The following is a 54,684-nucleotide window of genomic DNA, read 5'->3' on the forward strand; positions in this document are numbered from 1 at the left end:
CGTGGACATGTCCGCCGTCGACGTCGACCCGGCGTTCACCCCGGACGGGCGCCCGCACCGCACCTGCACCGCCGCGATCGGCGTCTCGATGCTCGCCGGCAGCACCGAGGACGGCCCCGGCCTGCCGCTGCCCGAAGGCGTCAAGAACCCCTTCATCGACTGGCTCGGCGGCATCGACGCGCCGATCCCGCAGGCGCTGGCCGACGCGCAGGCGCCGAAGGTCGTCGCGGTGCCGTTCGGGGCGATGAAGCCCTACCCGTGGGCGCCGGAGGTGCTGCCGCTGCAGATCGTCCGGATCGGGCAGCTGCACCTGGTCGCCGGGCCCGCCGAGTACACGATCGTCGCCGGGCTGCGGATCCGGAAGACCGTCGCCGCCGCGCTCGGCGTGCCGCTGGAGAACGTCCTGATGCAGGGTTACGCCAACGCCTACAGCCAGTACGTCACCACGCCGGAGGAGTACGACTCGCAGCAGTACGAAGGCGCGTCGACGCTCTTCGGCCGCTACACGCTCCCGGCGTACCAGCAGGAGTTCGGCAAGCTCGCCGCCGCGATGAAGGCGGGCACGGCCGTGCCGCACGGGCCGGTCCCGCGCGACCTGCGCGGCAAGCTCGTCACCTTCCAGCCCGGCGTCGTCTTCGACAGCGCGCCGCCGCTGAAGAGCTTCGGCGACGTCGTCACCGAGGCGAACAGCAGCTATCGGCGTGGTGACCGGGTATCGGTCGCGTTCGTGACCGGCCACCCGAAGAACGACCTCCGCCGCGACGGCACGTTCCTCGAGATCCAGCGCCTGGTCGACGGCCGCTGGAGGCGGTACGCCGACGACGGCGACTGGGCCACGAAGTTCCACTGGACGCGCACGTTCGGCGCCGAGTCCCGCGCGGAAGTCACCTGGGACATCCCCGCGAACACGCCGATCGGCCAGTACCGCGTCGTGCACTCCGGGGCGTGGAAGCACGGCCTCACCGGCGCCATCGCCCAGCTGAGCGGGACTTCCCGCGCCTTCGTCGTCTCGTGAAAGGACCCCGCGTGCGCAGGACCGCCCTTCTCGCCGCCGTCGTCATCGCCGTGCTGACCGCCGCGCCGGCGCAGGCCTCGGCCGCTTCGCTGAGCGTGCTGAGCTTCAACCTCTGGCAGCTGCCGTGGATCGCCAACCCGGACACGTCGGACAAGGAGGCCCGGGCCCAGGCGGCCGAACGCGTCATCCGGGCGCAGGACACCGACGTCGTCGTGCTCGAAGAGGCGTTCAGCGCCCAGGCCGAGAGCCTCCGGGAGCGGCTCGCCGACGCCTACCCGTTCCGGACGCCGCTCGTCGGGCAGTACTGCTCGACCTCGCCCGGCTGGACGTCGGTCAGCGGCAACTGCTCGAACTCGCCGGTCGTCGTCAACGGCGGCGTCACCGTGCTCAGCAAGTACCCGATCACCGAGCAGCACCAGCTCGTCTACCGCAACTCCTACTCCGGGACCGCCGACTACCTGGCGAACAAGGGTGCCGCCCTCGTCCGGATCTTCGCCCACGGCAAGGCGCTCTGGCTCACCGGCACGCACCTGCAGGCCGACGAAGCACCCGACACGCTGCCGAAGGCGCACCAGGTCCGGATGGCCCAGCTGGGCGAACTGCGCGACCTCGCCGCCGCGCGCGTCCCGGCCGGCGACGCGGTGGCCGTCGCGGGCGACCTCAACATCGAGTACCGGGCCGGGCAGGACCGCCGCGACGCCGCCGGGCGCACCCAGGCGGAGCAGGGCGCGGCGGCGCTCAGCGGAACGCTGCGCACGACGCCGGCGGGGGAGTACACCTTCGACGCCGTCACGAACCCGGACGCGGCGAAGTCCGTCCCGGCGACCTACCGCGACTCGCTGGACTACGTCGGCTCGCTGCGACGCGCCGAGGTCGGCCCGGTACGGCTGGTGCATTACGACGGTGGCACGATTCCTTCCGACCACTACCCGGTGCGGGCCGAGATCGAATACTGAGTCCTCATCGGAATCGCCTTCTCGAGGAGGACCATGGCGACGCTGTCCGGCCGGACGAGGTTTCGCTATTCGCTCGGCTCGTTCGTCACCGGGTCCTTCGGGACGGTCCCCGGCCTCGTCCTGGTCAAGTACCTGACCGACACGATGGCCGTGCCCGCCGGCTGGGCGGCCGCGATCGTGTTCGTGCCCAAGGCCTGGGACTTCTTCTTCAACCCGATCGCGGGCCGGCTGTCCGACGCGAACCTGCTCAAGACCGGCAGCCGGCGGCGGTTCCTGCTGATCGGCGGCGTCGGCGTCGCGATCCTGTTCGCCGCGATGTTCGCCCACCCCGGGCTGGGCGGGCCGCTGCCGGACGCGCTGTACGTGGCCGTCATGTTCGCCGCCTGCGCCACGGCGTACGCGTTGTTCCAGGTGCCGTTCAACGCGCTGCCCGCCGAGCTGACCGAAGACGCGACCGAGCGCACGAAGCTCACCAGCGTCCGCATCGGCGTGCTGGCCGTGACGATCCTGATCTGCGGCGGCGGCGCCCCGGCGATCACCGCCGCGATCGAGGGGGTCGCCGGCTACCGGATCATGGCCGTGGTGATCGGGCTGATCGTGCTGGCCGCGACGCTGCTGGTGTACTTCGGGCTCAAGGACGCGCCGGTCGGCTCGCTGCGGCCGAACACCGTGAACCTCAAGGAGCTCGTCCGCACACTCGCCGGCTGGCGGCCGTTCCGCTGGCTGCTGGGCACCTACTTCATCCAGGCGCTGGGCATCGGCACCGTGCTCGCCGCGATCCCGTTCTTCGCGCAGCGCATCCTCGGCAGCGACAAGTACGGCACGATCCTGTTCGTCATCTTCGTCGGCCCGGCGCTGGTCACCATGCCGCTGTGGCCGCGGCTGGGCGACCGGGTCGGCAAGCTCAACGGCTTCCGCCTGGCGACCGCGGCGTTCGCGATCGGCCTGCTCGGCCTGGTGTTCGCCCAGGAGATCCCGCTCGTGGTGTCGTTCGTGTTCGTCGCGCTCTGCGGCGTCGGGTACGCCGGGATCTCGGTGTTCCCGCTGGCCATCCTGCCGGACCTGATCACGGCCGAGGAGGAGCGCACCGGCGAGACCCGCGCCGGGATCGCGGCCGGCGTGTGGACCGCGGGTGAGACGCTCGGCCTGGCCTTCGGCGGCGGGCTGTGGGCGCTGATCCTCGCGTTCGGCGGGTACGTGTCGAGCACCGACGCCACGGCGTTCCAGCCGGACAGCGCGATCCTGGCGATCCTGATCGGGTCGTCGATCGTCCCGGGCGTGCTCATCGCGCTGGCCCTGCCGATGCTGCGGCGCTCGGTGCTGGAGCCGCGCCATGAACCCGCCTGAGGACGTCCTCGCGGAGCTGCGTGAGCTGCGCGAGGGCGACCTGCCGACGCACGGCGGCCGCACGCTGGCCTACGTCTACGACAGCGGTCTGTCCGAAGTGGACACCCTCGGCGCGGCGGCGCACGCGCTGGCGTCGTCGGCGAACGGCCTCGACCCGACGGCGTTCCCGAGCCTGCTGCGCATGGAGAACGACCTCGTCGCCGAGGCTTCGGCGTTGCTCGGGGACGTTCCGGGCGTGGTCGGTTCGGTGACGTCGGGTGGGACGGAGTCGTGCCTGCTGGCGGTGCTGGCCGCCCGGGACTCGCACCCTTCGCCGTCGATCGTGCTGCCGACGACCGCGCACGCCGCGTTCCACAAGGCGGCGCACCTGTTCGGGCTGCGCCGGATCGACGTCCCGGTCGACCCGGTGACGTTCCGCGCGGACCCGGCCGCGATGGCCGCCGCGATCGACGACTCGACGGTCCTGGTCGTGGCGAGCGCGCCCTCGTACGCGCACGGCGTCATGGACCCGATCGCTCCGATCGCGGCCGCCGCGGCTGCCCGGGGCGTCCGGATGCACGTCGACGCGTGCATCGGCGGCTGGGTGCTGCCGTACTTCGCCCGGCTCGGCGCGGACGTGCCGCCGTTCGACTTCCGCGTCCCGGGGGTCACGAGCATTTCGGTGGACCTGCACAAGTACGCGTACTGCCCGAAGGGTACCTCGGTGCTGCTGCACGCTTCGGCGGAATTACGGCGGTCGCACTACTTCGCGAGCGCGGCGTGGCCGGGCTACACGATGCTGAACACGACCATCCAGAGCACCCGCTCGGGCGGCCCCCTCGCCGCGGCGTGGGCCGTGGTCCGCCACCTCGGCCAAGACGGCTACCTGTCGCTGGCTGCTTCGGCGCGTACGGCGGTGTCGCGTATCCGGGCGGGCATCGCCGACATCGACGGCCTGCGGATCCTCGGCGACCCGAGTTCGACGCTCATCGCGTTCACCGGCGACGACGGCTTCGACCTCTTCACGGTGGCGGACGAGATGAAGGTGCGCGGCTGGTACGTCCAGCCGCAGTTCGCCCACCTGTCGTCGCCGACGAACCTGCACCTCACGGTCACGGCGGCCAACCACGGCAGCGAGAAGGAGTTCCTCACGGACCTCGCGGCTTCGGTGGACGCGGCCCGCGCTGCCGGGCCGGTGGAGATCGACCCGGCGGTGGCGGAGTTCGTCGCGGCCCTGGACCCGGCGACCCTGACGTCGGAACAGTTCGCCGGGCTCCTCGCGGCCGCGGGCCTGGGCGGCGCGTCGGGACTTCCGGACCGCATGGCCCCGATCAACGCGCTCCTCGCGACGGCTCCGGCGCCGCTGCGCGAACGCCTCCTGCTGGAGTTCCTCGGCGCCCTCTACACCCCGTGAAAAGCCGTGAATGGCACATTCACGGACTCTAAGTCCCTCAATGTGCCATTCACGGCTTTGGGCTACTGGTTGCGCGAAGCCAGACCTTCGGGTGCGGACTTCACCGCCGCGTGGATGGCGTCGGCGAGCGCCAGGGCGTCCTCTTCCGTGAGTTCCAAAGCCACGCGGGCCGAAGCGCCCAAGCCCGGGTTGCGGAAGTCGATGTTCACCGTGTGGGCGTACGGCGCGTGGACCGGGTGGTCCACGTACACGGTCCCCTCGTTGAGGCGGAACCAGCCGCGGGCGCCCTTGCCGCTGCCTTCGAGGGCGAACTTCTCCGTGAGGTAGGTGCACATGAGCGGGTCCTCTCAGGCCGTGAGGGTGCGGGCGTAGAAGTCGAGGATGCGTTCCCAGCCGTCCTTGGCGGCCTCCGGGCGGTAGCTCGGGCGGTCGACGGCGAAGAACGCGTGGCCCGCGCCCGCGTACGTGTGGAACTCGTGCTCCTTGCCGTGTTTCTCCAGCTCGGCCGCCAGCACGGCGACCTCGTCGGGGCCGGGGAACTGGTCGTCCGCGCCGAAGATGCCCAGCAGCGGGCACGACAGCTGCGGCGTGAGACCGAGCAGCGGCTTCATCGTCATGCCCATGCCCTCCGGCGGGTCGTTGACCACGAACGCGCCGTAGCAGTCGACCGCCGCGTCGATGTCCAGCGAACAGCCCGACAGGAACGCCTGACGGCCGCCCGAGCAGTGCCCGATGACACCGATCCGGCCGTTCGCGTTCTCCAGGGCACGCAAGTAGTCCGCCGCGCCGGAGACGTCGCCGACCAGGCGGTCGTCCGGGACGCCGCCGGCCGCGCGGACCGTGGCGGCCGCGTCGTCCGGGTCCGCGCCCGGGGCTTCGCGCGTGTAGAGGTTGGGGCAGAGCGCGTTGTAGCCCTCGACGGCGAAGCGGCGGACCATCTCCTTCGTCGCCGCGTCGTAGCCGGGCATGTGGTGGATCACCACGACGCCGCCGCGCGGGGTCGGGTCGGTCGGCTTGGCCAGGTAGGCCTCGAGCTCGTCACCGCCGTGGCCGGTGATGGTGACGGTCCCGGCGACGATCTCGTCGGTCATCGGTTCTCCTTTTCTTCCTCTGGGGTGTGGAAGTACCGGGCGCCGCGCGACACCGAAGCGAGCGCGGCGACCAGGGCCATCACCGCGGCCGCGGTGAACACGACCACGAGGCCGTGGTGGAACGGGCCGGACACCAGCTGCGGGAAGAACTCCCCGCCGGTGAGCGCCGACCGGTCGGCCGGCGAGAGCCCGTCGAGGACATCCGGGCCCAGCAGGTGCCCGACCGGGTTGCTGCCGAGGAACGCGGCGAACAGCGTGCTCACCGGCGGCAGCCGCGCGACGCCGTCCGCGACCGACGCCGGGACGCCGTGGGTCTGCAACCCGCTCGTCAGCGTCTGCGGCAGCGACGACGCCAGCCCGGCGATCATCAGCGAGAAGAACACGCCGATCGACAGCGACGTCCCCGAGTTCTGGAACGTCGCCCGCATGCCGGACGCGACCCCGCGTTGCCCGGTCGGCACGCTGCTCATGATCGCCGAGGTGTTCGGCGCGGAGAACATGCCCTGCCCGACTCCGCTGACGACGAGCAGCGCGGCGAACGCGGGATAAGGGAAGTCCACCGGCAGCGCCAGCAGACCCAGGAACGCGGCCGCGACCAGCAGCAGCCCGCCGGTGGAGAACAGTCGCGCGCCGAACCGGTCGGAGAGGTAGCCCGAGACCGGGCCGGCGATGAGGAACCCGACGGTCAACGGCAGCATGAAGATGCCCGCCCACAACGGCGTGCGCTCGTAGTCGAAGCCGTGCAGGGGCAGCCAGATCCCCTGCAGCCAGATGATGAGCATGAACTGCATGCCACCACGGGCGACCGACGTCAGCAACGCGGCGACGTTGCCCGCGGCGAACGCGCGGATCCTGAACAGGGACAGCTGGAACATCGGCGCGGCGACGCGCGTCTCGATGACGCCGAACAACAGGAGCAGCAGCACGCCCGCGCCGATCCCGCCGAGCACCCAGGGGCTGCCCCAGCCGGTCGCCGCGCCGCCGTAGGGCTGGATGCCGTAGGTGATCGCCGCCAGCAGCAACGCCGTCCCGGCCGCGAAGGTGATGTTGCCGCCCCAGTCGACCTTCGCGCGCTTCGGCGTGCCGACCTCGCGGAGGCTGCGGATCGACCAGATCGTGCCCAGCAACCCGAACGGGACGCTCACCCAGAACACCGCGCGCCAGTCGATCTCGGCGAGCAGCCCGCCGACGACCAGGCCCAGGAACTGCCCGGCCAGCGCGGTGATCTGGTTGACGCCCAAGGCCATCCCGCGTTGCTCGGCCGGGAAGGCGTCGGTGAGGATCGCCGCGGAGTTCGCCGTCAGCATCGACCCGCCGACCGCTTGGACGATCCGCCAGCCGATCAGCCACAACGCGCCGCTTCCGGCGTGGAACGGGTCGAACGACAGCGCCACCGAGGCGACGCTGAAGACGACGAAGCCGAGGTTGTACATCTTGACCCGGCCGAACATGTCGCCGAGCCGCCCGAGCGTCACCACCAGCACGGCCTGCACGAGCAGGTAGCCGAGGATCATCCAGAGCAGGTAACCGATGTTGCCCGGCGCGAGGGGGTCGAGGCCGATGCCGCGGAAGATCGCCGGCAGCGAGATGATGACGATCGAGCCGTCGAGCGCGGACATCAGCACGCCGAGCGTCGTGTTCGACAGCGCGACCCACTTGTAGCGGCTCGGAGCTTCGGTGACGGTCACAGCTCGTCCGCCAGGCGCTCGATCAGCGGGATCGCCGCGACGAGCTTGCGCTGCTCGGCCGGGGTGAACTTCTCGCCGAGGGCGGTGGCCATCTTCTCGGTGGTGCGCGACCGCCGGTCGGTGAGCAGTTGCACGCCCGCGGCGGTCACCGACATCAGCACCTTGCGCCCGTCGGAATCGTCCTTGCGCCGCTCGACGAGCCCGCGGTCGACCAGCCCGGCCAGCGTCACGCCCATGGCCTGCGGCTTCACGCGTTCGAGGTCGGCGAGACACCCCGGGGTGGCCGGGCCTTCGCGGTCGAGCCGGGAGAGCACCGAGCGTTCGGGCAGCGTCAGCTCGCCGACGACGTAGCCCTGCCGCAACCGCCGGATCAGCCGGCCGAGCGCGACGCGGAGGTCGGCGCTGGCCTGGAGCAGCTCCTCGTCCGTCACGTTCGTCAACCTAGACTGATAAACCTGGGTTGATCAACTCGGACGGAACGGCCGCTATCGGGTGAGGCAGGAGGTTTCGCCCGGCTGGTGCCGGTGACCCGGTGTTAGCGTCCGAAGTGGACACATTCCGGGAGGCGAACACATGACCATGCCGCACGCCGTGCACGCCGGCCACGACCACGTCCACCGCGAGGGCTGCGGCCACGCCGCCGTCCCCCACGGCGACCACGTGGACTACGCGCACGAAGGGCACCTGCACCGGGCGCACGACGACCACTTCGACGAGTGCGAAATGTCCGGGCACGTACCGCACACCGGGCACGACCACAGCCACGGCGACGGCTGCGGCCACGTGGCGGTGCCCCACGGCGAGCACGTCGACTACCTGCACGATGGCCACCGCCACGCGGCCCACGACGACCACTACGACGACCACTAGTGGACGTGGACCGAGCCCCACTCCGGGAACGGGTCCGGCCCGGTCGCCGCACCCAGGCATTCCCGTAGTGCGGCCAACAGCGTCTCTCCGGCCAGCTCGACGCCGATGAACACCAGTTCCTGACGCGGCTCGTCTGCGACGCCCTGGGGTTCGAAGCGCGCCACGGCGCCCGCCTGGGACCACAGCCCGGTCACCCCGGGCCGGGACGCCAGCGCGAAGAACCCCTTCGACCGCAGCACGGTGCCGAACTCGCCGGAGTCGAGCCGCCGGGCGACGAAGTCCCACAGCCGCGCCGGGTCGAACGGCTCGGCAGCGCGGAAGACCACGCTGGAGATGCCGTACTCCTCCGTCTCGGGCACGTGGTCGCCGTTCAGCTCGGCCACCCAGCCCGGCGCCTCCTGGGCGCGCACCGGGTCGTAGCGGCCGGTGCCGAACACCCGCTCCGGCGCGACCTTCCCGAAGCTGCCGGTGACGACGTCCGCGGCGGGGTTGAGCCGCCGCAGCGTCGCCACCAGCCGGTCGACGTCCGCGGCGAGGTCGGTCTTGTTCAGCACCAGCACGTCGGCGAACTCGACCTGGTCCATCAGCAGGTCGCTCACGGTCCGCTCGTCGTCGGGATACTGGTCGAGCCGGCGCTCCACCAGGGAGTCGCCGGCCGCCAGCTCACGCGCGAAGTTCGCCGCGTCCACCACGGTGACCATCGTGTCCAGGTGGGCGACCGGCTCCAGGAACGTGAAGGTCGCCGCCACCGGCATCGGCTCCGAGATGCCGCTCGACTCGATGAGCACGTGGTCGAAGCGGTCGTCGGAGCAGAGCCGGGCCACCTCCTCGAGGAGGTCCTCCCGCAGGGTGCAGCAGATGCACCCGTTGGTCAGCTCGACGAGACGCTCCTGCGAGCGCACGAGCGCCGCGTCGATGTTGACCTCGCTCATGTCGTTGACGATCACCGCCACCCGCAGTCCCGCGCGGTTCGCGAGGATGTGGTTGAGCAGCGTCGTCTTGCCCGCGCCCAGGAACCCGGACAGCACCGTGACCGGGACGGTCACGAGTGGAAGTGCTTGATCAGGCGACGCGGGACCAGCCGGGTCTCGCCGTCGACCTTGATCGGCACCAGGTCCGGCACGGCGGCCTTCCACTGCGACCGCCGGGACCGGGTGGTGCTGCGCGACTTCTTCCGCTTGGGGACGGCCATCAGCGCGTCCCCCGCTTGCCGTAGCGGCGGTGGAACTTCTCGACCTGGCCGGCGCTGTCCATGATGCGCTGGGTGCCGGTCCAGAACGGGTGCGACGCCGAGCTGATGTCGACCAGGACCAGCGGGTAGGTCTGCCCGTCGGTCCATTCGACGGTCTTCTCGGACGTGACGGTGGAGCGGGTCAGGAACGCGTCGCCGGTGGACGAGTCCTTGAACACCACGGGGTGGTAGTCGGGGTGGATGCCGTTCTTCACTGGTCTTCCTTTCGGTTCGCCGCGGTCGCGTCGTGCCGCGCCGGGTCGGTTTCGGTGTCCTCGCACGGCTCTTCGTGCCAGTCGCCGAACGGGTCGGGGTAGCGGTGCCACTCCGCCGGGCCGGCGGCCAGTTCGTCGTCGGTCAGTAGAGCGCTGCGGAGGGCGGCGTCGATCTCGTCGGGCGTTGTCTGGTCCGTCACGATGACGAGCTCCTGCGCCCGGTCGCCGTGCACCGGGTGCCAGCGCAGCGACGCCAGGGTGCGCCGCTCGGGGGAGACGTCCGTCCACTCCGGACCGTCCGGCGCCGCGAGCCACGGCCCGGCGTGCCCGATGCCGAGCCCGCCGCCGGCCGACTCGATCCAGAACGCGACGTCCGGCTGGCTGGCGACCCAGGCGCGCCCGCGGGTGCGGACGACGCCGTCGAGCAGGACGTCCAGCGCGTCGTGCAGCCGCTCGGGGTGGAACGGCCGCTGCGCGGTGAACGTGACCAGCCCGATGCCGCAGTCGGCGTGCACCGGCGGCTGGCCGCGCAGCAACGCGCCGTGCATGTCCGTGACCTCGCCTCGCCGGGCGTCGGACGGCACGGCGTCGAGCACGGTGTGCCCGTCGATGCGGCTCAGTTCCACCCGCGGGACGGACGGCGCAACGCGGTCGAGGACCGCGGACGCCTTCGCGGCGGTCCAGGCGTCGGTGGCCCCGCCGGCCAGCACGAGGACGTCGGCGAACTCGACCTGCGAGAGCGCCACCTGCGCGACCGTGCGCTCGTCCTCGGGGCCGGCCTGCAGGTTCCGCTCGGCCAGAACGTCGTCGCCGGTCGCGTCGGCGAGGAAGGTCGCGCAGTTCACGACGGTCAGCACCGCGCGCAGGTCGACGTCGTCGCGCACCGGGTGGTCGCCGACCAGGACGTTCCGGATCGCCCAGCTCACCGGCTCGGGCTCCATGGCCTCGTCGAGCCGGACGACGATCCGGCGCACCTGCGGCATCCGGGCCAGCCGCCGCAGCAGCGGCAGCAGGTCCTCACGCAGGGTGCACGACACGCAGCCGTGGGCCAGCTCCAGGACGGTCAGCTGGTCGCGCTGCTCCAGCCGCAGCCGGCGCCGGACGACGCCGGCGTGGATCTCCCGCAGGTCGTGGTGGACGACGGCGGTGCCGGGCTCGGCCACGCGCAGCAGCTCGGCGAGCGTGGCGTTCGGGCCCGGCGCGAGGCCGCTCACGAGGACGAGCGGGACGCGGGGGTGAGGGGTCACGAGTGCTCCAGGAATACGGACGGGGTACGGTGCGTCAGAGTAGATGAAAACGACAACCACTATCAACTTGGGAGGTCTCGTGTCCGCCGTGTGCCAGGTCACCGGCCGCAAGCCGGGCTACGGCAAGCGGGTCTCGCACTCGCACCGCCGCACGTCCCGGCGCTGGGAGCCGAACCTGCAGAACCGTCGCTACTTCGTGCCCGGCGAGGGCCGCTGGGTGCGGTTGCGCGTCTCCGCCAAGGGCATGAAGACGATCGACAAGCGGGGCATCGAGGCCGTCGTGGCCGAACTGAAGGCAAGGGGAGTGAAGCTGTAATGGCGAAGAGCACCGACATCCGCCCGGTCGTCAAGCTGCGGTCCACCGCGGGCACCGGGTTCACGTACGTCACCAAGAAGAACCGCCGCAACGACCCGGACCGGATGGTCCTGCGCAAGTACGACCCGGTCGCGCGCAAGCACGTCGAGTTCAAGGAAGAGCGCTGATGGCCAAGAAGTCCCAGATCGCGAAGAACGAGCAGCGGAAGGTGGTCGCGGCGCGGTACGTCGAACGCCGTCGCGCCCTGAAGGCCGTCATCGCCTCGCCGTCCGCTTCGCCCGCCGCGAAGGCGAACGCGGTCGTCGCGCTGCAGAAGCTGCCGCGCGACGCGAGCCCGACGCGCATCCGCAACCGCGATGCCGCCGACGGGCGTCCGCGCGGCTACCTGCGGAAGTTCGGGCTGTCACGGGTGAAGATGCGCCAGGCCGCGCACAACGGCGAGCTGCCCGGCGTCGCGAAGTCGAGCTGGTGAGCCGGATGCCGAACCGGGACCGGCCCGCCAAGCGCAAGGTGAACCTGTTGCACGCCAACCGGATCACCCACGTCGACTGGAAGGACGTCGAGCTGCTGCGGAAGTTCGTCTCCGACCGGGGCAAGATCCGCGCCCGCCGCGTGACGGGACTGACACCGCAGCAACAGAAACAGGTCGCCACGGCGATCAAGAACGCGCGCGAGATGGCCCTCCTGCCCTACCCCGGCAGCGCGCGGTAATCCGGATGCCCACGCTGGGCGGGCGCGCGATCATGAGCTCACGCCCGCCCAGCTGCCCGAAGTCCTGCTGCCTGGGCGCCGTGCCTGCGGTTCGCGCCGCCGCTGTCGCGCCGGCAGCCCGCCGACACCGTGGACCGGCCCGGCACCGCCGGGCGATGGGGGAGCGGGACCGCGCGCCGGGCTGGTTCGTCTTGTCGTTCCCGCTGCTCGGCGCGACGGCGGCGGGGTTCACGCTGGTCGTCGACGTCGAGGTCGTCCGCGCGAGCACGGCGAGATCCACGTCAACCCGGCCGCCGTCCTGACCGCCGGAGTGGCGGTGTTCCGGGTGGCATAACGCACGCTGGGCTGGCGCGCGGGTGAACCGTCAATAAACTCCCGCCCATGGACGACCCGCACTACCTCTCCGGCCTGCAGCTGTCCGGCCGCCGCGTTGTCATGTTCGGCGGCGGTTCGGTGGCCCAGCGGCGGCTGCCCCGGCTGATCAGCGCGGGTGCCCGTGTCGAACTGGTGTCGCCGCACACGACGCCGTCGGTCCAGGGGATGGTGGACGCGGGCGAGCTGGTCTGGCACGAACGCCGCTACGCCTCCGGCGACCTGAAAGACGCCTGGTACGCGCTGGCCTGCACCGACGATCCCGACGTCAATGCCGCGATCTGCGCCGAGGCCGAGCGTGAGCGCGTCTTCTGCGTCCGCGCCGACGAAGGCGAGTCCGGCTCGGCGGTCACCCCGGCGTCGGGACGGCACGGCGGCCTGCTGTTCGGCGTGCTCTCGGGCGGCGAGCCGCTGCGCTCGGCTGCGGTCCGCGACTCGATGCTGGACGGCCTGCACAACGGCACGATCGAAGACGGCCGTCAGCCGCACCCCGAGGGCATCCTGCCCGGCGTCGCGCTGGTCGGCGGCGGCCCGGGCGACCCGGAGCTGATCACCGTCCGCGGCCGCCGGCTGCTCTCGCGCGCGGACGTCGTGGTCGTCGACCGGCTGGCGCCCCGCGAGCTGCTGGACGAGCTGGCGCCCGAGATCGAGATCGTCGACGCCGCCAAGATCCCGTACGGCCGCGCCGCCAGCCAGGACGTCATCAACCAGACGCTGATCGAGCGGGCCAAGGAGGGCAAGTTCGTCGTCCGGCTCAAGGGCGGCGACCCGTACCTGTTCGGCCGCGGCTTCGAAGAGGTGCTGGCCTGCGCCGAAGCGGGCGTACCCGTGACGATGGTCCCGGGCATCACGAGCGCGTTCGCCGTCCCGGCGGTCGCCGACGTCCCGGTCACCCACCGCGGCGTGGCCCACGAGGTCGTCGTGGTCTCGGGCCACGTCGCCCCGGGCGACGACCGGTCCCTGGTCGACTGGGAGCTGCTGGCTCGCCTGCGCGGCACGATCGTGCTGATGATGGGCGTCGAGCGGCTCCCGCAGTTCGCGAAGGCCCTGCTGGACGGCGGCCGCCCGACGGACACCCCCGTGGCGATCATCGAGGACGGCACGATGCGCACCCAGCGCACCCTGCGGTCCACTTTGGACACGGTAGTCACGGACGCGGCGGCTTCGGGCGTCCGCCCGCCGGCGATCATCGTGATCGGCCCGGTGGCCGGCCTGGCCCCGCTGGAGCGTGCGTAGGGGCAGCACGCCGGAGGTCAGTCTTCGTAGCAGCTTGCCGCGAAGTCGCGGATCGCGTCCGACAGGCGGGTCGGGTCGAAGCGCAGCTCGACCGGGCTGCGGGCCTGGACGAATTCCGCGTCCGGCATGTCCACGGCCAGGGTGTCCGCGTCGCCGAAGGGGTGGATCGGGTCGCCCTGGTGGCCGATCACCAACGCGCGCGTCGTGATCTTGCGGCGGACCGACTTCGGTGGTGCGATGCGGCCGAACAGGACGCCGTGCAGCAACGCCGCCATCGGGGCCGGCTGCTGCGAAAGCGTGTCCGTGACGACGTCGACCCACTGGTTGCCGTGCGGCACCAGGGACGCCACCAGTGCCACCGCCTGGACCGTCACCGGCAGGAAGCGGGCGGCCATCAGCAGCGGGGCGAACGTGATCAGCCCGGCGACGATCGCGTTGTCCAGCACCGGCATCTCGACGATGAGCCCGCGGACCCGCGCGGGCGCCTGCACCGCCACTTCCAGCGAGACGTTCGCGCCCAGCGACGTCCCGCCGATCACCGCGGACTCGACCTCGAGGTGGTCGAGCAGCGCGAGGGTCTGCTCCGCGAACGACGGCATCGAGTACAGCCAGGACTCGGTCGGCCGGTCGGAGTCGCCGTGGCCGAGCAGGTCGAGCGTGACGACCCGGAACCCGGCGCGGGCCAGCCGGCGGGCGAGCGGCGCGTGCATGCGGCGGGTCAGCATGATGCCGTGGGTCAGCACGACGACGCGATCGCCGCTGCCGAACTCGGTGTACCAGAGCCGGTGGCCCTCGTGGTCGAAGGAGCCGGTGAGCTCGATCGGCCGCGACGCGCGCCGGGCCGGCGCGGCCGGGGGGTCGGGCTCGATCGCGGTCGCGCTGCTGGCCGGGCTCATGTCCCACCGTCCTCCCCGCGTCGTGGTGCCGGTCTGTCCAGGAAAGCATCCCGTGACCACGTCGGCACAGTGAAATGGCCGTCAATTGGCGACGTGCCAATGGCGTGGCCGCGCGGGCATGGGTCAAGATGACCCCATGACCGCTACTAGTGACAGTCTGCCCGACCTCGTCTCCCTGAAGGTCGACGTCGACGGCCCCGTGGCCGAAGTGACGCTCCTCGGCCCGTCGAAGGGCAACGCGATGGGCCCGGACTTCTGGCGCGAGCTGCCGCTGGTGTTCCGCGCACTGGACGCCGACCCGCAGGTCAGGGCCGTGGTGCTGACCGGCAGCGGGTCCCACTTCTCCTACGGCCTCGACCTGCCCGCGATGATGGGCGACTGGGCGCCGATGCTGGGCGGCGACAACCTGGCCGGCCCGCGGACCGCCTTCCTGGACCAGGTCCGGTCGCTGCAGGCCGCGGTCAGCTCGATCGCCGAATGCCGCAAACCGGTCATCGCGGCCGTTTCCGGCTGGTGCATCGGCGGCGGTGTCGACGTGGTCGCCGCCGCGGACATCCGCCTGGCCAGCGCCGACGCCAAGTTCAGCGTCCGCGAGGTGCGCGTGGCCATCGTCGCCGACCTCGGCAGCCTCCAGCGGCTCGCCTCGATCGTCGGCGAAGGGCACCTGCGGGAGCTCGCGCTGACCGGCAAGGACATCGACGCCGCCCGCGCCGAGAAGATCGGGCTCGTCAACGACGTCCACGCCGACCAGGACGCGCTGCTGAAGGCCGCGCGCGAACTCGCCGGGGAGATCGCTGCGAACCCGCCGCTCGTGGTGCAGGGTACGAAGCAGGTACTGGCGACGAACACCGAGCGCCAGGTCGCCGACGGCCTCCGGTACGTGGCGGCGTGGAACTCGGCGTTCCTGCCCAGCAAGGACCTCGGCGAGGCCGTTCAGGCGTTCATGGAACGCCGGAAGCCGGAGTTCAAGGGCGAATAGCAAGGAGGCAGCCGTGACCGCTTCGGAGGTCCACCACGCGTTCCGCGTCGCGCGGGACTACCTGCAGACCCACCGCGAGGACTACGACACGGCGTATCGCGACTTCGCCTGGCCGCAGTTCGAGGAGTTCAACTGGGCGATCGACTGGTTCGACGTCGTCGCCCACGACCCGGACAACGCCGAGCGGTACGCGCTGTGGATCGTCGAAGAGGACGGCACCGAGAACCGCTGGACCTACCCGGAGCTGTCCGGCCGGTCCAACCAGGTGGCGAACTGGCTGCGCTCGCTGGGCGTCCGCCGCGGCGACCGGCTGATCCTCATGCTGGGCAACCAGGGCGAGCTGTGGGAGACCATCCTCGCCGCGATCAAGCTCGGCGCGGTGATCATCCCGGCGTCCACGCTGCTCGGCCCGGCCGACCTGACCGACCGGGTGGAGCGCGGCGCCGCGAAGCACGTCGTGGTCCGCTCGGTGGACGCCGCGAAGTTCGACGGCGTCGAGGGTGACTACACGCGGATCGCGGTGGGCGAGCCGGTCGAGGGCTGGCAGCCGTACACGGCCGCCTTCGCCGAATCGCCCGAGTTCACCCCGGACGGCCCGACGCGGGCCGGCGACCCGCTGCTGCTGTACTTCACCTCCGGCACGACCGCGAAGCCGAAGCTGGTGCAGCACACGCACGTCTCGTACCCGGTGGGCCACCTGTCGACGATGTACTGGATCGGCCTCGAGCCGGGTGACGTCCACCTGAACATCTCCTCGCCGGGCTGGGCGAAGCACGCGTGGAGCAACTTCTTCGCGCCGTTCAACGCCGAGGCGACGGTCTTCCTCTACAACTACAACCGCTTCGACGCGGGCGCGCTGATGGCCCAGATGGACCGCTGCGGTGTGACGAGCTTCTGCGCGCCGCCGACGGTGTGGCGGATGCTCATCCAGGCGGACCTGACGGCGCTGAAGACCCCGCCCACGAAGGTCGTCGGCGCGGGGGAGCCGCTCAACCCCGAAGTGATCGAGCAGGTCCAGAAGTCCTGGGGCGTCACGATCCGCGACGGCTTCGGCCAGACCGAGAGCAGCGTCCAGATCGCCAACACGCCGGGCCAGGACGTCGTGCCCGGCTCGATGGGCCGCCCGCTGCCGGGGTTCGTCGTCGCGCTGGTCGACCCGGTCAGCGGCGAGCGCGCGCCGGAGGGCGAGATCTGCCTCGACCTCGCCCACCGCCCGGTGGGCCTGATGACCGGCTACGCGGACGACGACGAGCGCACGTCCGCCGCCTTCGCGAACGGCTTCTACCACACCGGCGACGTCGGTTCGATCGACGAACGCGGCTACATCACCTACGTCGGGCGCACGGACGACGTGTTCAAGGCGTCGGACTACCGCATCTCGCCGTTCGAGCTGGAGAGCGTCCTCATCGAGCACGAGGCGGTGGCGGAGGCGGCGGTCGTCCCGGCGCCGGACCCGATCCGGCTCGCGGTGCCGAAGGCGTACGTCGTCCTGGCGTCCGGCCACGAGCCGACGCCCGAGACGGCGAAGGCGATCCTGGCGTACTGCCGGGAGCACCTCGCGCCGTACAAGCGGATCCGGCGCATCGAGTTCGCGGAGCTGCCGAAGACGATCTCCGGCAAGATCCGCCGCGTCGAGCTGCGAGGCCGTGAGAGCGACCCGAAGCGCGGCGAAGGCACCGAGTACCGCGAAGAGGACTTCCCGGACCTCAAGGGCTGACGGCGGTCAGCTCCTGGTGCCCTCGACCTGGCGGCCGTCTTCCGTCGAGCAGACCGTCACCGGGTCGTGGGCGCCGCTGCCGCACGTCCACTCGTCGAGGACGACCGGGCCGGGGCCGTCCGGTGAGTTCGCCTCGGCCGGCGTCAGCTTCGCGAAGTAGTCCTTCAGCAGCTTCGCCGCCGCGGCGCAGTCGACCTGGCCGTGCGCGACGACGGCCGTCTTCGCGCCACCCGAGCCGGCGACGTCGCCGCAGGGCACGCCGGGTGCCGTCGACGCCGCCGCGGCGGCCGCGGCCGGGACCGTGGGGGACGGCGCGGCCGGAGCGGGCGCCGGGTCCGCGCCGCCGCAGCCGGCCAGCACGGCGGTCGCGGCGACGAGCAGCAGGGGGTACGCGAATGTCTTCATGGGCCCTTCAGGAGCGGAAGCGGATCGGGAGCGGTCACTCGGACGGCACGACGGCGGCGAACACCGTCTGCTCGCCCTTGGTGCAGGTCGTGCCGCCTTGCGCGGCGGGCGGCCCGGAGGTGCACAGCCAGCCGTCGACGGTCTCGTTCACCGCGTCGTTCGAGCCGGCGCCCTGGCGCCCGGCGATCTTGCGGTGGAAGTCGCCGACGAGCTTGGTCGCCGCCGCGCAGCTGACGCCGGCCGAGCCGCTGTCGAACACGTAGAGCGTCAGCCCGCTGGCGGCCGTCACCGTGCCGCAGGAACCGGGCACGGACGGCGGCGCGCCGGCCGGCTTCGATGCCGGGGCCGGCGTGGCCGAGCCGTCCGTGGCCGGCGGGGGCGGTGGCGCGGTGGTGGAGACGGGCGCCGACGACGTGGCCGCCGGGGGAGCCGACGACGAGGGCGCCGGGGCCGCCGGGTCCCCCGAGCAGGCCGCGAGCGCGGGCACGGCGAGGCAGGCGGCGAGCAACGGCCGCCACGTCCTCGTGGTGGTCGGGTGGGGCACCGCGATCGTTCCTCCCCGGTCAGGCTGGCCCGGTCATTCTGGCCCATCCGGGCGGGGGCCCCGTGGACCGACTCGCCCACAGGTGTGCCGGAGATTACTCCAGCCGGGTGGCAGCCCGATCCGGTGGCCGCCCCCGCAATGTCCACAATGGACGATTAACATTCCGTTCACGCTCCGAAACCTGACGCAGCCAAGAAGAATCGATCGGTCTAATTCACGCCGTGCCGGTTAACGTCCGGGCCCCGCGTGCCGAAGATCTTGGTGGAGGCCGAAGAGCTTCCGTCCCCCGAAAACCCATCCCGAGCCCGTGAGAGCGATGAACGCCGACGCTGTGACCAGCCCCGATGCCAGCACCGACGAGCACCCCGACGTCCCGTCCGGCCCCCCGACCGTCCCGAGCAGCGTCGTCTGGTGCTGCGGACGCCCGTACGTCCTCGAGGCGCGCCCCGGCCGCGCCCGCTGGATGGGCACCGACCTCCGGGGCCGTCCCGAGGCCCTGAGCAGCGCCGAACTGCAGCGACGCGGCTGGAGCCGCCGCCGCGCCTGCTGACTACGCTGGGCGAGTGAGCACAGCCGCACCCGAGCCCGCCGCCGAGGCGGGCGCCGCCGAGCCGTCCCTGCTGAAGCAGGCGTTCAACGTCCCGAACATGCTGTCCCTGCTGCGACTGGCCGGCGTGCCCGTGTTCCTCTGGCTGCTGCTCGGTCCCAAGGAAGACGGCTGGGCGCTCGCCCTGCTGGTGTTCAGCGCCCTGACCGACTGGCTCGACGGCAAGCTGGCCCGCTGGCTCAACCAGATGTCCCGGCTGGGCCAGCTGCTCGACCCGGCGGCCGACCGGCTCTACATCCTGGCGACCCTGATCGCGTTCCTGGTCCGCGAGATCATCCCGTGGTGGGTCGTGGTGCCGCTCGTGCTGCGCGAGGTCGTGCTCGGCGTCTGCGTGCTCACGCTGCGCCGCCGCGGCTTCGCGCCGCCGGAGGTCACCTACATCGGCAAGGGCGCCACCTTCGTCCTCATGTACGCGTTCCCGTTCCTGCTGCTCGCACAGGGCGGCTCGGACGTCGCCGCGGTCGCCCGGCCGATCGGCTACGCCTTCACGATCTGGGGCGCGGTCCTCTACGTCTGGTCCGGTGTGCTCTACGTCGTCCAGGCGCGCAACGCCCTGCGCGGCACCGCCGGCGACTGAGCGCGACGCTTTTCCCGGGGCGTGGGCCGCGGCTGGGCCGTGTGGGTGTAAGACTTCGCCCAGCACGTTTCGCCAGTGAGGGCATGAAAGGGGACCGGCGGTGTCCGCTCCTGAAGAGCTTCGCTACACCGAGGAACACGAGTGGGTCGCCACCCGCGGCGAGGACACCCTCGTCCGCATCGGCATCACCGAGTACGCGCAGGACCAGCTCGGCGACGTCGTGTTCGTCGACCTGCCCGAGGTCGGCCGCCAGGTGAGCGCGGGCGACGTGTTCGGCGAGGTCGAGTCGACCAAGAGCGTTTCCGAGCTGTTCGCGCCCGTCGACGGCGAGGTCGTGGCGGTCAACGACGCCGTCGCCGACTCGCCCGAGCTGATCAACAGCGACCCCTACGGCGAGGGCTGGCTGATCGAGATCCGCCTCGACGACCCGGCGGGGCTCGAGGCGCTGCTCGAAGCCGAGGCCTACGACGCCCTGACCAAGGGCTGAACGAGGCTCCCACCCGGTCGGACCAGCACTGCGCCGGTTCGGGGAGCCGGGGCTCGGAGAATCGATCAGGCACGGTACGTTGGCAGCTACACGTTCTTGAGTACTAGGCAACACAGCATGTGTGGAGGAGAGCTCAGGTGAGCACGAACGACGGGCCCGGCGGCGTTCCCCCGGAGCAGTCTCCGGAGCGGACCTCTGTCTTCCGGGCCGACTTCCTGGCCGAAGCCGAAGGCCACGAGTCCGCCCCGGCCGCGGAGGCACCGGTCCAGGGCGTCGACGCCCTGCCGCCGGGTTCGGCCCTGCTGGTCGTGAAGCGCGGGCCCAACGCGGGTTCGCGGTTCCTGCTCGACCGCGACACCACCAGCGCCGGGCGGCACCCGGACAGCGACATCTTCCTGGACGACGTCACGGTCTCCCGCCGGCACGCCGAGTTCCGGCGTGAGGGCGGCGAGTTCGTCGTCATCGACGTCGGCAGCCTCAACGGCACCTACGTCAACCGCGAGCCGGTCGACCAGGCCGTCCTCGCGGGGGGCGACGAGGTGCAGATCGGGAAGTTCCGCCTGGTCTTCCTGACCGGCCCGGGTCACGGGGGCCAGGGGGCGCAGTGACGGCGGCCGGGCGGCCACAGAACCACGGATTGAGCATCGGGGCGGTCCTGGCGCAGCTGCGCCAGGACTTTCCCGACGTCACCATCTCCAAGATCCGGTTCCTCGAAGCCGAAGGCCTGGTCCAGCCGGGCCGGACGGCGTCGGGGTACCGGCAGTTCGCCGCGGCGGACGTGGAGCGCCTGCGGTTCGTCCTGGCCGCCCAGCGGGACCACTACCTCCCGTTGAAGGTCATCAAGGAGCAGCTCGACGCGGCGGACTCGGGCGCGGATACCACCGCGGCCCTGCCCCGGCCGCCGCGCCGGCTGGTGCCGATCGACGCGCCGGCGGAGAACGTCGGCCTGCCCGTGGCGGACGACTTCGCCGCGGGCAAGGAGCTGCGCCTGACCCAGGAGGAGCTCCTGGAGCAGGCGGGCATCGACGCGGCGGTGCTGGCCGAGCTGCAGCAGTACGGCCTGGTCCGGCCCGGTCCCGCGGGGTTCTTCGACCCCGACGCGGTGCTGGTCGCGCGCACGGTGAAGGCGATGACCGAATTCGGTATCGAGCCGAGACACCTGCGTGCCTTCCGCGCCGCGGCCGACCGCGAGGTCGGGTTGCTGGAGCAGATCGTGACCCCGGTGTACCGGCACCGTGACCCGGAAGCGAAGTCGCGCGCCGACGAGGTCGTCCGGGAGCTCGCGGCACTGTCCGTGACGCTTCACACGCTCCTCGTCAAAGCGGGAATCCGCGGCGTGACCGGGTGTTGATCGTAACGGGGCAGTGAGATCCTCTTTGCGGTCCCATGTCAATGACTGAATGTTCGGCACCGCATGCCGTACCGTGAAGGCAAGGGTTTGCGGCAGGCGAACCGAGATAGTCTCGACAGCGAGCACAGCGCGGGGATGACGGGTAGCGTCGGCAGTGGCGGCGTCGAGCCGTTCCAGCGTTTGAGCCCGTGTGCGCGAGAGGGAGGCGAAGCCCGATGAGCGAAATGCGCGTCGTCGGTGTGCGGGTCGAGCTGCCCGCGAATCAGCCGATCTTGTTGCTGCGGGAGACCGAGGGTGAACGGTACCTGCCGATCTGGATCGGCTCGGTCGAAGCCACCGCCATCGCCTTGGAGCAACAGGGAGTCCGGCCGGCCCGGCCGCTCACGCATGACCTGCTGAAAGAGGTCATCGGAGCACTCGGCCGCGAGCTGGAGCAGGTCGTCATCACCGACCTGAAGGAAGGCACGTTCTTCGCGGAGCTCGTCTTCGACGGCGACATCCGCGTGTCCGCCCGGCCGAGCGACTCGGTCGCCCTGGCCCTGCGGATCGGCGTCCCGATCCACGCGGTGGACGCGGTGCTGGAAGAGGCCGGCCTGATCATCCCGGACGAGCAGGAGGACGAGGTCGAGAAGTTCCGCGAGTTCCTCGACTCGGTTTCGCCCGAGGACTTCCGGGGTGCGGACACCTGATCCCGCGGGCGAGTGCGTCCGGGGGCACGCCCCCGGACCCCATGACCCTCCCGCGGTAGCGGGATTCACTTGCCTTGACGTGGACGTCAACGTCTAGCGTCGGGGTATGCGGATCGGAGAGCTTGCGCAGCGCACGGGTGTCACCACCCGTGCGCTGCGGTTTTACGAGGCCCAGGGCCTCCTCGCGGCCCGGCGCTCGGCGAACGGCTACCGCGAGTACGACGAGGACGACCTGCAGCTGGTCAAGGAGATCCAGACCCTGCAGACGATCGGTCTGACCCTCGACGAGACCCGGCCCTTCGTCGAATGCCTGCGCAGTGGCCACGAGACCGGCGACGCCTGCGAGAGCTCCATCGAGGTCTACCGGCGCAAGCTCGAAGAAGCCGACGCGCTCCTCGCCCGGCTCGGCGGCATCCGCGCCGAGCTGGCCGCGAAGCTCGCCGGCGCCCTCGCCCGGCAGGCGCCCGATCCGTGCGTCGTCCCCGATTCCCCGCGTCCGTGAAGGAGCCCGCCATGTCCGAAGTCGTCGCAGTCACCGACTCGACGTTCCCCGAAGTGCTCGGCAGCGACGTGCCCGTGCTGGTCGAGTTCTGGGCCACCTGGTGCGGGCCGTGCCGGATGGTCGGCCCGGTCCTCGCCCAGCTCGCGGCCGAGCGGGCCGGGGAGCTCACCGTCCGGAAGATCAACGCCGACGAGAACCCGGAGACGACCCGGTCCTACCAGGTCATGTCCCTGCCCACGATGATCCTCTTCTCGGGCGGCGAGCCGGTCGAGACGATCGTCGGCGCCTTCCCGAAGGCCCGCATCGAAGAGCGCCTCGACCGCGCCCTCACGGCGCCGTCGCTTTGACGAACGTGTCCGCGACCTCGCGCTCGTACTTCTCCAGGTCCAGCGACGGGTCGGCCGCGTACGCCGCGGCCACCCCGTCGATGGCCTGCGCGATCGACATCGCCATCACCTCGGGCGTGAACCCGCCGAACACGCCCTCGGCCTGACCCTGCTTGAGCTGGCGCGCGAGCCCGTGCACCCGCATGTCGTCGACCAGGACCTTCGTCATCGACCAGCCCTCGGCGTCGTCCGCGTTGGCCGACAGCTCCGAGAGCACCTTGACGCACTCCGGGTAGGCGCGCAGGAAGGCGATCGACGTCTCGATGTGCGCCCGCAGGTAGCCGGGCCGGTCCGCCGGGTCGAGCCCGCCGCCGGTCCGTGAGGCGAGGAACTCGTTCTTCGTCTCGACGACCGTGCTGAGCACGGCCTGCATCAGGCCGGCCTTGTTCGTGAAGTGGTAGGAGATGAGCCGGGTGCTGCTGAGCCCGGCGCGCTCCTTGATCTTGGCGAACGTCGTCTTGCGGTAGCCGAGGTCGGACAGGACGCCGATGGTCGCCCCGACGATCTGCGCCCGGCGGGCCGCCTCCGTGACGCTGAGCCCCAGGTCCGCCATGAGGTCGGTGTTTACTTGCATGAGTAAAAAGTTACTCGGCTGAGTAAAAGCGGTCAAGAGGTTTGAACCACCGCGTCCGGGGTACGGTGAACGGCGCAAAGGCTCATCCGTCCGTTGAGGCTTGCCGCGCGTCGCGTTGACCGGCACTGTCCGGGCGCTTACCGTCGAAGGAGGTAAATCGCCACGGTGTGATTCGACGGTCTGGGGCCGGACCGTGGTGGTTGATCTCCGGTCGGTCCCGCTCCTGGGACTTTCCGGCTGTCATTCGCCGGCCGTCAGGTCGGGCGAGGGGAGGCTTGCGTGGTCGAGGCTGGTTCCGAGAAGCAGCCTGTTGAGGTCGCGAGTGGCGAGCAGGGTGAGCTGTTCCCCGACAACTCGCTGCCGGACGAGCTGGTGGGCTACCGCGGCCCGGCGGCGTGCCAGATCGCGGGCATCACCTACCGCCAGCTCGACTACTGGGCCCGGACGAAGCTGGTCGCACCCAGCATCCGCACCGCACACGGCTCCGGCTCGCAGCGGCTGTACTCGTTCAAGGACATCCTGGTCCTCAAGGTCGTCAAGCGGCTGCTGGACACCGGGGTCTCGCTGCAGAACATCCGGGTCGCCGTCGACCACCTGCGCGTGCGCGGGGTCCGCGACCTGGCCCGGGTGACGCTGTTCTCCGACGGCACCACGGTCTACGAGTGCACGTCGCCGGAGGAGATCGTCGATCTGCTCCAGGGCGGCCAGGGCGTGTTCGGCATCGCGGTCAGCGGCGCCATGCAGGAGATCAGCGGGACGATCCACGAGTTCCCGGCCGAACGGGCCGACGGCGGCGTCGTCGAGACGCACGAGCCGGACGAGCTGACCCAGCGCCGCAACGCCCGCAAGACCGGGTGATCACCGCTGCGGCGGACGGAGTAAGGTTCCCCGTGCGGTCGACGAATCCGCGCGGGAGAGTCCGAGCCACACCTTGAGCTCGGCGCCGAAGGAGCAAGTCCTCCCCGGAACCTCTCAGGCACCCTGGACCGCGCGGATGAGACGCCTCTGGAAAGCGGGTCGTCAGGACACAGCCTGATGGCCCCGCCGACGGTGCAAGCCCGGCTCAACCTCGGGCGAAACTCTCAGGCGCCCTCCGGGGTACGGACAGAGTGGGGAGGGCCAGGACATCGCGGTCCCGGCCCAGCCCCGCCGTCCCCAGGAGGCCCCCGTGAACCCGTCACTCGCCTCGCTGGAACAGGGAATCCCCTTCGCCGAGCGGCACATCGGGCCCGGGCCGGGCGAACTCCGCCGGATCCTCGACGTCATCGGCGTCGCCTCCCTCGACGAACTCGCCGAGCGCGCCGTTCCTTCGTCGTTGCGCTCCTCGTCGGCGGCTTTGGAACTGCCGCCCGCCGCCACCGAGGCCCAGGCGCTCGCCGAACTGCGGGAGCTGGCCGCGCGGAACCGGCCGATGGCCCAGATGATCGGGCTCGGCTACCACGACACCGTGACGCCGCCCGTCATCCGGCGGAACGTCCTCGAGAACCCGGCCTGGTACACGGCCTACACGCCCTACCAGCCGGAAATCTCCCAGGGTCGCCTCGAGGCCCTGCTCAACTTCCAGACCATGGTCGCCGACCTGACCGGGCTGCCCGTCGCCAACGCGTCCCTGCTCGACGAGGCCACCGCGGCCGCCGAGGCGATGACCCTGGTGCGCCGCGCCGGCAAGTCGGCCTCCAGCCGGTTCGTCGTCGACGAGGACACCCTGCCGCAGACCCTCGCCGTCCTCCGCACACGGGCCGAACCGCTGGGCATCGAGCTGGTCGTCGAAGACCTGTCCCAAGGGCTCACCGGACTCGGGCTCGGCGGCGACTTCTTCGGCGTGCTGCTGTCCTACCCCGGCGCGTCCGGTGCGGTGCGCGAACTCGACCTGACGATCGCCGACGCCAAGAAGCACGGCGCCGCGGTGGTCGTCGCGGCCGACCCGCTCGCCTTGACCCTGGTGCGGCCGCCGGGAGAGCTGGGTGCCGACGTCGCCGTCGGGTCCACCCAGCGGTTCGGCGTCCCGCTCGGCTTCGGCGGCCCGCACGCGGCCTACCTCGCGGTCCGCAAGGGGCTCGAACGGCAGCTGCCGGGCCGGCTGGTCGGCGTCTCGAAGGACGCCGACGGCGCCCCCGCGTACCGGCTCGCGTTGCAGACCCGCGAGCAGCACATCCGCCGCGAGAAGGCCACCTCGAACATCTGCACCGCGCAGGTCCTGCCGGCCGTGATGGCGTCGATGTACGCGGTGTACCACGGGCCCGACGGCCTGCGCGGGATCGCCCTGCGGGCCCACCGGATGGCGACCGTGCTGGCCGCCGGGCTCTGCGAGGGCGGCGTCGACGTCGTGCACGGCGAGTTCTTCGACACGGTCGTCGCGGCGGTGCCCGGCCGCGCGGACCTGGTCGTCGAGACGGCTCGCGACCTCGGCGTCAACCTGCGCCGCGTCGACGACGACCACGTCGGCGCCGCCTGCGACGAGACGACCACGCGGGAACGCCTTTCGCTGGTCTGGAAGGCGTTCGGCGTCTCGGTGTCCGATGTGGACGGCCTCGACGCGGACACCGCGGACGCGCTCCCGGCGCCGCTGCGGCGCACGAGCGACTTCCTGACGCACCCGGTGTTCCACGCCCACCGCTCGGAAACCGCGCTGCTGCGGTACCTCCGGCGGCTGTCGGACAAGGACGTCGCGCTCGACCGCAGCATGATCCCGCTGGGCTCGTGCACGATGAAGCTCAACGCCACCGCCGAGATGGAACCGGTCACCTGGCCGGAGTTCGCCGGACTCCACCCGTTCGCGCTCGCCGAAGACGCCGCCGGACTGCTGACGATCGTCGCGGACCTGACCGCCTGGCTCTCCCGGATCACCGGCTACGACACGGTTTCCGTGCAGCCCAACGCCGGCAGCCAGGGCGAGTTCGCCGGGCTGCTGGCGATCCGCGCCTACCACCGCGCACGCGGCGAAGGCGACCGCGACGTCTGCCTGATCCCGGCCAGCGCGCACGGCACGAACGCGGCCAGCGCCGTGATGGCGGGTATGCGGGTGGTCGTCGTCCGCTGCGACGACGCCGGGAACATCGACCTCGCCCACCTGCGGTCCACTGTGGACGAGCACCGGGCCGGCCTGGCCGCGATCATGATCACCTACCCGTCGACGCACGGGGTCTACGAGGACACCGTCGGCGAGGTGTGCGAGCTGGTGCACGACGCGGGCGGCCAGGTGTACGTCGACGGCGCCAACCTCAACGCCTTGATCGGCGTCGCGCAGTACGGGCGCTTCGGCGCGGACGTCTCGCACCTCAACCTGCACAAGACCTTCTGCATCCCGCACGGCGGCGGTGGTCCCGGCGTCGGGCCGATCGGCGTTCGCGCGCACCTGGCGCCGTTCCTGCCGAACCACCCGCTGCAGCCGGCCGCCGGCCCGGAGACGGGCGTCGGCCCGGTCAGCGCGGCGCCGTGGGGGAGCGCGTCGATCCTCCCGATCTCGTGGGCGTACGTCCGGATGATGGGGGCGGACGGCCTGCGCCGCGCGACGCTGGTCGCGGTCGCGAACGCCAACTACGTCGCGCGACGGCTCGGCGAGCACTACCCGGTGCTGTACGCGGGCCACGACGGGCTCGTCGCGCACGAGTGCATCCTCGACCTGAGGCCGCTGACGAAGGCCACCGGCGTCACGGTCGACGACGTCGCGAAGCGGCTGGCGGACTACGGCCTGCACGCGCCGACGATGTCGTTCCCGGTCGCGGGCACGCTGATGGTGGAGCCGACCGAGAGCGAGGACCTCGCCGAGCTGGACCGCTTCTGCGAGGCGATGATCGCGATCCGCGCGGAGATCGACCGGGTGGCGTCGGGGGAGTGGCCCCTGGAGGACTCGCCGCTGCGACACGCCCCGCACACCGCGCGCTGCGTCGCGGGCGAGTGGGATCGCCCCTACAGCCGCGAGACCGCGGTCTTCCCGGCCGGCCCGGCGGCGGCGAAGAGCTGGCCCCCGGTCCGCCGCATCGACGGGGCCGCGGGCGACCGCACCCTGGTCTGCTCCTGCCCGCCCCCGGAAGCCTTCGCCTGACGACCGCGCGACGCGGGCCCACGGAGGGCACACAGGTTCGGGAGGTAGGTTGGCGGCCATGGCGAGTGCGCACGGTCCTGACCGGACGTCCGTGGTCGTGACCGGCGGCAGCGGCTTCATCGGCCGGGCCGCCGTGCGCGCCTTCCGCGACCGGGGCGTCCCGGTCACCGTCGTGGACCGGGTCCCGTTCCCCGAAGACCTCGACGGCGTCCGCGTGGTGACCGGCGACCTCCGTGACGCCGCCGTGCGCGAAGAGGCCGTGACGGCCGGGACCGCCGGGATCGTGCACCTCGCCGCGCTGACGTCGGTGCTGAAGTCGGTCGAGCTGCCCGAGGACACCTTCGCGGACAACGTCCTGGTCACCCAGGAGCTGCTGGAGCTCGCGCGCCGCCGCGAGGTGCCGAAGTTCCTGCTCGCCTCGACCAACGCGGTGATCGGCAACGTCGGCACCGCGACGATCACCCCGGACCTGCCGCTCCGGCCGCTGACGCCCTACGGCGCCACGAAAGCGGCGTGCGAGATGCTGCTCTCGGGGTACGCCGGCGCGTACGGCATGACGACGTGTGCCTTGCGGTTCACCAACGTCTACGGCCCGGGAATGTCCCACAAGGACAGTTTCGTGCCGCGCATGATGCGCGCGGCGCTCACCGGCGGCGGCATCAAGATCTACGGCGACGGCCGGCAGCGCCGCGACCTCGTCCACGTCGACGACGTCGTCCGGGCGATCCTGACGGCCTTCGACAGCGGCCACACCGGCCGCGCGATCGTCGGCGCGGGCCGCTCGGTGTCCGTGCTGGAGATGGTCGAGGCCGTGCGCGAGGTGACCGGCGCCGAGTTGCCGGTCGAGCACATCGAGGCGCCGGCGGGGGAGATGCCCGCGGTCGTCGTGGACGTCTCGGGCAGTGCCGCGACCATCGGCTACCGCCCGTCCGTCTCGCTGGTCGACGGCCTGGGCACGGCGTGGAAGTACTTCTCCGGGCTCGACCGTCCAAACGCGACACCGTGACCGCTTTCGCGAAGCGGCACTGGCTGCTGCTCCTGCTGCTCGTCCCGGCGATCACGCTCCGGGTGCTGACCTGGCTCGCGTACCGGCCCGCGCTGCTGTTCATCGATTCGTTCCGCTACCTCGACAACCTGCACGCGCTGCGCGCCGACCAGCTCGACCCGATCGGCTACGACCTCGTGCTGCGCCCGCTGCTGGCCGTCGGCGGGCTCGCCTGGGTCGCGGCCGTCCAGCACATCGCCGGCATCCTCATCGCGGTCGGGATCTACGGGCTGGTCCTGCGCCTCGGTGGTCGTCCGTGGGTCGGCGCGCTGGCCGCGACCCCGGTGCTGCTCGACGCCTACCAGCTGCAGATCGAGCAGAACATCATGTCCGAGGTGACGTTCGAGGCGGTGCTCCTCGGACTGCTCTGGCTGTTGCTCGGCTGGGGCACACCGGGCTGGAAACGCGCCGGCGCCGCGGGGTTGCTGCTCGGCTTCGGCGTGCTGACCCGGCTGATCGGGATCTCGCTGGCCCTGCCGCTGCTGGTGTTCCTGGTCGTCGCCGGGGGAGCGTGGCGGCACTGGGCGGGCTGGCGCCGGGCGGGCGCCGGCCTGCTGGGCCTGCTCGTCGTCCTCGTGCCCTACTCGGCGCGCGTGCATTCGGAAACCGGCAAGTGGGGGCTGACCGGGCCGTCCGGGAACATGCTCTACGGCCGCACCGCCGCCGTCGCCGACTGCGCGAACCTCCACCTCGACCCGACGCTGCGGGTGTTCTGCCCGGCCGAGCCGCGCGAGACGCGGCTGGTCGACAACTACGCGCACGCCGACCTCGACCCGAACTGGCCGGGCCCGCTGCCGCCCGGCGCCGACAAGGCCGCGCTGGCGCACGCATTCGCGGTCGACGTCCTGAAGGAGCAGCCCGGCGACGTCGCCGGCGCGATCCTCCACGACTTCTCGAAGAGCTTCGCGTGGACGCGCGCGCAGGACCCCACCGACGTCCCCCTGGACCGGTGGCAGTTCCAGCTGAGCTACCCGCAGTGGGCCGACCAGTCGCTGATCGACCTGGTCACGCTGGGCAGCGACGGCGTCCACGCGAGCGTCGACCGGCCACTGGCCAAGATCCTGCGGGACTACCAGCTCGGTGGCGGGTACGTGCCCGGCGCGGTGCTCGGCATCGGCGCCCTGCTCGGCCTGCTGACCGTGGTCCGCCGCAAGAGGCCCCTGGACCGGGCCCGGGCGGGCGCGCTGCTGGCGTCGACGAGCGGGCTGGTGCTGCTGTTCGCCTCCGCGGTGTTCCAGTTCTCCTGGCGCTACCAGATCCCCGCGCTGGTGCTGTTCGCGGTGGCCGGGGGCCTCGGCTTCACCACCCTGACGTCGGCCAGCCGGAAGCGTCTCGCGGCGTTCCCCGACGACGTCGACCAGGGCGCCCTCGACGACTTCCACGGGCGGCACCCCGGCGTCGAGCTGGCGCCGCTGACCGTGGTCATCGCCGCCTACAACGAAGCCGGCGGCATCGGCGAAGTGCTGGAGAAGATGCCCGACGAGTGCCTCGGCATGCCGGTCGACGTGCTCGTCGTCGTCGACGGCGGTACCGATGACACGGCAGCGATCGCCGAAGACCACGGAGCGTACGTGTGTGTCGCTCCGCGCAACCGCGGCCAGGGCGCTGCCCTGCGCCTGGGGTACCACCTCGCGGCCGGGTCCGGCGCCGAATACGTCGTGACGACCGACGCGGACGGCCAGTACGACAACAGCGAGCTGGAGGCGCTGGTCAGCCCGGTCGTCGACGGCACGGCGGACTTCGTGACGGGGTCGCGGCGGCTCGGGCACGAGGAGGCCGACAGCCGCGTCCGGTGGCTCGGCGTGCGCGTGTTCGCGGTGCTGGCGTCGGTGCTGACCGGGCGGCGGATCACCGACACGTCGTTCGGCTTCCGCGCGATGCGGGCGGAGCTGGCCTGCGCGGTCCCGCTCAACGAACCGCAGTACCAGTCGTCGGAGCTGATGCTCGGCGTGACCGCGCGCGGCGCCCGCGTGCTGGAGCTGCCGATGAGCATGCGGCTGCGCAAGGCGGGCAAGAGCAAGAAGGGCGGCAGCCTCGTCTACGGCGCGAACTACGCCCGCGTCATGACGGGGACGTGGTGGCGGGGGTACGTGCTGCGCCGCGGCCGAACACGAGCCGGTCGAGCAGCGTGAACTTGACGACGAACACCAGTGCGTAACTGGCCACGTACGCTCCGTCGACGAGCACGACCCACCAGAAGTGCGGCAGGTCGAGCGGTGTGAGCAGGGAGCCCGCGAGGGTCGTCAGGCCGATCGAGGCGAGCCCGCCGAGGCCGATGACGACCAGGTAGGGCAGCAGTTCGCGGCGCACGCGCGGACGTCCGGCGCGGCCCCAGACCCAGCGGCGGGTGACCAGGAAGTTCAGCACCGCGCCGGCCGCCCAGGCCAGCGTGCTCGCGAGGGCCGCGGCACCGCCGGTGGCGAGGACGGCGAGCAGCACGACCTGGCTGAGAACCGTGGCGGCGACGGACGTCGCGGCGGCGCGCGCGAGGCGCGCCCAGCCGCCGGTGCGGGTCTTCTCCGCTGTGCGGGGCCGCACGCCGTTGGTTACGGTCGTCATGTCCCCATCCTCCCCGCGGGCTCGTCGCGCCGCCGTCCGGGTCCCCTACGCATAGGAGATTCACAGCTCATTGCCAGGTCCTCATCAGTGAGTGATCGATAGCGTCGGGTTCTTGCAAGCCTCTGCTCGTTCGCAGGATCGGCAAGCTTGTGCGTAAACGAGCAGGAAAGGCGGCACAATGCGAGTGCTGGTTCTCGGCGGTGACGGATATCTGGGCTGGCCGACCGCATTGCACTTATCGGACAAAGGCCACGAGGTAGCCGTTCTCGACAATTTCGCCCGCCGCGGTTACGACGCCGAACTCGGTGTCGAAAGCCTGGTCCCGATCGAATCCCTGGCCGAGCGGATCGCCGCGTGGCAGGAGGTCTCGGGACGCACGATCGCCAGTTACGAGGGCGACCTCCTCGACGCGGAGTTCCTCTTCGGCACGGTTCGGGACTTCCGGCCGGACGCCGTCGTGCACTACGCCGAGCAGCGGTCCGCGCCGTATTCGATGATCGACCGCGAGCACGCCGTCTACACGCAGCACAACAACGTGATCGGGAACCTGAACCTGCTGTACGCGATCGCCGAAATCGACCCGGCGATCCACCTGGTGAAGCTCGGCACGATGGGCGAGTACGGCACGCCGAACGTCGACATCGAAGAGGGCTGGCTGGACCTCGAACACAACGGCCGCAAGGACCGCGTGCTGTTCCCGAAGCGGCCGGGGTCGTTCTACCACCTGACGAAGGTCCACGACTCGCACAACATCGAGTTCACCTGCCGCGCCTGGGGGCTGCGCGCGACGGACCTCAACCAGGGCGTGGTCTACGGCCAGCAGACGCCGCAGACGGCGCTGGACCCGCGGCTGGCGACGCGGTTCGACTACGACGCGGTGTTCGGCACCGTGCTGAACCGGTTCGTCATCCAGGCGGTGCTGGGCCAGCCGCTGACCGTGTACGGCAAGGGGGCCCAGACACGCGGCCTGATCGACATCCGCGACACCGTCGAGTGCATCCGCCTCGCCGTGGAGCACCCGGCCGAGGCGGGGGAGTTCCGCGTCTTCAACCAGATGACGGAAAGCATGTCGGTGGCCGGCATCGCCGATCTCGTCGCCGAGCGGTTCCCCGGGCCGGTGCAGATCGAGCAGCTGGAGAACCCGCGCACCGAGGCGCCGGAGCACTACTACAACGTGAAGCACACCGGGCTGGTCGGGCTGGGGCTGGAACCGCACCTGCTTTCGGACACGCTGATCGAGTCGATGTTCGACATCGTGGGGGCGAACAAGCACCGCGTGCTCCCGGACAAGCTGCGCCCGACGGTGCGCTGGCGGGGCGCGCTGAAGGACTAGGGGTGCGGGCCGGCGTGCGGGCTCCCCTGCCCGGGAGCCCGCACGCCGGGGTGGTCAGCCCGGCAGCTTGTCGAGGAAGCCGTGCACCTTGGCGATCTTGCCGTCCTCGAGCTCGACGACGTCGAAGCCGATGGCGACGGGCTCCGCTCCGGGCGTCCCGAGGTACCACTGGAACCGCGCGAGGTCGTGGTGCGCGTCCGGGTCGGCGGGCAGGCTGAAGGACAGCCCGGCGAACTGCTGCTGCGCCCCGCCGACGAACTGGTCGATCCCGTCGTGCCCGGTGACGGCGCCGAGCGGGTCGGTGTAGCCGGCACCTTCGGTGAAGACGTCGCCGATGAGGGCGCGGCGCTTGTCGCCGTCGGTCTCGTTCCAGATCGCGATGTACTGCTCGACGATCGTGCGGACGTCGCTCATGGTGGTTCCCTTTCGTTGGGGGACAACGGGTTCGGTCGTCCCGGTGCTGAGCACGACTCTGTCCGACGACACGCGGCACGTCGATTACGCGGGAGGTAATGGCCGCGCGTCGATGATCGCCGTAGCGTCGCCCGGGTGACGACTACGGTGCAACGGCAGCGGCCGGTGGGTCAGCTGCTGCGGGAATGGCGCGACCGGCGCCGGATCAGCCAGCTCGACCTCGCGATCTCGGCGGACATCTCCACCCGCCACCTCAGCTTCGTGGAGACCGGCCGCTCGAAGCCCAGCCGCGACATGGTGCTGCGGCTCGGCGAGCACCTCGACGTGCCGCTGCGCGAACGCAACCGGCTGCTGCTCGCCGCCGGGTATGCGCCCGCGTACACCGAGAACGCCCTGGGGGACCCGGAGATGAACGCCGTCCGCCAGGCCGTCCGGCAGCTGCTCGCGAGCCACGACCCCTACCCGGCCGCCGTCGTCGACCGGAACTGGGACCTCGTCGACGCGAACGCCGCCATCGGCCTGTTCGTCGACGGGATCCCGGCCGGGCTGACCACCAACGTCCTGCGCGCGACGCTGCACCCGGACGGCATGGCGCCGCACGTCCTCAACCTGGGGGAGTGGCGTGCCCACCTCCTCGGCCGGCTGCGCCGCCAGGTGGACCAGACCGCCGACGCCGGGCTCGCCGAGTTGCTGCGGGAGCTGCGCGGGTACCCGTGCGACCAGCCGGTGCCCGAGGTGGAGGTCCCTGGACCGGGTGACATCTTCGTGCCGCTGAAGTACCGCCACGAGGGCACGGACCTGACGTTCTTCAGCACGGTGGCCACGTTCGGCACGCCCCTGGACGTCACGGTGGCGGAACTGGTCATCGAGTCGTTCTTCCCCGCGGACGCGGCTACCGCGGCATACCTGCGCGAGCGGGCCGCCCGGGTGGAATGATTGGGGGACACCCGCGCAGCATCCGAAGTGAGGATCACCGGTAGATGGCCGTTCCGCCTTCGCTCGCCCTGTCCGACGGAGTCCGCATCCCCCAGCTGCTGTTCGGTGTCGCGGGTCTGACCGCGGCCGAGACCGGCCGCGCCGTCCGCATCGCGCTCGACACCGGCTACCGCGGGTTCGACACCGCGCCGGGGACCGAGGTGGCGGTGGGTGCGGCGCTCGCCGCGGGCGACGTGCCCCGTGAAGAGCTCTTCGTCAGCTTCAAGGTGCCCACGCAGGGCTACGACACCACGCGCCGCGCCGCCGACCAGGCGCTGGCCGCGCTCCAGCTCGACCAGGCCGACCTGTGCCTGCTGGACGGCACCAAGGGCGCGTTCCCCGACACCTGGCGCGCGCTCAGCCGGCTGCGGGCCGACGGCCGGGTGCGGGCGGTCGGCGTCGCCGGGTTCGGCGTCGCGGAGCTGCGCCGGCTGATCGACGCCACCGGCGCGGTCCCGGTGCTGAACCAGGTCGAGCTGCACCCGTGGCTGCAGCAGGTCCCGTTGCGCGAGTTCCACGACGAGCGGGGCATCGTGACCGCGGCGTCGAGCCCGGCCGCGAACGCCGCGCTGCTGTCCGACGAGACGGTCACCGCGCTTGCGGCCAAGTACGGCAAGACGCCGTCGCAGATCGTGCTGCGGTGGCACCTGCAGGCCGGGACGGTCGCGGTGGCGGCGTCGGCGACCACGACGCGGACCCGGGAGAACTTCGGGATCTTCGACTTCGAACTGGCCGACGACGACCTCGCCGTGGTGGCCGAGCTCGACAACGGCACGCGCGTCTAGGTTCCCTTGATCCCAGCGGCGGCGAAGTCCGCCTGCTGGGCGGGCTGCTCGAGGTACTCGCGGAACGTCTGGGCCGCGCGGAGCACGGTGTCGTCGATGCCCTGCCCGGAAAGCCCGACGAACGGGTAGTCCGCCGAGCGGGCGTTGGCCACGGACTGGGCGGCCGAACCGATCATCTCGGGCTTCTTGGTGGTCAGCTCGCTGATCCAGTAGGACGACTCGGGCAGCCAGGCGGCCGGGAGACCGCCGATGGCGTTGAGGTTCGACCGGCCGACGAGCGCGTCGAGCACCTCGGACGACGGCTTGGCGTCGATCGTCACGTGCACGCACTGGCCGTGGACGACGGTGGCGGCCTGGTTCCACCGGTCGGCGGCGGCGGTGAGCGGCTTCTGCACGCTCGGGGTGACGACGATCCGCATCTGCGACGTCCCCCCGGAGCAGGCGGCGGCCTGCGCCTCGGCGCGGCTGTTGAGCTCGCTGTCGGCCCAGTTCCAGCCGATCACGCCGAGCCCGATGAGGGCGGCGAGCACGGCACAGGCGATCGGCCAGCCGGCGATCCGCCGCCGAGGCGCCTTCTTGCCGACGATCCGGTGCGACCCGGTGGCCTCGCTCTTCCCGGCGACCCGGTGCGACCCGGTGGTCTCACTCTTGCCTTCGGCGCGGTGCGGCCCGGTGGTCTCGCTCCGCCCGGGAGCGCGCCGACGGCCTTCGCTCTCGCCTGCGGGTTCGACGCGGCGGCGGGAGCTTTCGCCTGCGGCCTCTTTCCGGCTGAGGGTGCGGGACGTCTCGCTGCGGGCGGTGATCGGGTAGTTCCCGGAGGTCTCGCCGTGCCGGGTGATCACCTCGGTCCGCTCGGCGGCGGTCTCGGCGGGGGAGGAGCCTTCCCCACGACGCCCGCGCCGCGAGGCGGACTGGCCGCCGCCTTTACCGCGGCGGCTGGTGGGCTGGTCCCCGAGCCCGGCAGCGCCGGACTCCTCGCCACGGGTGGCGACGGGGTAGGCACCGGAAGTCTCGCCACGGCGGGCGACGGGGGCTTCACCGCGACTGGCGACGGGGTAGGCACCGGAAGCCTCACCGCGACGGGCGGCCGGCTGCGAACCGGTGGCCTCACCCGCGGAGACGAAGAAGGAGCCGGAGGTCTCACTGCGCCCGGCGACGGGGTACGAGCCCGACGCCTCACCGCGGCCGCGTCCGGCGATCCCGAAAGCATCGGAGATGGAGCTGCGCCCCGGAGTCCGGAAGGCCCCGGAAGCCTCACTCCGGCCGGTGACGGGGTACGAGCCGGAGGTCTCGCCGCGGCCGGTGACGGGGTACGAGCCGGAGGTCTCGCCGCGGCCGGTGACGGGGTACGAGCCGGAGGTCTCACCGCGCCCGGTGACGGGGTACGAGCCCGAAGTCTCACCCCGGCCCGTGACCGGATACGAGCCGGAGGCTTCACCGCGCCGAGTGACGGGGTGCGAACCAGAGGCGTCGCCCCGGCCGGTGACGGGGTACGAACCGGACGCTTCACCACGGCCGGCGACCGGCTGGGGAGCCCCGCTCGGTGCTCCCGCGGCATCGCCCGGGTGGGGGCGGCGCGGGGCGGCCGGGCGGCCGGTGCGGTCCTGAGGGTGCGGCACGGGATCGTCGTCCCGGGTGTGTCGCCCCATCGTCATCCTTTCGGGCTACGCGCATGTCAAGCACGCGCGGCGATGCAATAAAACCGTTATCACCCTAACAGGTGAGTATCGGTGAGAGAATAATCTGACTCACAGTTGCTCACGCGCGGGGTGCTGCGCTGATCAGGCGATCGCAATGCGCGATCAGGCGAGCACGCACCGGTGCCGCTCGCCGCGCGAAACCGGCCTGGGCGCGGGCGTACTCGGCCCGGCCCTCGGCCGTCTCGATCCGCACCGGCGGGTAGCCCAGCGCGGCCAGGTCGTACGGGCTCGCCCGCATGTCCAGCGTCCGGATCTCGACGGCCAGCTCGAAGCAGTCCGCGACGAGCTCCGCGGGCACGAACGGGTCGAGCTTGTACGCCCATTTGAACAGATCCATGTTCGCGTGCAGGCACCCCGGCTGTTCGAGTGCGACCTGCGTCTCCCGCGACGGCGTCAGCTCGTTCCGCGGCCGGGCGTCGGCGGTGAAGAACCGGAACGCGTCGAAGTGCCCGCACCGGATGTCCTGGGACTCGACGACCGCGTCGGTGCCCGCCGAGCCGAGCCGCAGCGGGACCTGGTTGTGCCGCACGGAGTCTTCGGGCTCGCGGTAGACCATGGCCCACTCGTGCAGCCCGAAGCAGCTGAGCCGCGGCGCGCGGGACGCCGTCGCGCCCAGCAGGCCGCGGACGAACTCCGCCGTCCGCAGCTTGCCCTCGGTGAAGGCCGCCGGGTCGAGGACGACGCCGTCGTCCGTCGGCACGTAGCCCTTGCGGTCCAGGAACCGGCGGGCCGCGGGCCCGGCGAGCGCGACGCCGGGCCCGGGCTGCCACCGCTGCAGGTGCTTGGGCCGGAACGAGTAGTAGGTGAACAGGAAGTCCAGCACCGGGTGCTTCTCGCCGCGCGCCCGCCGCTCCTGGTGGGGGGCCGTCCAGCGCCCCATCCGCTCGGCGTGCGCCGCTTCCCGGGCCAGCCAGTCCGGTTCGGCGAGCACTTCGACGCCGGTCATGCGCCCACGTGGGTGCCGTCCCGCACGGTGCCCACGTACTCCTCGACGAGGTCCTCGAGCGCGACGACGCCGACCGCGTTCCCGCCGCTGTCGAGCGCCCGCGCCAGGTGGCTGCCTTCCTTGCGCATGGCCGAAAGCGCGACGTCGAGCCGGGCGTCGGCGCGCAGTTCGGTGAGCGCCCGCGTCTTCGCCGGCGGCACGATCGTCGCCGGGTCCTGGCCCGCCAGGTCGAGGACGTCCTTCACGTGGATGTACCCGGTCAGCCGGCCGTCGTCGGTGCACACGGGGAAGCGCGAGAAGCCGGTCGACGAGACCGCCCGCTCGACGTCGCCGACCGTCGGCCCGCACGGCAGCGTGGTCAGCTCGGCCGTCGGCACCAGCACGTCGGCGACCGTCTTCTGCACCGACGACAACGTCTGGGACAGCCGCCGGTGCTCGGACTGGTCGAGCAGCCCCTCGCGGCGCGACTCGCTGAGCAGCTCGGCCAGCTCTTCGGACGTGTAGGCCGTCTCCAGCTCGTCCTTCGGTTCGACCTTCACCGCGCGCAGCAGCGAGTTGGCGACGAAGTTCAGCAGCCAGATGAACGGGTTGGCCACCTTGACCCACGCGACGTGCACGGGCACCAGCCACAGTGCGAGCCGTTCGGGCTCGGCGATGGCGAGGTTCTTCGGCACCATCTCGCCGATCAGCACGTGCAGCACGGTGATGAAGGCCAGCGCGATGGCGAACGACACCGCGTGCAGCAGGGTTTCGGGCAGCCCCAGCAGGTCGAAGAACGCCGACAGCCGGTGCGCGATCGCCGGCTCGCCGAGGCGGCCGAGCAGCAGCGAGCAGATGGTGATGCCCAGCTGCGCGCCGGCCAGCATCAGCGACACGTGCTTGCTCGCGTTGATCACGATCTTCGCGCGCGTCTTGCCCTGCTCCAGCAGGGCTTCGAGCCGGTCCCGCCGGGACGAGATCAGGGTGAACTCGGCGCCGACGAAGAAGGCGTTGGCCAGCAACAGGACCACGACCAGGGCGATGTTCAGCCAGTCGCTCACGCGTCCACCTCCACGCTCGCGGCCGCGCGGACCGGGGCCACCTCGACCTCGGCGATCCGGTGCTTGTCCATCGAGGTGACGGTGAGCCGCCAGCCGTCGACCTCGGCGGCGTCGCCCTCGGCGGGGATCTTGCCGAGCCGCTCCAGGATCAGCCCGGCGATGGTCTCGTAGTCGCCGTCGGGCATCCGGAAGCCGGTGACGTCGGTGACCTCGTCCGGCCGCAGCTGGCCGGACACCAGCCAGCTGTCGGTCCCGACCTGCTGCGACGCGGGCCCCTCGTGCTCGTCGTGCTCGTCGCGGACGTCGCCGATGATCTCTTCGACGACGTCTTCGAGGGTCACCAGCCCGGCCGTGCCGCCGTACTCGTCGACGACGATGGCGAGCTGGAAGCGGGAGTCGCGCAGGCGGTCGAGCAGGTCGTCGCCGGGCAGGGACTCGGGCACCGTCGGCACCGGCCGCATGACCGAGCCGATCGGCACGTTCGCCCGCTCGGCGGCGGGCACGGCGAAGGCCTGCTTGACGTGCACGGCGCCGCGGACGTCGTCGAGGTCCTCGGCGTGCACCGGGAACCGCGAGAAGCCGGTGCGGCGGGAGATGTCGATGAGGTCCTCGATGGTGTCGTCGACGGCGAGGGCCTCGAGCTGCACGCGCGGGGTCATGAGCTCTTCCGCGGTGCGCTCGCCGAACCGCAGGGAGCGGTCCAGCAGCTCCGCCGTCGACGTGTCGAGCGTGCCGCTTTCGGCGCTGGACCGCACGATCGAGCCCAGCTCCTGCGGCGAGCGCGCCGACCGCAGCTCTTCCTGCGGCTCGACGCCGAACTTGCGGACGAGGAAGTTCGCGCTGTTGTTCATCAGCGTGATGAGCCAGCGGAACAGCGAGGAGAACCGCGAGTGGTACCCGGCGACGGCCCGCGCGGTCGGCAGCGGCCGGGCGATCGCGAGGTTCTTCGGCACCATCTCGCCGAGGATCATCGACAGGGAGGTGGCCAGCACCAGGGCGAGCACGATCGACGCGCCCTCGGCGAACGACTCGGGCAGCCCGACCGCGGTGAGCAGCGGGCGGACGAGCTCGCCGATCAGCGGCTCGGCCAGGTACCCGGTGATCAGCGTGGTGAGCGTGATCGCGACCTGGGCGCCGGAGAGCTGGAACGAGAGCGTCCGGTGGGCTTTCTGGACGGTCAGGGCCCGACGGTCGCCGACCTGCCGGACGTTGGCGTCGACGGTGCTGCGCTCGAGCGCGGTCAGCGAGAACTCGGCGGCGACGGCCAGCCCGGTGCCCACGGTCAGCAGCACGAAGAGCAGGACGCCGAGCACGGCGAAGAGGATCTGGATCATTCCGCACCCGCCCGGTCGGCGGGGGATGAACCTATCGGACAGCCGGGTCGGTCACCCGGCCCGGTACTGTCACCAGGTGACTGCGCTGCGCGCACGAAACGGTCACTCCCAAGGAAGAAATCGGCGTGTACTGCGGAGATACGGACAATCGTATCGTGTCACCCGTGCCGGCGGCGGGCACGTCGGTGTGTCGGCGCGCTCACCTCGGCGGGTGGTTCAGCGCGGTTCGCGCCCGAGCAGGGCGACGAGCCGGTCGGTGGCCCCGGCGTCGCGGCCGACCGCGACCGGCGGGTCGAAGACGCCGAGCCCCTGCCACTCGTCCACCCACGGGCGGACGACTTCGAGCAGGCGTTCGGCCAGTCCTTCGGTGACGGGGCAGGGCAGGTCCAGCGCCGCCGCGAGGTCCCAGGCGTGCACGGCGGCGTCGATGGTCATCTGCCAGCCGTACTCGCGGGCCGGCAGGAGCCCGGCCGAGACGTGCACCGCGCGTTCGAGCACGCCGTCGTCGAGGAAGGCCTCCCGGGCGGCTTCCGCGGCCGCGTCCCAGGCGGCCACCGGGTCGTCGCCGAGGACGTCGCCGTCGAAGCGGTCGCCGACGTCGTCGAGGGTGGCGCCGGCGAGCAGGGACGGGGCCCACAGCTGCTCGGCGACGAGGTGGTTGACCAGGTCGCGGACGGTCCACTCGGTGCACGGCGTCCGGTGGTCCCAGTCGGCCGCGGCGGCGGCGTGCACGGTGTCGCCGAAGGCCCGCAACGCCTGGCCGTGCGCCTCGAGGAGATCCACGCGGCCATTTGACCACGCGGGGTCAGGCGGTGCCCGGCCGGTGCCGCCGCACGGTCTCCTCGACGAGGTCGAGCACCGGGCCGAGGCCGGCGCCGGGCAGGCCCATGGCCAGGTGGGAGACGAGCCCCTCGAGGACGAGCTCCAGGAACGCCGTGAGGACGTCGACGTCGACGTCGTCGCGCAGGTTCCCGGCGTCGCGCTGGCGCAGCAGGCGCAGGCGGGTGGCGGTGGTCAGCTGTTCGGAGCGCTCGGCCCAGCGGCCGCGGAACTCGGGGTCGGTGCGCAGCCGCCGGGAGACCTCGAGGCGGGTGCCGAGCCAGTCGGCCGGGTGCTCGCCGTCGCCCGCGAGCAGGTCGCGCATGACCTGGACCAGGCCCTGTTCGGCGACGACGTCGGCCATCCGGACGGCGTCGTCCTCGGCGAGGGCGAGGAAGAGGGACTCCTTGTCCCGGAAGTGGTGGAAGATGGCCCCGCGCGAGAGTCCGGTGGCTTCCTCCAGGCGCCGGACTGTGGCACCTTCGTAGCCGTAGCGCGCGAAGCAGACGCGGGAGCCGTCGAGGATCTGGCGCCGGCGTGCGTCGAGGTGATCCTGGCTTACGCGTGGCATCCTGAAATCCTGGCACCGAGGACCGGGATCTCGCAATCCGTACGTACGTACTGTGACCCGCCGTGTCGGGAACCGATCGGGGTGCCCCATCGTCGGAACGTTGCGGCGATTCGCTGACACGGCATGAGACGGTTGGCTAATCTTTGCACCATCACAGTGGGTGAACTGAGGGGAAGGTGCGGGGCGTGATCATCGGCGAAGCCGGCCAGGCGGTCCAGGCGGTCTGGGGTGGCGACATCCTGGGCGAGCGCGGCCGCGTCTACGGCGGCGGTGGCGGCGGGGGCGGCGAGTTCAAGATGGACCCCGAGGAGCTCGCCTCGGTGATCGGCCTCTGGGAAGCCGAGCTGGACAAGATCGTCGACGACGCGCGCACGATCCAAACGCTCATGTTCGCCTCGCTCGCCCCCGGAGAGGACTCGGCCAGCGCGAGTTACGGGTCGGCGGCCAACACCTCGATCACTTCCCTGCAGGAGCAGAACGACTCCATGCGCAAGTACGTGCAGGGTTACATCAAGAAGCTGAAGGAAGCCCAGACGAAGACCGTCGCGACCGACCAGGGCATGTCCGAGACTTTCGGGCAGGCGACGTGAGCCTGGGCAAGATCACCCGCGCGAGTGCGCTCGGCGGGGCTGTTCTCGTGGCCTGCGCGTTCGTGGCCGGCTGCACCTCGGAGACCGGTGGCTCCGCCACGCCGGTGAATTCGGCGTCTTCGCCGGCACCGTCCGCGGCGGGGCCGACCGGCGACGTTCCGAAGGTGACGACTCCGCTGGACGCGACGAAGTACGTGGGCGATCCGTGTGCTCTCGTCCCCGGCGACGAGCTGGCCCGGCTGAAGTTCACCGATCCCGGCGCGCCGCGCCTCGGCGACACCACGCCCGAAGGCCAGGCGGGTCCCAGCTGCGGCTGGAAGATCAGCGGCGAGGGCGTGAGCCTGCTGGTCATCCTCGGCACCGGGAACCGCGACGCCGGGGCCGGCGGGCTGGCCGGTATCCAGGCCGCCTACGAGCGTCCGAAGAGCGTCGTCAAGTTCGTCGAGCGTGCGCCGGATGTCGAAGGGCAGCCCGCGCTGTACTTCGACACGCGCGATCGTCGGCCGATCGGGAACTGCAGCATGGCCGTCGGGCTCGCCGACGACCTGGCTGTCGCCGTCTTCGCTGAAGGGTATGAGGGGCAGCAGGATTCCTGCGATGCCGCGCAAGGCGCAGCGGCCGCGATGGTCAAAACACTCAGGGGGGCTTGACGAGTGGACGGCAAGCAGATCTACGACAATTTCAAAGGTGGCCAAACCGAAGGACTGCACCAGATGTCCGAGTCGGTGAACAAGCTCTCGGAGGCTTATCAGGCCCGTGCGGAGAGCATCAAGGCGCTGCAGGACCGGATGGCCCAGGCCTGGACCGGCAGTGCCGCCGACGCGGCCAACGCCGGGGCGGGCCCGCTCGAGCTGGCCTTCGCCGAGACCGCACTGCCGCTCGACGAGACCAAGGCCTCGGTCGACACCCAGGCGGATGCCTTCGACCACTCCAGCAACAGCGTCGTCCAGGTGCCGCCGAAGCCCGAGAAGCCGAACCCGTGGACGACCGGGCTCAAGGCGGCCATCCCGATCGCCGGGCCGTTCATGGCCAAGGACGACATCGACTCCTACCAAGAGGGAGTCGCCAAGTACAACGCGGCCAACGAGACGAACGTCCGCGTGATGGACCAGTACAGCGTCGTCACGAACGGGACGAGCGCTTCCCTGCCCGCCAACTACGGCGTCCTCGAGTCCGACGGCGCCGCCATCTCCGTGAACGAGCCGAAGGGGCCCGGCAAGATCGACCTGGGCACCGACCGCAGCCGCTGGCTGCCGGAGAACGCCGGCGGGGATCCCGGGTACAACGACCACACCACGACCTCCAGCGTCGACCCCGGGGGGACCGACCGGCCCGGCAGCACCGACCGGCCCGGCGGCACCGATCGCCCCGGCTCCACCGACCGGCCCGGCTCGACGGACCGGCCGGGCAGCACCGATCGGCCGACGGACGAGACGCACACGACCGGCACCGGGCGGCCGACCACGACGACCACGCGACCGGGTGGCACCGACCGGCCCGGCAAGACGCCGATCGGCACCGATGGCATCGACTTCTACCCGACCAGCACCGGTGGCGGCGGCGGGCAGAACTACTCGAACACCTTCGGCGGCGAGCCCGACTCCGGCACGGGCGGGCGCGGGCCGGCCGGCGGGAACGCCGGGAGCCGGCTGCTCGACTCCAACGGACGGCCGATCAGCGGCACCGGTGCCGGGGGCAGTGGCAGCGGCGCCGCGGGGGAGCGGGGGCTCGGCAGCGGCCGCGGGTCCGGCATGGGCAGTCTCGGCAACGCCGCCGCCGCGGAGGCGGCCGCGGCCCGGTCGGCTGCCGGGCGGTCCGGGCAGCTGGGGCCGATGGGGGCCGGGGGCCGGCGCGGTGAGGGCGAGGAAGATGATGAACACCAGCGGCCGGACTTCCTGATCGAAGCGGATCCGGACGCGATCTTCGGCACGGACCAGCGGACCAGCCCGCCGGTCATCGGCGAGTAGGCGGGTGGACGTGGCAACAGGCCGGGTGGACGTTCCGGTCGAGGCGCTGGCCGCACTGGCCGAGCGTGAGCAGGTCGGTCAGCTGCACATCACCCTCCGCCCGGAGCCCCTGTGGCTCTCGGACGAGGAACGCGCCGAAGCCGACAAGCGCGTCGAGGCGGCCCTGGCCGAGGCCGGGCTGGTCGACGCGCGCGGGCGGGCGACCGTCGACTTCCTCGACTGGCTCCCGCTGCTGGTGAACCCGGCGCGGGAGTGCTACGGCTGGGTCGGGGTCGACGGCCGGACCTACGGCGTGCTCGCCGCCGCGAAGGGCCTCCAGGCGGTCCTGGCGGTGTCGGACGGGACCCACGTCGGCGTGCAGGAGATCGACCGGAACCGGCTCGCCGAGTCGCTCGTCGAGCAGCTTCCGCCGCTGGGTGCCGGGGGCGGCCATCCGCGGACCGTCCGGGTGGCGGACCTGAGCGAAGCGGCCCGCCGCGGTCAGGACGCCTACCCGCTCGACCCGGCCGTCGCCGACGTCGTCAGCCTCGTGCAGCGGCCGGTCTCCGGCAGCGGCGAGCTGTACGTCGGGCGGCGCGACGACGTCGGGCGCCACACCTGCCTGCAACAGCCCCTGCACTACGCCGACACGGACTGGGGCCGGTACCTGAGCTACACGTCCGGCGCCGGCGAAGACGCGGTCATCCACATCGGGCCGGCGGGCCCGCAGGAGCTGGCCGACACGCTGATGGAGCTCGCGGGCGCCCTCGTCTGAGCCGAAAAGGCGAGGCGCCGGACTCGGCCGGGGCGCTAACGTGACAGCGCTGTTGTATTCCGGGTGGAAGGACGCGCTGATGGCTGGGCTGTACCCCGCGATCGAACCGTACGAGCACGGCCTGCTCGACGTCGGCGACGGGCACGAGATCTACTGGGAGACCTGCGGGAACCCGGAGGGCAAGGCCGCGCTCGTCGTGCACGGCGGCCCGGGGTCGGGCTGTTCGACGAACCTGCGCCGCTACTTCGACCCGGACCGCTACCGGGTCGTGCTCGTCGACCAGCGAGGCTGTGGCCGCAGCACCCCGCACGCCGGTGCCCCGGTCGCGGACCTGTCCGCCAACACCACCGACCACCTCGTGGCGGATTTCGAGCTGCTCCGGACCCGCCTCGGCATCGAGAAGTGGTTGCTGTTCGGCGGTTCCTGGGGCTCGGTCCTCAGTCTGACCTACGCGCTGCGGCATACCGGCCGGGTCAGCGAGCTGGTCCTGATGGGCCTGGCCACCGACCGCTTCATCGAGATCGAGATGCTCATCCGCGGTCTCGGCGCGTACTTCCCGGAGGCCTTCGAGAGGTTCCGCCAGGGCGTGCCGGAGAGCGAGCGGGACGGCGATCTGTCCGCGGCCTACCACCGGCTGCTGATGGATCCCGACCCGGTGGTCCACCGCAAGGCGGCCGACGACTGGTGTGCCTGGGAAGACGCGATGCTCCCGGGCGTGCCACCGCACAAGACCTTCGAAGACCCGGCCTACCGGCTCTGCTTCGCCAGGCTGGTCACGCACTACTTCAGCAACCGGGCCTTCCTGCCCGACGGCGAAATCCTGCGGAACCTCGGCAAGCTCGCCGGCGTCCCGGCGGTGCTGGCCCAGGGCATCCTCGACACGAGCAACATCGTCGGCACGCCCTGGCTGATGCACCACGCCTGGCCGGGCAGCGAGCTCGTGCTGCTGGAGAACATCGGGCACTCGACGCAGGACGCCCCGATGCAGGACGTCCTCGTCGGCGCGACGGATCGCTTCGCCCGCTGAACCCGACGAAGCCCGCGCGGGGGTTCCGCGCGGGCCCCGGCCGGGTTCACGGGATGAGCAGCTGAGGCTCACCCTCGGGTGTGAGGGCCGCTTCGGCCCGCTGGGCGCGGTTGGCCTCGGCCAGCTTCAGCCCGGTGATGCGCAGCGGCAGCCGGTCCATGTTCCACTCCGTCAGCAGGAGCGCCACCTTGGCCTGCATCTCCGTGCGCAGCCGCAGGAACGAGTCGGCCGGGTCCGCGCCGACCTCGCCCAGCAGCAGCCACCACGCCCAGGCCGCCGCACCCGCGTTGGCGACGAAGTCCGGCACCACGGCGACGCCACGGGCCGACAGCGCGGCTTCCGCTTCCGGCGTCGTCGCCGCGTTGGCGGCCTCGACGACCACCGACGCCTTGACCAGGTTCTCGTTGTCCGGCCGCAGGGCGTAGGAGATCGCCGCCGGCACGAAGATGTCCGCGTCGATCCCGACGACGGCCTCGCGGGGCAGCGAGCGCACCCCCTCCGGCAGCCGCGTGCGGTCCACCTCGCCGAAGCGGTCACGCAGTTCGAGCAGGGCGGGGACGTCCAGGCCCGCGGGGTCGTACAACGTGCCCGCGGCGTCGGCCGCCGCGACCACCTTCATCCCGGCTTCGTGCAGGTACCAGGCCGCGCCGCCGCCCATCGTGCCGATGCCCTGGATCGCCACGGTCGTCTCGGTCAGGTCCCAGTCCCACGCCGCCGCGACGCCGAGGCACGCCTGCGCCACGCCGTAGCCGCCGACCACGTCGCCGAGCAGCAGCCCGCCCGGCACGGGCGCGTTGAGGCCCGCTTGGACCCGGCGCAGGGTACGAGCCGGATCGGCCGAACGGCGGATCGCCGCGTGGTACGACTGCTCCAGCCCGAGCTCGGCGAACACCTCGTCGATGAGGTGCTGCGGCACGCCCAGGTCCTCGGCGGTCACCCAGTGCGCGTCCAGCCACGGCCGCAGGAACGAGCAGAAGCGCTTCAGCACGCCGAACGCGCGCGGGTCCTTCGGGTCGAAGTCGATGCCGCCCTTCGCCCCGCCCACCGGCAGGTTGAAGGTGGCCGTCTTGTTGGCCATGCCCCGGGCGAGGTCCTCGACCTCGGTCATCGTGCAGCCCGCCCGCATCCGGGTGCCGCCGGTGGCGACGCCGGAGACCAGGCTGTGCACGACCAGGTAGCCGTTCGCACCGGTGACGGGGTCGGTCCACGTGAGCCGCATCAGCGGTTCGGTGTTGCGCGGGGTCATCAGGCCACTCACCTCCAGGGGATGCTCGGGGCGGTCTCCCTGACCGCCTCCCCCGAGAGTGCGCCCGGCCCGGCGGCCGCGTCCATTTAACGCTCCTGCACGATCTCGTTTAGGTTTGGTGCATGGAGCTTTCGTTGCACCGATTGAGGATGCTTCGCGAGCTGCAGCGCAAGGGCACGGTCACCGCGGCAGCCGCGTCGCTGCACTACACCGCGTCCGCGGTTTCGCAGCAACTCGCGCAGCTCGAGCGGGATGTCGGCGCGAAGCTGTTCGAGCGGCTCGGCCGCCGCGTCCAGCTCACCGAGCTCGGGAAGCTGCTCACCGAGCACGCCGAGGAGATCCTCGGCTCGGTCGAACGCGCCACGCTCGCCCTGGAAGAGGCCCAGGACGCCCGTACGGTCCGGCTGACGGCCGGCGTCTGGGCGTCGGTGGCTTCGGGCCTGCTGCCGACGGCCTTGATCGCGCTCGCCGACCAGCATCCCGGGATCGAGGTCCGCACCCGCGAACTGGCGCCCGAGGCGACCGCCGAGGCCGTCCGGGACGGCACGCTCGACCTGTCGTTCGTCATCGACTACTCCGACACCCCGGCGGCGTGGGACGCGGGGCTGGAACGCGCGGTCGTGGCCGTCGAGCGGCTGCACGCCGCGGTGCCGCGGGGCGCGATGCCGTCGGGGTCGGCGTCGCTGGACGACCTCGCCGAGCACCCGTGGATCCTCGCCAGCGCGAAGTCGCACTTCGGCCGCGCGATGCGCATCGCGTGCCAGCGCCACGGCTTCGCCCCGAAGATCAACCACGAGGTCGAAGAGCAGTCGACGGCGATGGCGATGGTCGGCGCCGGCCTCGGCATCACGCTCGTCTCGGACCTGGGCCTGCGGCTGCTGCGGCCGCCCGGGATCGACGTCGTCCCGCTCACCACGCCGCTGCTCCGGACGGTCTCGATCGCCTACCGGCGCACCGCGTTCCGGCGGCCCGCGTTGCACCTGGTGATCGAGGCCGTGCGGGCCTCGGCGGCCGAGCTCGGGCTGGGCACGGAGTCCGCTTTGCCCTGATCCGGGACTTCTTACAGACTGGTGAACCCGTCTTGCCACGCAAGATCCGGCCTGATTTTGTCGTACCCCGCGTGTAGCGTCCGAAGTCAAGAAGTTCCACCACACGGAACAGGAACGGACATGACAGCGGTGCACGATTTCCCCGAGAAGTCGGGTAGTGCGTCGAACCGCACCGCGCGGGTCCTGGCGGACCGCGCGGCCGGGGAGGCGTACGTCGCATCGGTGTGCTTCAAGCACGGCCCACCCCGCCTGACCGGCGTGGAGCTGGAGTTCACCGTGCACGATGCCGATGACCCGGCCAGACCCCTCGATCCCGATGTCCTTGCCACGGCGCTGGGTCCGCACACCCCGCGGACGCTCCGCCCCGACAGCCCCGCCTCGCCCCTCCCGGCCGGTTCGCCCGTGAGCCTCGAGCCCGGGTGCCAGGTCGAGATCTCCGCTCTTCCCCAGGCCTCCCTGCGCGAACTCGACGCAGTCGTCACGGCCGACCTCCACCACCTGCGCGACCGGCTCGCCCGGCACGGCCTCGTGCTGGGCGAAACCGGGATCGACGCGCACCGCGCGCCGCGCCGGGTCCTGCACACGCCGCGCTACGCGGCGATGGAACGCCGGTTCGCGCCGATCGGTCCCGGCGGCATCACGATGATGTGCAGCACCGCCGGCCTGCAGGTCTGCGTCGACACGGGGGAGCCCGAGCACTACGCCGCCCGGTGGGCCGCGGCCCACGCGATGGGCCCGCCCCTGCTCGCCCTCTTCGCCAACTCCCGCGTCCACGCCGGACAGGACACGGGACACGCCTCCGCCCGCTGGCTGGCGGTGCACGAAACGGAGGCGGTCCGCACCCGCACGGCCCGCGTGGCGGGCGAAGACCCCGCGGAAGCGTGGGCCGGGCGGCTGATGGACGTCCCCCTGATGGTGCTGCCCCGCGGCGACCGGCCGTGGGACGCGCCGGAGGGGCTGACGTTCGCCGACTGGATCGACGGCAAGGGCGCGGCCGCGCTCCTGCCGAAGCCGACGGCGGCGGACCTCGACTACCACCTGACCACGATGTTCACCCCGGTCCGCCCGCAGGGGTACCTGGAGATCCGGTACCTCGACGCGCAGCCGCCCGACCAGTGGCTGCCGCCGGTGGCCCTGGTCGCCGCGCTGCTCGCCCGTCCGTCCACTGTGGACAAGGTGCGCGCCGTGTGCGCGCCGGTGGCGGACCGGTGGACCGAGGCGGCGCACCACGGCCTGGCCGACCCGGAGCTGGCGGCCGCGGCGGCGGAGCTGGCCGACCTCGGCTGCGCCGAGCTGGGCGTCACCGGGCTGAAGGCGGAGTCGATCACCGAGATCAGCGAGAGCGTGCAGGGGCGCGCGTACCGATCGAGGAGCGAATCATGAGCACGGAAGCACTGGGCGACCTGAGCGCGCAGGACCTGCGCGCCCGGGCGGCCGAAGCACTGACCAGGGCGCGGGCGCGCAGCGTCGCGTTGACCGACGCGGTCGACGACGAGGACCTGGTCCGCCAGCACTCCAAACTGATGTCGCCGCTGGTCTGGGACCTGGCGCACATCGGCGTCCAAGAAGAACTGTGGCTGGTCCGCGACGTCGGCGGCCGCGAGCCGCTGCGGCCGGACATCGACGACATCTACGACGCCTTCCAGCACGCCCGCGCCGACCGGCCGGAGCTGCCGCTGCTGGGCCCGGCCGAGGCACGCGCCTACGTCAAGCAGGTCCGCGAGAAGGCCTTCGACGTGCTGGAGCACGCGCCGATGGAAGGCCGCCGGCTCACCGAGCAGGCCTTCGCCTTCGGCATGATCACCCAGCACGAGCAGCAGCACGACGAGACCATGCTGGCCACCCACCAGCTGCGCCAGGGCGACCCGGTGCTGCACGCGCCGGAGCCGCCGCCCACGCGCTCGGGCGCGCTGCCCACCGAGGTCCTCGTCCCGGGTGGAGCGTTCACCATGGGCACGTCGGCCGAGCCGTGGGCGCTGGACAACGAGCGCCCGGCGCACGAAATCGCCGTCGAAGCGTTCTGGATGGACACCGTCCCGGTGACGTGCGGGGCGTACGCCGAATTCCTCGACGCCGGCGGCTACGCCGACGAGCGCTGGTGGAGCCCGGCCGGCTGGGCCTACCTGCGGGAGAGTGGCATCACCGCCCCGCGGTTCTGGAAGCGGGAGCAGGACGGCTGGTACCGGACGCGGTTCGGCGTCCACGAGCGGCCCCCGGCCGACGAGCCGGTCGTGCACGTCTCGTTCCACGAGGCCGAGGCCTACGCGGCCTGGGCCGGGCGGCGCCTGCCGACCGAGGCGGAGTGGGAGAAGGCGGCCCGCTTCGACCCGGCGACCGGGCGGTCGCGGCGGTTCCCGTGGGGTGACGAGGAACCCTCGGCCGAGCACGCCAACCTCGGCCAGCGGCACCTGCGCCCGGCGCCGGCGGGGGCGTACCCGGCCGGCGCGTCGCCGACCGGCGTGCACCAGCTGATCGGCGACGTCTGGGAGTGGACGAGCAGCGACTTCCACGGCTACCCGGGCTTCGCGGCCTTCCCGTACCGGGAGTACTCGGAAGTCTTCTTCGGACCCGAGTACAAGGTCCTGCGCGGCGGTTCGTTCGGCACCGACTCGGCGGCGATCCGGGGCACGTTCCGCAACTGGGACTACCCGATCCGGCGGCAGATCTTCGCCGGGTTCCGCACGGCCCGCGACGCCTCACCCGGTGAGGTGGGCTAGGCGCATGTGCCGCCACCTCGGATACCTCGGCGAACCCGCTTCACCCGCCGAGGCGGTCTTCCGCGCCCCGCACTCCCTGCTGGTGCAGTCCTACGCGCCGGCGGACATGCGCGGCGGCGGCTCGGTGAACGCCGACGGGTTCGGGCTGGGGTGGTACCCCGGCCCGGGCTCGCCGCCGCTGCGCCACCGCCGGTCCACTCCACTGTGGACGGATGAGACGCTGCCGCCGCTGGCCGCGTCGGTGACCTCGGGCGCGTTCGTCGCCGCGGTCCGCAACGGCACCACCGGCATGCCGGTGACCGAAGCGGCCGCGGCGCCGTTCACCGCCGGGCGCTGGGTGTTCAGCCACAACGGCGTGGTCCGCGGCTGGCCGGGCTCGCTGGCCGAACTGGCGAAGACCCTGCCGGTCACCGAGCTGCTGACGCTGGAGGCGCCGACGGACTCGGCCGTGCTCTGGGCGCTGCTGCGGGCCCGGCTCGAAGCGGGGGAGGACCCGCTGGACGCCGTGGCCGGGCTGACCGCCGCCGTCGAGGCGGCGGCGCCCGGCTCCCGGCTCAACTTCCTGCTGACCGACGGCGAAACGCTGGTCGGTACCGCCTGGACCCACGCGCTGTCCGTGCTGGAGACCCCGGCCGGCGTGCTGCTGGCGTCCGAACCGTGTGACGGCGACCCGAAGTGGAAACCCGTCCCCGACCACCACGCCGTGCGCGCCACCGCGGCCGGCGTCGACCTGCTTCCCCTGACCCAGGAGCGTTCATGACCGAAGTCGATCTCGACCACCACCGTTCCGGCGATGCCGTGACCGAAGAACTGCGCGCGGACGTCGTCGCCGGGCTCACCGCCGAGCGGAAGTGGCTGCCGCCCAAGTGGTTCTACGACGCCGAGGGCAGCGAGCTGTTCGAAAAGATCACCCAGCTGCCGGAGTACTACCCGACCCGCAGCGAGCGTGAGGTGCTGGCCGCGCACGCCGCCGACGTCGCGGAGCTGACCGGCGCGCACACGCTCGTCGAGCTGGGGTCCGGGTCGAGCGAGAAGACCCGGCTGCTGCTCGACGCGCTGACCGGGCACGGAACGCTGGAGGCGTTCGTGCCGCTCGACGTGTCCGAATCGGCGCTCGCCGAAGCCGCCGACGCCATCTCGAAGGACTACCCGGGCCTGACCGTCCGCGGCGTCGTCGGCGACTTCACCCAGCACCTCGACCTGCTGCCCGGCGGCCAGCCCCGGGTGGTCGCGTTCCTCGGCGGCACGATCGGCAACTTCCTGCCCGCCGAACGCGCGACCTTCCTGAGTTCGGTGCGGGACGTGCTCGACGAGGGGGAGTGGCTGCTGCTCGGCACGGACCTCGTGAAGGACCCGGGCATCCTCGAACGCGCCTACGACGACGCGGCGGGCGTCACCGGCGAGTTCAACAAGAACGTGCTGCGGGTGATCAACGCCCGCCTCGGCGCGAACTTCGACGTCGACGAGTTCGAGCACGTCTCGCACTGGGACGCCGAGCACGAGTGGATCGAAATGCGGCTGGTGGCCCGGCGCGCGCACACGGTCGAGATCCCGGGCGCGGCCCTCACGGTGGCCTTCGCCGAGGGCGAGCACATCCGCACCGAGATCTCCGCGAAGTTCCGCCCGGCCGGCGTCGAGGCGGAGCTGGCCGCGGCCGGGTTCGCCCTCGAGCACTGGTGGACCGACTCCCAGCAGCGGTTCGGGGTGAGCCTGGCAAAATCCGTGCGTGGCTAATCCTCTCCGGGCGCTCGCCCGGGCCCTCGGCACCAAGCCGTGGCTGATGCGCGCGGCCCGGTTCGTCGTGTGGGCGGACAAGAAACTGCACCGGGCGTTCGGCGGCCGGGTGAGCCTCGTGGCGCTCGCCGGGCTGCCGTCCCTGCGCCTCACGACGACCGGCCGCAAGAGCGGGCTGCCCCGCAGCACCAACCTGCTCTACTTCCCGCACGGCGGCGACCTGGTGCTGACGGCGTCCAACTGGGGGCGCCCGAACGACCCGGCGTGGGCGCTGAACCTGCGCGCGAACCCGAAGGCCGAGGTCGCGCTCGCGGGGAAGCCGACCGAGGTCGTCGCACGGGAGCTGACCGGCGAGGAGTACCAGCGGATGTGGGGCGAGCTGCTCGCCTTCTGGCCGGGGTACGCGATGGAGCAGCAGGAGGCCGGCCGGCCGTTGCCGGTTTTCCTGCTGACCCGGCTCGCCCGGTAGGTTCCCACCATCCTTTCGGCCGGTGACGGTATTCGCCGGTTTGTGCCAGTCTCTCCCGGGTAACGCGCCGTGACGTCTCGGACGCGCGGCGAGTACGCCACCAAGGGAGGAGACGTCTTGCGGAGATCCACAAGAGGCCGGGTGCGGTCGTTCGCACTGGTGGGGGCGCTCGTGGCCGGGCTCGGCGCCGCCGGGACGACGGGAACCGCGGCGGCGGCCGAGGACGCGGCGGTCAAGCCCGCCGCCATCGGTACGACCGCGGCGGTCGCCTGGGGCGCCTGCTCGGCCGCCACTCTGGCCGGGGTGCCCGCCGACCAGGTGAAGTACTACAGCTGCGCCCGCTACCGCGTGCCGATCGACCACGACAACGGGTCGCTGGGCACGATCGACATCGCGCTGCTCAAGCGCGCCGCCCGCACGCCGGACACGCGCGTCGGCTCGCTGTTCCTCAACCCCGGCGGCCCCGGCGGCTCGGGCCTGCGGATGCCGATCAGCGGGCAGTACTACTTCCAGCCGTCGGTCCTCGACCGGTTCGACCTGATCGGCTTCGACCCGCGCGGCGTCGGGCAGAGCAACCCGCTGCGCTGCTTCACCACCCAGGAGGACGCCGACGAGGTCTTCGGTGCCCAGATCCCGGTGCCGCTGAGCCGCGCCGAAATCTCCGGGACGCTCGCCGGCTACCGCGACTACGGGCAGTTCTGCAAGAACAACGCCGGTTCGCTGCTCAACCACATGTCCACCAAGGACGTCGTGCGCGACCTCGACACGCTGCGCGCGGCGGTCGGCGACCAGAAGCTGACCTACGTCGGCTTCTCCTACGGGACGCTGATCGGCTCGACCTACGCGGGGATGTTCCCGAAGCAGTCGAGGGCGATCGTGATCGACGGCAACGTCGACCCGGCGCTGCGCACCAGCGACGGGGTCGAGTACGACCGCGAACGCGCGCAGGGCTTCGAGATCTCCCTCGACGGGTTCCTCAAGCGCTGCGACCAGGCCGGCCCGAAGTGCGCGTTCAGCGACGGCACGCCGCGCGCGAAGTTCGACGAGCTGCGGGAGTACCTCCGCAAGCAGCCGATCACCATCCCCGGTGGCGGGTCGGTCGACATCGACAGCTTCACCGGCGGCGTCTCGAGCGTCCTGTACTCGCCCTCGGCGTTCCCCGGTCTGGCCGAGGACCTGCAGGCGCTCTACAACGCCATCCACCCGGCGGGCGCGCAGGCGCAGACGCTGCAGGCGAAGCAGCTCAAGGTGCTGACGAAGGGCAAGCAGGGCCTGGCCGACCAGAACCCGGACAGCCCCTACACCAGCGACGACTCGTACTTCGCCGTCAACTGCTCCGACAAGCCGTTCAAGATCAAGCAGGAGCAGGTGCCGGACATCGCCGCCCGGTGGGAGCGCGAGTCGCGCACCTTCGGCCGCTACCAGGCGTTCGCCGACACGGCGGCCTGCCCGGTGTGGCCGGCGACGAAGCCGGACGTCTACCGCGGCCCGTGGCGGGCCAAGACGGACGTCCCGGTCGTCGTGGTCAGCAACTACTACGACCCGGCGACGCGGTACGAGTTCGGCCGGCGCATGGCGGCCGAGCTGGGCAACTCGCGGCTGCTGTCGGTCGACGCGTTCGGCCACTGCATCCTCGGTGACGCGCTCGGCGTCGACAAGGCCGTGGCGGACTACCTGACCGACCTCAAGGTCCCGGCCGGCGGCCAGGTGTTCCAGCCGAACGTCCAGCCGTTCGAAACCTCTTAGGACACGGCGAACGGGCCGGGGTGACGCTGTCGCCCCGGCCCGTTTCCTCCCGTGCCCGGCAGAGTCGTGCACGGCGTGGGCACCGGGCGTAGCGATCATCACAGCCGGGTGCGCGCTCGGGGCGCTACAGTGGTGCGGTTGATCAACCACGAGCAACGGAAGCGAGGTGAGCGGCACATGCCAGCGGACAGTCAACGGACGACCGGGCGTGCGCTCACCGGAGGCTTCCGGCTGGGCTGATCCGTCCGGTCTCCTCCCTGTCCGGCAGTGCGCGCACGCCGGAAAAGAGTCGGACATGACCATCTTCGAAATGCTGCTGCGCGTCGGGACCGGCGTCGGCCTGGGCGCCGTCATCGGGTTCGAGCGCCAGTTCCGCGCCCGGATGGCCGGGCTGCGCACCAACGCCCTGGTCGCGGT

General features: G+C 71.7%; 62 protein-coding genes and 1 riboswitch (2 of these 63 cut by a window edge). Of the genes, 41 read left to right on the forward strand and 21 right to left on the reverse strand.

Annotation, left to right across the window (positions count from 1 at the left end; translation table 11 throughout):
• The 4 genes in view from ACWEN0_RS12550 to ACWEN0_RS12565 are tightly spaced (at most 33 nt apart) and all read left to right on the forward strand, a layout consistent with a single transcriptional unit that may run on beyond the window.
• Positions 1-1,015: the 3' portion of a neutral/alkaline ceramidase gene (locus ACWEN0_RS12550; protein ID WP_451972385.1), read on the forward strand. Its footprint begins 977 nt before the window's first position; 1,015 of the gene's 1,992 nt are visible here — the last part of the coding sequence; the start codon falls outside the window, past its left edge; the stop codon is at positions 1,013-1,015.
• Positions 1,016-1,026: 11 nt separating this feature from the next.
• Positions 1,027-1,971, forward strand: a complete 945-nt coding sequence (locus ACWEN0_RS12555) for a sphingomyelin phosphodiesterase (RefSeq protein WP_451972387.1) — start codon at positions 1,027-1,029, stop codon at positions 1,969-1,971.
• Between the two features lie 33 nt (positions 1,972-2,004).
• Positions 2,005-3,318 (forward strand): MFS transporter, encoded by a 1,314-nt coding sequence (locus tag ACWEN0_RS12560; protein ID WP_451972389.1) that lies wholly within the window; start codon positions 2,005-2,007, stop codon positions 3,316-3,318.
• On the forward strand, positions 3,305-4,711 hold the full coding sequence (locus ACWEN0_RS12565) for a pyridoxal phosphate-dependent decarboxylase family protein (RefSeq protein ID WP_451972391.1): 1,407 nt from the start codon (positions 3,305-3,307) through the stop codon (positions 4,709-4,711). Before ACWEN0_RS12560 ends, ACWEN0_RS12565 begins: the two co-directional genes overlap by 14 nt.
• Before the next feature lie 62 nt (positions 4,712-4,773).
• Here the strand turns inward: ACWEN0_RS12565 and ACWEN0_RS12570 are convergent, their stop codons facing one another.
• Genes ACWEN0_RS12570 through ACWEN0_RS12585 form a run of 4 tightly spaced genes read right to left on the reverse strand, consistent with a single transcriptional unit; the run spans position 4,774 to position 7,921 of the window.
• A complete protein-coding gene (locus ACWEN0_RS12570) occupies positions 4,774-5,046 on the reverse strand; it encodes a DUF6295 family protein (protein ID WP_451972393.1) in 273 nt (90 codons plus the stop codon).
• Between the two features lie 12 nt (positions 5,047-5,058).
• The gene (locus tag ACWEN0_RS12575) at positions 5,059-5,802 is read right to left on the reverse strand and encodes a dienelactone hydrolase family protein (protein ID WP_451972395.1); all 744 of its coding nucleotides are present in this window, start codon (positions 5,800-5,802) and stop codon (positions 5,059-5,061) included.
• On the reverse strand, positions 5,799-7,490 hold the full coding sequence (locus ACWEN0_RS12580) for an MFS transporter (RefSeq protein WP_451972397.1): 1,692 nt from the start codon (positions 7,488-7,490) through the stop codon (positions 5,799-5,801). Before ACWEN0_RS12580 ends, ACWEN0_RS12575 begins: the two co-directional genes overlap by 4 nt.
• Positions 7,487-7,921, reverse strand: a complete 435-nt coding sequence (locus tag ACWEN0_RS12585; RefSeq protein WP_451972399.1) for a MarR family winged helix-turn-helix transcriptional regulator — start codon at positions 7,919-7,921, stop codon at positions 7,487-7,489. The genes ACWEN0_RS12580 and ACWEN0_RS12585 overlap by 4 nt, the downstream gene beginning before the upstream one ends.
• Positions 7,922-8,063: 142 nt before the next feature.
• Here ACWEN0_RS12585 and ACWEN0_RS12590 point away from each other — a divergent pair, with 142 nt between their 5' ends.
• Positions 8,064-8,360: a hypothetical protein gene (locus tag ACWEN0_RS12590; protein WP_451972401.1), complete on the forward strand. Its 297-nt coding sequence runs from the start codon at positions 8,064-8,066 to the stop codon at positions 8,358-8,360.
• On the opposite strand, the gene ACWEN0_RS12595 is transcribed toward ACWEN0_RS12590, so the two are convergent.
• The 4 genes from ACWEN0_RS12595 to mrf are packed head-to-tail and all read right to left on the reverse strand — an operon-like array spanning position 8,357 to position 11,053.
• Entirely contained in the window at positions 8,357-9,406 is a 1,050-nt protein-coding gene (locus ACWEN0_RS12595; RefSeq protein WP_451972402.1) for a GTP-binding protein, read from the reverse strand. The two genes, ACWEN0_RS12590 and ACWEN0_RS12595, sit on opposite strands and share 4 nt — an antisense overlap.
• Positions 9,403-9,552: a 50S ribosomal protein L32 gene (rpmF, locus tag ACWEN0_RS12600; protein WP_451972404.1), complete on the reverse strand. Its 150-nt coding sequence runs from the start codon at positions 9,550-9,552 to the stop codon at positions 9,403-9,405. Before rpmF ends, ACWEN0_RS12595 begins: the two co-directional genes overlap by 4 nt.
• Positions 9,552-9,806, reverse strand: a complete 255-nt coding sequence (locus tag ACWEN0_RS12605) for a type B 50S ribosomal protein L31 (RefSeq protein WP_451972406.1) — start codon at positions 9,804-9,806, stop codon at positions 9,552-9,554. Before ACWEN0_RS12605 ends, rpmF begins: the two co-directional genes overlap by 1 nt.
• Entirely contained in the window at positions 9,803-11,053 is a 1,251-nt protein-coding gene (mrf, locus tag ACWEN0_RS12610) for a ribosome hibernation factor-recruiting GTPase MRF (RefSeq protein WP_451972408.1), read from the reverse strand. The genes ACWEN0_RS12605 and mrf overlap by 4 nt, the downstream gene beginning before the upstream one ends.
• A gap of 79 nt (positions 11,054-11,132) precedes the next feature.
• Here mrf and rpmB point away from each other — a divergent pair, with 79 nt between their 5' ends.
• The 6 genes from rpmB to cobA all read left to right on the forward strand — a co-directional run bounded on the left by rpmB (position 11,133) and on the right by cobA (position 13,688).
• Positions 11,133-11,369 carry a 50S ribosomal protein L28 gene (rpmB, locus tag ACWEN0_RS12615; RefSeq protein ID WP_451972410.1) on the forward strand — a complete coding sequence of 79 codons (237 nt, stop codon included), beginning with the start codon at positions 11,133-11,135 and terminating at the stop codon, positions 11,367-11,369.
• Positions 11,369-11,536, forward strand: a complete 168-nt coding sequence (gene rpmG, locus ACWEN0_RS12620) for a 50S ribosomal protein L33 (RefSeq protein ID WP_451972412.1) — start codon at positions 11,369-11,371, stop codon at positions 11,534-11,536. Before rpmB ends, rpmG begins: the two co-directional genes overlap by 1 nt.
• Positions 11,536-11,841 (forward strand): 30S ribosomal protein S14, encoded by a 306-nt coding sequence (gene rpsN / locus ACWEN0_RS12625; protein WP_451972414.1) that lies wholly within the window; start codon positions 11,536-11,538, stop codon positions 11,839-11,841. Before rpmG ends, rpsN begins: the two co-directional genes overlap by 1 nt.
• Positions 11,842-11,846: 5 nt before the next feature.
• Positions 11,847-12,080, forward strand: coding sequence for a 30S ribosomal protein S18 (gene rpsR, locus ACWEN0_RS12630; RefSeq protein ID WP_451972416.1), 234 nt, complete (start codon positions 11,847-11,849; stop codon positions 12,078-12,080).
• Between the two features lie 155 nt (positions 12,081-12,235).
• Positions 12,236-12,382, forward strand: a complete 147-nt coding sequence (locus tag ACWEN0_RS12635) for a hypothetical protein (RefSeq protein ID WP_451972418.1) — start codon at positions 12,236-12,238, stop codon at positions 12,380-12,382.
• A 79-nt stretch (positions 12,383-12,461) separates the two neighbouring features.
• Positions 12,462-13,688: a uroporphyrinogen-III C-methyltransferase gene (gene cobA / locus ACWEN0_RS12640; protein WP_451972420.1), complete on the forward strand. Its 1,227-nt coding sequence runs from the start codon at positions 12,462-12,464 to the stop codon at positions 13,686-13,688.
• Between the two features lie 17 nt (positions 13,689-13,705).
• Here the strand turns inward: cobA and ACWEN0_RS12645 are convergent, their stop codons facing one another.
• On the reverse strand, positions 13,706-14,584 hold the full coding sequence (locus tag ACWEN0_RS12645; RefSeq protein WP_451972422.1) for an alpha/beta fold hydrolase: 879 nt from the start codon (positions 14,582-14,584) through the stop codon (positions 13,706-13,708).
• Between the two features lie 136 nt (positions 14,585-14,720).
• On the opposite strand from ACWEN0_RS12645, the gene ACWEN0_RS12650 reads away from it, so the two are divergent.
• Both ACWEN0_RS12650 and ACWEN0_RS12655 read left to right on the forward strand, forming a co-directional pair.
• Complete coding sequence (locus ACWEN0_RS12650; protein ID WP_451972424.1) at positions 14,721-15,563, forward strand: crotonase/enoyl-CoA hydratase family protein; 843 nt, start codon at positions 14,721-14,723, stop codon at positions 15,561-15,563.
• A 13-nt stretch (positions 15,564-15,576) separates the two neighbouring features.
• Entirely contained in the window at positions 15,577-17,280 is a 1,704-nt protein-coding gene (locus ACWEN0_RS12655) for an AMP-binding protein (protein ID WP_451972426.1), read from the forward strand.
• A gap of 6 nt (positions 17,281-17,286) precedes the next feature.
• Here ACWEN0_RS12655 and ACWEN0_RS12660 read toward each other — a convergent pair whose 3' ends face one another.
• Both ACWEN0_RS12660 and ACWEN0_RS12665 read right to left on the reverse strand, forming a co-directional pair.
• The gene (locus tag ACWEN0_RS12660; protein ID WP_451972428.1) at positions 17,287-17,685 is read right to left on the reverse strand and encodes a hypothetical protein; all 399 of its coding nucleotides are present in this window, start codon (positions 17,683-17,685) and stop codon (positions 17,287-17,289) included.
• 34 nt (positions 17,686-17,719) lie between these two features.
• Positions 17,720-18,229, reverse strand: coding sequence for a hypothetical protein (locus tag ACWEN0_RS12665; protein ID WP_451972430.1), 510 nt, complete (start codon positions 18,227-18,229; stop codon positions 17,720-17,722).
• Positions 18,230-18,545: 316 nt separating this feature from the next.
• On the opposite strand from ACWEN0_RS12665, the gene ACWEN0_RS12670 reads away from it, so the two are divergent.
• The 8 genes from ACWEN0_RS12670 (at position 18,546) to trxA (ending at position 22,789) form a co-directional block, all read left to right on the forward strand.
• Positions 18,546-18,779: a hypothetical protein gene (locus ACWEN0_RS12670; RefSeq protein ID WP_451972432.1), complete on the forward strand. Its 234-nt coding sequence runs from the start codon at positions 18,546-18,548 to the stop codon at positions 18,777-18,779.
• Positions 18,780-18,792: 13 nt separating this feature from the next.
• Complete coding sequence (locus ACWEN0_RS12675; protein ID WP_451972434.1) at positions 18,793-19,413, forward strand: CDP-alcohol phosphatidyltransferase family protein; 621 nt, start codon at positions 18,793-18,795, stop codon at positions 19,411-19,413.
• Between the two features lie 100 nt (positions 19,414-19,513).
• Positions 19,514-19,900: a glycine cleavage system protein GcvH gene (gcvH, locus tag ACWEN0_RS12680; protein ID WP_086679382.1), complete on the forward strand. Its 387-nt coding sequence runs from the start codon at positions 19,514-19,516 to the stop codon at positions 19,898-19,900.
• A 137-nt stretch (positions 19,901-20,037) separates the two neighbouring features.
• The gene (garA, locus tag ACWEN0_RS12685; RefSeq protein WP_072478754.1) at positions 20,038-20,508 is read left to right on the forward strand and encodes a glycogen accumulation regulator GarA; all 471 of its coding nucleotides are present in this window, start codon (positions 20,038-20,040) and stop codon (positions 20,506-20,508) included.
• Entirely contained in the window at positions 20,505-21,251 is a 747-nt protein-coding gene (ftsR, locus tag ACWEN0_RS12690; protein ID WP_451972436.1) for a transcriptional regulator FtsR, read from the forward strand. Before garA ends, ftsR begins: the two co-directional genes overlap by 4 nt.
• Before the next feature lie 215 nt (positions 21,252-21,466).
• Positions 21,467-21,940 (forward strand): bifunctional nuclease family protein, encoded by a 474-nt coding sequence (locus tag ACWEN0_RS12695; protein WP_009078856.1) that lies wholly within the window; start codon positions 21,467-21,469, stop codon positions 21,938-21,940.
• Between the two features lie 106 nt (positions 21,941-22,046).
• The gene (locus ACWEN0_RS12700; RefSeq protein WP_451972438.1) at positions 22,047-22,442 is read left to right on the forward strand and encodes a MerR family transcriptional regulator; all 396 of its coding nucleotides are present in this window, start codon (positions 22,047-22,049) and stop codon (positions 22,440-22,442) included.
• A gap of 11 nt (positions 22,443-22,453) precedes the next feature.
• Positions 22,454-22,789, forward strand: coding sequence for a thioredoxin (trxA, locus tag ACWEN0_RS12705; protein WP_451972440.1), 336 nt, complete (start codon positions 22,454-22,456; stop codon positions 22,787-22,789).
• On the opposite strand, the gene ACWEN0_RS12710 is transcribed toward trxA, so the two are convergent.
• Positions 22,770-23,402, reverse strand: coding sequence for a TetR/AcrR family transcriptional regulator (locus tag ACWEN0_RS12710; RefSeq protein WP_451972442.1), 633 nt, complete (start codon positions 23,400-23,402; stop codon positions 22,770-22,772). The two genes, trxA and ACWEN0_RS12710, sit on opposite strands and share 20 nt — an antisense overlap.
• A gap of 279 nt (positions 23,403-23,681) precedes the next feature.
• Here ACWEN0_RS12710 and ACWEN0_RS12715 point away from each other — a divergent pair, with 279 nt between their 5' ends.
• The 4 genes from ACWEN0_RS12715 to ACWEN0_RS12730 all read left to right on the forward strand — a co-directional run bounded on the left by ACWEN0_RS12715 (position 23,682) and on the right by ACWEN0_RS12730 (position 30,624).
• A complete protein-coding gene (locus ACWEN0_RS12715) occupies positions 23,682-24,260 on the forward strand; it encodes a MerR family transcriptional regulator (RefSeq protein WP_285451512.1) in 579 nt (192 codons plus the stop codon).
• A gap of 42 nt (positions 24,261-24,302) precedes the next feature.
• A riboswitch (glycine riboswitch) is annotated at positions 24,303-24,401 on the forward strand.
• A 169-nt stretch (positions 24,402-24,570) separates the two neighbouring features.
• Entirely contained in the window at positions 24,571-27,447 is a 2,877-nt protein-coding gene (gcvP, locus tag ACWEN0_RS12720; RefSeq protein ID WP_451972443.1) for an aminomethyl-transferring glycine dehydrogenase, read from the forward strand.
• Positions 27,448-27,505: 58 nt separating this feature from the next.
• Positions 27,506-28,453, forward strand: a complete 948-nt coding sequence (locus ACWEN0_RS12725; RefSeq protein ID WP_451972445.1) for an NAD-dependent epimerase/dehydratase family protein — start codon at positions 27,506-27,508, stop codon at positions 28,451-28,453.
• The gene (locus tag ACWEN0_RS12730; protein WP_451972447.1) at positions 28,450-30,624 is read left to right on the forward strand and encodes a glycosyltransferase family 2 protein; all 2,175 of its coding nucleotides are present in this window, start codon (positions 28,450-28,452) and stop codon (positions 30,622-30,624) included. Before ACWEN0_RS12725 ends, ACWEN0_RS12730 begins: the two co-directional genes overlap by 4 nt.
• Here the strand turns inward: ACWEN0_RS12730 and ACWEN0_RS12735 are convergent.
• On the reverse strand, positions 30,554-31,051 hold the full coding sequence (locus tag ACWEN0_RS12735; RefSeq protein WP_451972449.1) for a GtrA family protein: 498 nt from the start codon (positions 31,049-31,051) through the stop codon (positions 30,554-30,556). The genes ACWEN0_RS12730 and ACWEN0_RS12735 overlap by 71 nt on opposite strands.
• A gap of 178 nt (positions 31,052-31,229) precedes the next feature.
• Here ACWEN0_RS12735 and ACWEN0_RS12740 point away from each other — a divergent pair, with 178 nt between their 5' ends.
• A complete protein-coding gene (locus ACWEN0_RS12740; protein WP_451972451.1) occupies positions 31,230-32,384 on the forward strand; it encodes an NAD-dependent epimerase/dehydratase family protein in 1,155 nt (384 codons plus the stop codon).
• A 54-nt stretch (positions 32,385-32,438) separates the two neighbouring features.
• Here ACWEN0_RS12740 and ACWEN0_RS12745 read toward each other — a convergent pair whose 3' ends face one another.
• The gene (locus tag ACWEN0_RS12745) at positions 32,439-32,798 is read right to left on the reverse strand and encodes a nuclear transport factor 2 family protein (RefSeq protein WP_451972453.1); all 360 of its coding nucleotides are present in this window, start codon (positions 32,796-32,798) and stop codon (positions 32,439-32,441) included.
• A gap of 135 nt (positions 32,799-32,933) precedes the next feature.
• Between ACWEN0_RS12745 and ACWEN0_RS12750 the strand changes: the two genes are divergently transcribed.
• Together ACWEN0_RS12750 and ACWEN0_RS12755 are read left to right on the forward strand one after the other, a co-directional pair.
• Entirely contained in the window at positions 32,934-33,734 is an 801-nt protein-coding gene (locus ACWEN0_RS12750) for a helix-turn-helix domain-containing protein (RefSeq protein WP_451972455.1), read from the forward strand.
• 44 nt (positions 33,735-33,778) lie between these two features.
• Positions 33,779-34,558 carry an aldo/keto reductase gene (locus tag ACWEN0_RS12755; RefSeq protein ID WP_451972456.1) on the forward strand — a complete coding sequence of 260 codons (780 nt, stop codon included), beginning with the start codon at positions 33,779-33,781 and terminating at the stop codon, positions 34,556-34,558.
• Here the strand turns inward: ACWEN0_RS12755 and ACWEN0_RS12760 are convergent.
• The 6 genes from ACWEN0_RS12760 to ACWEN0_RS12785 all read right to left on the reverse strand — a co-directional run bounded on the left by ACWEN0_RS12760 (position 34,555) and on the right by ACWEN0_RS12785 (position 40,968).
• Positions 34,555-35,400: a hypothetical protein gene (locus ACWEN0_RS12760; protein WP_451972458.1), complete on the reverse strand. Its 846-nt coding sequence runs from the start codon at positions 35,398-35,400 to the stop codon at positions 34,555-34,557. The genes ACWEN0_RS12755 and ACWEN0_RS12760 overlap by 4 nt on opposite strands.
• A gap of 916 nt (positions 35,401-36,316) precedes the next feature.
• On the reverse strand, positions 36,317-37,204 hold the full coding sequence (locus ACWEN0_RS12765; protein WP_451972460.1) for a 3-methyladenine DNA glycosylase: 888 nt from the start codon (positions 37,202-37,204) through the stop codon (positions 36,317-36,319).
• Complete coding sequence (locus ACWEN0_RS12770) at positions 37,201-38,244, reverse strand: hemolysin family protein (RefSeq protein ID WP_451972462.1); 1,044 nt, start codon at positions 38,242-38,244, stop codon at positions 37,201-37,203. Before ACWEN0_RS12770 ends, ACWEN0_RS12765 begins: the two co-directional genes overlap by 4 nt.
• The gene (locus ACWEN0_RS12775; protein WP_451972463.1) at positions 38,241-39,578 is read right to left on the reverse strand and encodes a hemolysin family protein; all 1,338 of its coding nucleotides are present in this window, start codon (positions 39,576-39,578) and stop codon (positions 38,241-38,243) included. The genes ACWEN0_RS12770 and ACWEN0_RS12775 overlap by 4 nt, the downstream gene beginning before the upstream one ends.
• Positions 39,579-39,794: 216 nt before the next feature.
• On the reverse strand, positions 39,795-40,361 hold the full coding sequence (locus ACWEN0_RS12780; protein ID WP_451972465.1) for a TIGR03086 family metal-binding protein: 567 nt from the start codon (positions 40,359-40,361) through the stop codon (positions 39,795-39,797).
• A gap of 22 nt (positions 40,362-40,383) precedes the next feature.
• Positions 40,384-40,968, reverse strand: a complete 585-nt coding sequence (locus tag ACWEN0_RS12785) for a TetR/AcrR family transcriptional regulator (protein WP_451972467.1) — start codon at positions 40,966-40,968, stop codon at positions 40,384-40,386.
• 185 nt (positions 40,969-41,153) lie between these two features.
• Between ACWEN0_RS12785 and ACWEN0_RS12790 the strand changes: the two genes are divergently transcribed.
• From ACWEN0_RS12790 to pip, 5 genes are all read left to right on the forward strand, one after another.
• Positions 41,154-41,558, forward strand: a complete 405-nt coding sequence (locus ACWEN0_RS12790; RefSeq protein WP_451972469.1) for a hypothetical protein — start codon at positions 41,154-41,156, stop codon at positions 41,556-41,558.
• A complete protein-coding gene (locus ACWEN0_RS12795; RefSeq protein WP_451972471.1) occupies positions 41,555-42,208 on the forward strand; it encodes a DUF3558 domain-containing protein in 654 nt (217 codons plus the stop codon). Before ACWEN0_RS12790 ends, ACWEN0_RS12795 begins: the two co-directional genes overlap by 4 nt.
• Before the next feature lie 63 nt (positions 42,209-42,271).
• Entirely contained in the window at positions 42,272-43,525 is a 1,254-nt protein-coding gene (locus ACWEN0_RS12800; protein WP_451972473.1) for a hypothetical protein, read from the forward strand.
• Between the two features lie 25 nt (positions 43,526-43,550).
• Positions 43,551-44,279, forward strand: coding sequence for an ESX secretion-associated protein EspG (locus ACWEN0_RS12805; protein WP_451973296.1), 729 nt, complete (start codon positions 43,551-43,553; stop codon positions 44,277-44,279).
• 79 nt (positions 44,280-44,358) lie between these two features.
• Entirely contained in the window at positions 44,359-45,306 is a 948-nt protein-coding gene (pip, locus tag ACWEN0_RS12810) for a prolyl aminopeptidase (protein ID WP_451972475.1), read from the forward strand.
• A gap of 46 nt (positions 45,307-45,352) precedes the next feature.
• Here pip and ACWEN0_RS12815 read toward each other — a convergent pair whose 3' ends face one another.
• Positions 45,353-46,552, reverse strand: coding sequence for a Glu/Leu/Phe/Val dehydrogenase dimerization domain-containing protein (locus ACWEN0_RS12815; protein ID WP_451972477.1), 1,200 nt, complete (start codon positions 46,550-46,552; stop codon positions 45,353-45,355).
• Positions 46,553-46,674: 122 nt separating this feature from the next.
• Here ACWEN0_RS12815 and ACWEN0_RS12820 point away from each other — a divergent pair, with 122 nt between their 5' ends.
• The 8 genes from ACWEN0_RS12820 to ACWEN0_RS12855 all read left to right on the forward strand — a co-directional run.
• Complete coding sequence (locus ACWEN0_RS12820) at positions 46,675-47,601, forward strand: LysR substrate-binding domain-containing protein (RefSeq protein WP_451972479.1); 927 nt, start codon at positions 46,675-46,677, stop codon at positions 47,599-47,601.
• Between the two features lie 120 nt (positions 47,602-47,721).
• A complete protein-coding gene (locus tag ACWEN0_RS12825; RefSeq protein ID WP_451972481.1) occupies positions 47,722-48,984 on the forward strand; it encodes a glutamate-cysteine ligase family protein in 1,263 nt (420 codons plus the stop codon).
• A complete protein-coding gene (egtB, locus tag ACWEN0_RS12830) occupies positions 48,981-50,318 on the forward strand; it encodes an ergothioneine biosynthesis protein EgtB (RefSeq protein ID WP_451972483.1) in 1,338 nt (445 codons plus the stop codon). Before ACWEN0_RS12825 ends, egtB begins: the two co-directional genes overlap by 4 nt.
• Before the next feature lie 4 nt (positions 50,319-50,322).
• Positions 50,323-51,078, forward strand: coding sequence for an ergothioneine biosynthesis protein EgtC (gene egtC / locus ACWEN0_RS12835; protein ID WP_451972485.1), 756 nt, complete (start codon positions 50,323-50,325; stop codon positions 51,076-51,078).
• Positions 51,075-52,052 (forward strand): L-histidine N(alpha)-methyltransferase, encoded by a 978-nt coding sequence (gene egtD / locus ACWEN0_RS12840; protein WP_451972487.1) that lies wholly within the window; start codon positions 51,075-51,077, stop codon positions 52,050-52,052. Before egtC ends, egtD begins: the two co-directional genes overlap by 4 nt.
• A gap of 46 nt (positions 52,053-52,098) precedes the next feature.
• Positions 52,099-52,521: a nitroreductase family deazaflavin-dependent oxidoreductase gene (locus tag ACWEN0_RS12845; RefSeq protein WP_451973298.1), complete on the forward strand. Its 423-nt coding sequence runs from the start codon at positions 52,099-52,101 to the stop codon at positions 52,519-52,521.
• Positions 52,522-52,662: 141 nt separating this feature from the next.
• On the forward strand, positions 52,663-54,267 hold the full coding sequence (locus tag ACWEN0_RS12850) for an alpha/beta hydrolase (RefSeq protein WP_451972489.1): 1,605 nt from the start codon (positions 52,663-52,665) through the stop codon (positions 54,265-54,267).
• Between the two features lie 295 nt (positions 54,268-54,562).
• Positions 54,563-54,684: the 5' end (the start) of an MgtC/SapB family protein gene (locus ACWEN0_RS12855; RefSeq protein WP_451972491.1), read on the forward strand. The gene runs 583 nt beyond the window's last position; the window shows 122 of its 705 coding nt (coding positions 1-122); the start codon lies at positions 54,563-54,565; the stop codon falls past the right edge of the window.

The organism is Amycolatopsis sp. NPDC004378, from assembly GCF_053602455.1.

Bases quoted from the DNA above. Each gene is read 5' to 3' on its own strand.
- ACWEN0_RS12560 (WP_451972389.1), top strand. From the start codon at position 2,005: ATGGCGACGCTGTCCGGCCGGACGAGGTTTCGCTATTCGCTCGGCTCG.
- ACWEN0_RS12565 (WP_451972391.1), top strand. From the start codon at position 3,305: ATGAACCCGCCTGAGGACGTCCTCGCGGAGCTGCGTGAGCTGCGCGAG.
- ACWEN0_RS12570 (WP_451972393.1), bottom strand. From the start codon at position 5,046: ATGTGCACCTACCTCACGGAGAAGTTCGCCCTCGAAGGCAGCGGCAAG.
- ACWEN0_RS12575 (WP_451972395.1), bottom strand. From the start codon at position 5,802: ATGACCGACGAGATCGTCGCCGGGACCGTCACCATCACCGGCCACGGC.
- ACWEN0_RS12590 (WP_451972401.1), top strand. From the start codon at position 8,064: ATGACCATGCCGCACGCCGTGCACGCCGGCCACGACCACGTCCACCGC.
- rpmF (WP_451972404.1), bottom strand. From the start codon at position 9,552: ATGGCCGTCCCCAAGCGGAAGAAGTCGCGCAGCACCACCCGGTCCCGG.
- rpmG (WP_451972412.1), top strand. From the start codon at position 11,369: ATGGCGAAGAGCACCGACATCCGCCCGGTCGTCAAGCTGCGGTCCACC.
- rpsN (WP_451972414.1), top strand. From the start codon at position 11,536: ATGGCCAAGAAGTCCCAGATCGCGAAGAACGAGCAGCGGAAGGTGGTC.
- rpsR (WP_451972416.1), top strand. From the start codon at position 11,847: ATGCCGAACCGGGACCGGCCCGCCAAGCGCAAGGTGAACCTGTTGCAC.
- ACWEN0_RS12635 (WP_451972418.1), top strand. From the start codon at position 12,236: ATGGGGGAGCGGGACCGCGCGCCGGGCTGGTTCGTCTTGTCGTTCCCG.
- cobA (WP_451972420.1), top strand. From the start codon at position 12,462: ATGGACGACCCGCACTACCTCTCCGGCCTGCAGCTGTCCGGCCGCCGC.
- ACWEN0_RS12645 (WP_451972422.1), bottom strand. From the start codon at position 14,584: ATGAGCCCGGCCAGCAGCGCGACCGCGATCGAGCCCGACCCCCCGGCC.
- ACWEN0_RS12650 (WP_451972424.1), top strand. From the start codon at position 14,721: ATGACCGCTACTAGTGACAGTCTGCCCGACCTCGTCTCCCTGAAGGTC.
- ACWEN0_RS12660 (WP_451972428.1), bottom strand. From the start codon at position 17,685: ATGAAGACATTCGCGTACCCCCTGCTGCTCGTCGCCGCGACCGCCGTG.
- ACWEN0_RS12670 (WP_451972432.1), top strand. From the start codon at position 18,546: ATGAACGCCGACGCTGTGACCAGCCCCGATGCCAGCACCGACGAGCAC.
- ACWEN0_RS12695 (WP_009078856.1), top strand. From the start codon at position 21,467: ATGAGCGAAATGCGCGTCGTCGGTGTGCGGGTCGAGCTGCCCGCGAAT.
- ACWEN0_RS12700 (WP_451972438.1), top strand. From the start codon at position 22,047: ATGCGGATCGGAGAGCTTGCGCAGCGCACGGGTGTCACCACCCGTGCG.
- trxA (WP_451972440.1), top strand. From the start codon at position 22,454: ATGTCCGAAGTCGTCGCAGTCACCGACTCGACGTTCCCCGAAGTGCTC.
- ACWEN0_RS12710 (WP_451972442.1), bottom strand. From the start codon at position 23,402: ATGCAAGTAAACACCGACCTCATGGCGGACCTGGGGCTCAGCGTCACG.
- ACWEN0_RS12725 (WP_451972445.1), top strand. From the start codon at position 27,506: ATGGCGAGTGCGCACGGTCCTGACCGGACGTCCGTGGTCGTGACCGGC.
- ACWEN0_RS12735 (WP_451972449.1), bottom strand. From the start codon at position 31,051: ATGACGACCGTAACCAACGGCGTGCGGCCCCGCACAGCGGAGAAGACC.
- ACWEN0_RS12740 (WP_451972451.1), top strand. From the start codon at position 31,230: ATGCGAGTGCTGGTTCTCGGCGGTGACGGATATCTGGGCTGGCCGACC.
- ACWEN0_RS12745 (WP_451972453.1), bottom strand. From the start codon at position 32,798: ATGAGCGACGTCCGCACGATCGTCGAGCAGTACATCGCGATCTGGAAC.
- ACWEN0_RS12755 (WP_451972456.1), top strand. From the start codon at position 33,779: ATGGCCGTTCCGCCTTCGCTCGCCCTGTCCGACGGAGTCCGCATCCCC.
- ACWEN0_RS12765 (WP_451972460.1), bottom strand. From the start codon at position 37,204: ATGACCGGCGTCGAAGTGCTCGCCGAACCGGACTGGCTGGCCCGGGAA.
- ACWEN0_RS12775 (WP_451972463.1), bottom strand. From the start codon at position 39,578: ATGATCCAGATCCTCTTCGCCGTGCTCGGCGTCCTGCTCTTCGTGCTG.
- ACWEN0_RS12785 (WP_451972467.1), bottom strand. From the start codon at position 40,968: ATGCCACGCGTAAGCCAGGATCACCTCGACGCACGCCGGCGCCAGATC.
- ACWEN0_RS12800 (WP_451972473.1), top strand. From the start codon at position 42,272: ATGTCCGAGTCGGTGAACAAGCTCTCGGAGGCTTATCAGGCCCGTGCG.
- pip (WP_451972475.1), top strand. From the start codon at position 44,359: ATGGCTGGGCTGTACCCCGCGATCGAACCGTACGAGCACGGCCTGCTC.
- ACWEN0_RS12815 (WP_451972477.1), bottom strand. From the start codon at position 46,552: ATGACCCCGCGCAACACCGAACCGCTGATGCGGCTCACGTGGACCGAC.
- ACWEN0_RS12820 (WP_451972479.1), top strand. From the start codon at position 46,675: ATGGAGCTTTCGTTGCACCGATTGAGGATGCTTCGCGAGCTGCAGCGC.
- ACWEN0_RS12825 (WP_451972481.1), top strand. From the start codon at position 47,722: ATGACAGCGGTGCACGATTTCCCCGAGAAGTCGGGTAGTGCGTCGAAC.
- egtB (WP_451972483.1), top strand. From the start codon at position 48,981: ATGAGCACGGAAGCACTGGGCGACCTGAGCGCGCAGGACCTGCGCGCC.
- egtC (WP_451972485.1), top strand. From the start codon at position 50,323: ATGTGCCGCCACCTCGGATACCTCGGCGAACCCGCTTCACCCGCCGAG.
- egtD (WP_451972487.1), top strand. From the start codon at position 51,075: ATGACCGAAGTCGATCTCGACCACCACCGTTCCGGCGATGCCGTGACC.
- ACWEN0_RS12845 (WP_451973298.1), top strand. From the start codon at position 52,099: ATGCGCGCGGCCCGGTTCGTCGTGTGGGCGGACAAGAAACTGCACCGG.